The organism is Nakamurella deserti (genome assembly GCF_003260015.1).
GTDB classification, from domain to species: domain Bacteria; phylum Actinomycetota; class Actinomycetes; order Mycobacteriales; family Nakamurellaceae; genus Nakamurella; species Nakamurella deserti.
Genome location: NZ_QCXS01000002.1, coordinates 2,585,076 through 2,641,938 on the forward strand (window position 1 = coordinate 2,585,076; position 56,863 = coordinate 2,641,938).

The window sequence follows — 56,863 nt, forward strand, 5'->3', positions numbered from 1 at the left end:
CGCACCTCCGTCGCCGTGGTCCCGTGGTCCCGGTCGGAGCATAGGACGGGGGACGGGGCCCGGGCCGCCGCCGTGCAACCCCACGGGCGGTCCGCACCGTCCCGGCCGTGCCGCGACCGCGGCGACGACCGAAGGGTGTCCCGATGATGCTCCGCTCCCCGTCCGGCTCCGCGCGTTCCCGGACGCGATGGCGGGCGGTGGCTGCGCTCGCCGCGGTGGGGGTTCTCGGCGGTGGTGTCGCCCTGGTGGGGTGCGGCGGCACCACGGCGACGTCCAGGGGTGGGGCGACCCGGGCGGCCGTTCGGCGTCGGCCTTCCCCGGCACCGACACCGGGGTACGGCAGCGCTTCGTGGACGGCGGCGTGACCGGAGCGGCCGCCACCGCACCGGCGTGGGCCTACGACGCGAGCGGGGTCGTCGATGCGGCGACGGCCGAGAGGCCGGCCACCGCGTTGGGGGTGAGCGGTGCGGCGACCCCGGGTGACCATGAATGGGTCGTGGGTTCCACCGACGGCACCGGGCCGCGTTTCGCCCTGCGGGCGGACGGCTGGGCGAGCTTCGGCTTCGACGATCCGACCTCGCAACCCGGTGCCTGCACCTACTACGTCCCCGAGGACCCGGTCGTGAGCACCTGGTCGTTCCCCGATCAACAGGTCACCGACGTGGTCACGGCCGCGGACGGGGCGGTGTCCTCGGCGACGCGCCGGGACGACCAGGTCAGCATCGTGACGTCGCAGGCGCAGCGGTGCACCCCGCAGGGCGGGGTGGGACTGTCGCCGGACGAGGCCGCCCGGCGGGCCACCGCCGTCATCGTCGCGCTGGGCGCCGACCCGGCCGACTTCCGGTTCGGCACCCCGGGCACGGGCGGCGGGACGGCGGCGGCGGCGGGTTCCCTGACGGTGGACGTGTCGGCGACGCACCTGCACGACGGCGTCGACACCGCCCAGGTGTGGACCTTCCGGTTCCTCGCCGACCGGCTGGCGGGGATGAGCGGGGCCGCGGCGACCTTCGTCGACCTCGGCACCGTGCCGACGATCAGCGCGGCGGCGGCGGTGCAGCGGCTGAACGACCCGGCGTCCGGGCCGGTCGTGCGCGCCGGTATCCCGATGCCCGCCGACAGCTCCGGTTCCCGGTTCGCCTCCGGGACGGAGCCGGTGGCACCGGCTCCACCGACGCTGGACGACCGGATCCGCTGGCCGGTCGACACCGTCGCGATCACCGCAGCGACGATCACGACGGTTCAGCAGGTCTCGTCCGACGGTGGTGTGCTCCTGGTCCCCAGTTGGACCTTGATCGACGACGACGACCGTTCGTGGTCGGTGATCGCCGTCGCCGAGGAAGCCCTGGACCTCGAGCCCTGACGGCCCGACCCCGGGTCCGTGACCGTGACCTGCTCAGCCGGTGGCGGTCCGCCGCGCCGCGGCCCACCGGTCGAGCGTCCGCACCGCCACCGCGTCGACGCCGAGGTCGCCCGGGTGCTCCCGGGTCCGGCGGGGTGAGCGAGGCGGCAGGCAGTGCGGGTCGGGTCGACCCCGGCGGACAGCGTCCGGTCGGCGCCACCGGTTGACGGCTACCGCGGCGGAAACCGGGTTCCCCCGCACGGAAGGATGGGCTCATGGGCACCGTGCGGATCGTCGGCATCACCGAGCAGGACTGGCGGCAGATGCGGGACCTGCGCCTGCAGGCGCTGGCCGACACACCGTTCGCCTACCTGGAGACCTTCGTGCACGCCGTCCAGCAGACCGAACAGGACTGGCGGCAGCGGGCCCGGCGCTGCGCGGAGCCGGGACAGGTCGGCTTCGCCGCGATCGACGGGACCCGCTGGGTCGCGACGATGCGCGCGGTGATCGAGGACGGCACGGCCACGCTGCTCAGCGTCTTCGTGGCGCCGTCACACCGCGGCCGACCCGCCGGTGTCGCCGACGCCCTGCTCGACGCGATCGAGACGTGGGTGTCCGCCGAGGGTCTCACCGAGCTCTTCCTCGACGTGCACGCCGACAACGCCCGCGCGCAGGCGCTGTACCGGCGCCGCGGGTACGCCTTCACCGGGCGACGCAAGCCCTATCCGCTGAACCCGGCGCAGCAGGAGCTCGAGATGCGGCGCGATCTCACGGTGCCCGTCCCGCCCCGGCCGGGCGTCGACGGCCCGGGCGGCTGAGCGGCACGGGCCGGCACCGGGACCGACCCCGGTCCGACGTCGGTCCTCTCAGCCGGCGGCGAGGACGTCGTGCAGCACGATGGTCTGATCGCGGCCCGGACCGACCCCGATGGACGAGATCCGTGATCCGGACAGCTCTTCCAGCCGCCGGACGTAGGCCTGCGCGTTCGCCGGCAGCTCCTCGAAGGTGCGGCAGTGCGAGATGTCCTCGAACCAGCCGGGCAGTTCCTCGTAGATCGGCTTCGCGTGGTGCAGATCGCTCTGCGTCATGGGCATCTCGTCGTGCCGGACCCCGTCGACGTCGTAGGCCACACACACCGGCACCTTCTCCAGCGACGACAGCACGTCGAGCTTGGTGAGGAAGTAGTCGGTGATGCCGTTGACCCGGCTCGCGTAGCGCGCGATGACCGCGTCGAACCAGCCGCAGCGGCGCAGACGCCCGGTGGTGACACCGATCTCGCCGCCGGTCTTGCGCAGGTACTCGCCCCACTCGTCGAACAGCTCGGTCGGGAACGGTCCCGACCCGACGCGCGTCGTGTAGGCCTTGAGGATGCCGATGACGGAATCGATCCGGGTGGGCCCGAGACCCGAACCGGCCGACGCGCCACCGGCGGTCGGGTTGGACGACGTCACGTACGGATACGTGCCGTGGTCGACGTCGAGCAGGGTGCCCTGCGAGCCCTCGAGCAGGATGTGCTCGCCGCGCCGGGCGGCGTCGTCCAGCGCCAGCTTGGTGTCGGCGATGCGGTGCACGAAACCCTGGGCCAGCTCGAGCACCTCGTCCACGATGCGCGCCGGGTCGAGCGCCTTGCGGTTGTAGATCTTGACCAGCATCTGGTTCTTCACGTCGAGCGCCGCCTCCACCTTCTGCGCCAGGATCGACTCGTCGAGGAGGTCCTGCACGCGCACGCCCATCCGGGCGACCTTGTCCTGGTACGCGGGGCCGATGCCGCGGCCGGTGGTGCCGATCTTGGCCTTGCCGAGATAGCGCTCGGTGACCTTGTCGATGGCCACGTGGTACGGCATGATCAGGTGCGCATCCGCGCTGATCAGCAGGTTCGAGGTGTCGACGCCGCGGTCCTCCAGGCCTCCCAGCTCGCGCAGCAGCACGGCCGGGTCGATGACCACGCCGTTGCCGATGACGTTCTTCACGCCCGGGGTCAGGATGCCCGACGGGATCAGGTGCAGGGCGAAGCTCTGGCCGTCCGGGAGCACGACGGTGTGCCCGGCGTTGTTGCCGCCCTGGTAGCGCACGACCCACTGGACGCGACCGCCGTAGAGGTCGGTTGCCTTGCCCTTGCCCTCGTCGCCCCACTGGGCACCGATCAGTACGACGACCGCCATGAGTGAATCTCTCCCTGTGTGCCCGCGCGAGCGTGCGCGGTCGATCCACGCTCCGCAATCCTCGCAGCGCGCCGCTACATTCGCGGGTGCAACCTGCCGAGGAGAAAGGGTAACCGCTTGTCCGAGCTGACCGTAATCTGCGCACGACCCGACGGTCAGGACGAAGCGACCGGCCCGCTGGTGTCCCCGGTGCTGACGGCGCTGGCCGGTCACACCGACCGCGTGCACTTCGTGGGGCGGTTCCCGAACAGGGACATCGATCCGCTGCTGACCGGCCGCATCGTGGTGGTCGGCGAGGAGAACCAGTTCGCCGCGGTGGTGCTGCGGATGATCCGTCGCGGGCTGCTCGGCGCCCCCGACACCGGACCTCCGGCGCAGATCACGCCGGTGGGCTACATCCCGTTGCAGCGCAACGATCTGAGCCGCCGTTGGCGGCTGGGCGTCGGCGTCGACGCGGTCGAGGAGGCGTGTCGTGGTGCGGTGCACCCGATCCCGGTGGCCCGGGACGACAACGGCGGGGTGCTGATCAGTCACGGGGAGATCGACGATCCCGCCGGCACCGCCTATCTCGACGAGCACACCCTGCTGCGCGGCAGCGCGAGCCGGTTGGTGGTGCGGCCGGAGTCCCCGGCCGGCCTGTCGGTGACGGTGGAACGCCGACGGGCGTTCAAGCTGCCGCCGAAACGCCAGACCCACAGCGGACGGGCGCTGTCCATCGGCTTCGACACCCCGACCATGGTGGTCAGCGACGGCGCCCGGCGCCCCCGCGAGCTGCCCCGGTGGACCTGGTACGCCCACACCGAGCCGCTGTACCTGGCCCGGCCGGCCGACTGACGCGTCGGCACGGCCGGACCGGACAGCGGCGGTTCAGGGCAGGAGTTCCGTCGGGATGGCCGGGTCCGCGTCGAGCAGGAAGGCGCGGATCCGCTCGACCTCGGGAGCCTCCTCGATGGCGGCGGCCGCCTGGCCGAGCGCGGACAGGGCACGCAGGAATGCCCGGTTGGGCTCGTGCGACCACGGCACCGGACCGGCACCCTTCCATCCGCTGCGGCGCAGCCGGTCGAGACCGCGGTGGTACCCGACGCGGGCGTAGGCGTAGGCGCGGATGTCCTCGCCCTGGTCGAGGGACTCCTCGGCCAGCAGCGCCCAGGCGAGGCTCGAGTCGGGGTGGTCGCGGGCCGCGTCGGCGGGGGACGTACCGGCGGCGATGTCGGCGGCGGCCGGATCCTCCGGCAGCAGGGTGGGCGGGGGTCCGAGGAGATTGGCACGCGTCATGGCCCCATCCTCCCGCGTGGCGGCCCACCGCCGGTAATCCCCGTCCGGTCGCACCGCCGTCGGTAGGTTCGACGGGATGGATCGACGCGCCGGTGGGACGCTGACTCTCGCGGTGGCCGTCACCGTGCTCGTCGCGGTACCCCGGCTGCTCAATCCCCCACTGCTCGACGGGGTCGCGAGCACCACCCCGCCCCCACCGGCGCCGGCGGTGGGCACGTGTCTGCAGAACAGCGTGACCTCCTCGTGGGGAGCGCGCGGCGTGCTGCAACCCAGCGACACGGTCTATGTGACCTGCGACCGGCCCCACCGCGCCGAGATCTTCCGGGTGGTGGACCCGCTGCCGCCGCCCGCCTCGGCGGGCACCGTGTTCGACCTGTGCGGCTCGGTCGAGGAGTTCTCGACCTATCTCGGGACGGCGGGTGGCGGCTGGCGACCCGAGCTGCAGGTCCGGATCACCGCGTCGGGGCCCGACGCCCGGCAGGTCGCGGCCGGTCAGAACTGGGCGGCCTGTGTGCTCGTCGACGACGTCGGCCCCACCCTGACCGCACCGTTGGCCGGCGCGGCGGCGGCGCACACCGTACCGCCGCAGGTCGGCGTGTGCTTCGACGGGGGCGCGACCGACCTGGCCTTCCGCGGGACGTCACCGTGCGACCGGCCGCACAGCGGTGAGCTGTTCGGCAGCCGCGTCGTCGGCACCGACGCCGACCGCGACGCCCTGACCGCCTCCTGCCGCGATCTGGCGGCGGCCGACACCGGGCGGCCCGCCGTGCTGACCGACCCGGCGTTCACCGTGGAGGCCGTGGTGACGGACGACCGGGTGCGCGAGGGTGACGACGTCGGGGACGCGACCGCCACCGCGCGCTGCGTCGTGCGGGCCCTCGACGGCCGGCAGCTCACCGCCTCCCTCCGCGGCATCGGCGACGGGGTGGTGCCGTGGGCGGGATGACCGGCAGCACCGTCGGCACGGTGCGGAGCTGGCACGACGACGAGGGCTGGGGGGTGGGCGACAGCGATGCCACGCCCGGCGGCTGCCGGGTGCTCTTCGCCGCGGTGCACGTCCCGTCGCCACGGGCTCTGGTGGTGGGGGCGGCGGTGCACCTGGAGTGGGAGCGCGCCGACCAGGACGGGCACGCCTTCCGGGCCACCCGGGTCTGGCCGGTCGGGCAGGCACCGGTGGACGAGGTCATCCGGGTCGAGGGCCCGTCCGCGGCGTACTCCAGCCGCCTGGAGATCCGCTTCGACCAGGACGGGCCCTGAGGCCGTTCCACCGTCGCCGGTCGCGACGTTCTCCGGTCGGCTCCGCGGTGCGACTGCCGGAGCCCCGGCGCCCGTCGCCGGCCGCGAAGTTCTCCGGTCGGCTCCGCGGTGCGACTGCGGGAGCCCCGGCGCCCGTCGTCGGCCTGCGGGGCACGGTGTGGACGGCGCGGTCGACGCCAGGCTCGGCACGGCACCCCCGCAGGCGCGACCATCCCCGGCGGAGCGGGCGCACCGACGTCGGTGATCCCGTCGAGTCGGGCCGAGACCGGCTCGGGGCCGGGGTCGGCGGCCACCGGCGCCGTCGCCGATGCCCCCGACGACCCCGACCACCCCGACGACCCCGACGACCCCGACGACCTCGCTCAGGGCGCCGCGACGACGCGGTCGCCGTGACGCGCTCGGCGTGACGCGCGCCGGCGGTCAGCCGGGCCGGTCCGCAGGGTTCGTCACACCGCGGCCCGCTGTCCCGCCGGCGGTCCGCCCGGTAGGCTCACCCGTGGTGCGCCGGGAAGTCTGGTCGGCAACGTCTGTGCCGTACCCCCGAACCCCCGGAAGAGCCGCCCGTGTCGCACCCCGCCCGCACCTCCCTGTTCAGCCGAGGCAGCTGGGCGGAGGACAGCCGGATCGCCGCCATCCTCCGCAAGGAGACGGTGGGCGGCGCCCTGCTGCTGATCGGCACCGTGATCGCCCTGGTCTGGGCCAACTCCGGCTGGTCGAACAGCTACTTCGCACTCCGCGACGTCCGGTTCGGGCCCGCCGCACTGCACCTGGACCTCACGCTCGGCCAGTGGGCGGCCGACGGGCTCCTCGCGCTGTTCTTCTTCGTCGCCGGCCTGGAGCTCAAGCGCGAATTCGTGGCCGGTGATCTGCGGGACCCGCGGCGGGCCGCGGTCCCGGTGGCCGCCGCGTTCGGCGGCGTCGTCACACCCGCGCTGATCTACGTCGCCTTCAACGCCCGCACCGACGATGTCGCGGGATGGGCGATCCCCACCGCGACCGACATCGCGTTCGCGTTGGCCGTGCTCGCCATGATCGCCACCCATCTGCCGGCCGCACTGCGGACGTTCCTGCTCACGCTCGCGGTCGTCGACGACCTGATGGCGATCACCATCATCGCGGTGTTCTACACCGACGACCTGGCGATCGTCCCGCTGCTGCTCGCGCTCGTGCCGCTGGGGTTGTTCACCGTGCTCGTGCAGCGCCGGGTGCGCTCGTTCTGGCTGCTGGTGCCGCTGGCAACCGTGACCTGGGCGTTGGTGCACGCCTCCGGCGTGCACGCGACGGTGGCCGGCGTGCTGCTGGGCTTCGCGGTGCCGGTGATCCGCAGCGCGAAGAACGGCGGTCCGGACGCCGGTCCGGGCCTGGCCGAGCACTTCGAGCACGTCTGGCGGCCGCTGTCGTCGGGCTTCGCCGTTCCGGTGTTCGCGTTCTTCTCGGCCGGGGTGGCCATCGGCGGGCTCAGCGGACTCGGTTCCGCGCTGTCCGACCGGGTGGCCCTCGGCGTGGTCGTCGGTCTCGTCGCCGGCAAGGCGATCGGCGTCCTCGGGGCCACGTGGCTGGTCGCCCGCTTCACGAGGGCGGAGCTGGACGCCGACCTCGCCTGGGTCGACGTCTTCGGCCTGGCCCTGCTGGCCGGGGTCGGCTTCACGGTGTCGCTGCTGATCGGCGAGCTCGCCTTCGGTGCGGGTTCCCCGGCCGACGACCACGTCAAGGTCGCGGTGCTGACCGGATCGATCCTGGCGTCGCTGCTGGCCGCCGTCGTGCTGCGGCTGCGCAACCGCGTCTACCGGCGGCTCTGCGAGGAGGAGTCGGTGGACACCGACCGGGACTCCATTCCCGACGTCTACCAGCGCTGACACCGACGGGCGAGCCGCACCGCACGCAACCGCGTCCTCGTCCGCCGGACGGCTCACCACCGTCGTCCGACCCGGCCCGGGGCCCGGCGACGCGACCCCCGATCGGCGTAGCACCGACACGCTGAGTAGCGCTTCGGATTGACTTCGTAGAGCACAGGGAATATGCCTGTTCAGGGTTGAACAGCAGCCTTTTCCCATCCGGAACCCACGGAGGAAGAAGATGGCTTCTCCCCTGCTGCGCTGGTGCGGGTCGGCCCTCGGGGTCGCCATGGTGGTCGGCTGCGCCACCGGTACCGCCACCACCACCTCGTCGAGCAGTGCGACCGCGTCCTACGGCCCGTCGCAGGCCGTGAGCGGCACCCTGACCGTGATGGGCTTCGGCGGCGACGACGAGATCGGTTCCACCCGCCTGGATCTGGCCAAGGCCGCGCTGCCCGGTGTCACTGTCTCTCAGATCGAGGGCGACCTCGACATCCAGGCGTTCCTGTCGGCCGTCGCGTCGGGCAAGCCGCCGGAGATCATCTACGCCAACCGCGACCAGATCGGCACCTTCGCCTCGCGCGGCGCCATCATGCCGCTGACGGACTGCATCAGCGGTGAGGGTATCGACACCGGGCAGTTCCTCGAGCCGGCGGTGCGGCAGGTGACGTTCAACGACCAGGTCTGGGCCATTCCGGAGTTCAACTCCGTGCAGATCACGATGGCCAACCAGAAGCTGCTGGACGCGGCGGGTCTCACTCTCGCCGACGTCGACGGATCGGACTGGCAGGCGGTCAGCGCCGCCGACGACGCGCTCAAGGTGACCGACGGCGGCGCGCTCAGCGTCATCGGTTACGACAGCAAGCTCCCCGAGTTCCTGCCGCTGTGGGCGAAGTCCAACGGCGTCGAGCTGCTCTCCGCCGACGGCCGCAAGGCGCAGCTGGACGATCCGAAGGTCGTCGAGGCGCTGACCTGGGCGGTGTCGATCTACGACGCGCAGGGCGGGTTCGCCGCGGTGAAGGCGTTCCGCGACTCCGCGGACTTCTTCGGTTCCGGTAACCAGTTCGCCACCGACACCCTCGGTGCGATGCCGATGGAGCAGTGGTACCTCAACGTCCTCAACGACGTCTCCCCCGACGCCCCGGTCGCCTTCGACACCGTCAAGGGCAAGGACGGCCAGCCCCTGGCCTACGCGTCCGGCTCGGCGTGGGCGATCCCGAAGGGCAGCGCGAACCCGGTGGCCGCGTGCCGGTTCGCCAAGACCATGACCGCGACCGACAGCTGGATGAAGGCCGCCGCGGCACGTGTCGAGGCGCGCAAGGCGGAGGGCGGCATCTTCACGGGGCTGCTGACCGGCAACAAGACCGCCGACGAGCAGATCCGCGAGACCTACGTGACCACGTCCGGTGACCCGAAGTGGGACGCCGGCATCGAGGCTTTCTACACCGCCAACGACCACACCTTCTCGCTGCCGGCCAATCCCGCCGACACCGAGTTCAAGACCGCCTGGCAGGACGCGGTCAACCGGGTCCTCAACGGCCAGCAGGAGCCGCAGGCCGCACTCACCCAGGCCCAGCAGGAGGCCCAGTCCGCGCTGGACAAGGCGTGGGCGTCCTGGGACAGCCAGCCCAAGTGAGCACCACCGCGAACGACGGTTCCACTCCGGTCGTCGCGGCGGGACGACCGGGTACACCGGCGGAGGTGCCGCTGAACCGTCCGCGCCGAAGTGAGGTGTGGCCGGCGCTGGCGTTCATCAGCCCGTGGATCATCGGTTTCGCCGTCTTCACGCTGTGGCCGGTGATCTACAGCGGGTACCTGTCGCTGACCGACTACGACGTCATCAACCCGCCGACGTTCGTCGGGTTCGCCAACTACGAGCAGCTCTGGAACGACCCCAAGATCGCGCTGTCCCTGAAGAACACGCTGTACTACACGGCGTTGTCGGTGCCGCTGCACCTGCTCGGCGCCCTGTTCCTGGCGATGCTGCTGAACCAGGCGGGCAAGGCGACCGGCTTCTTCCGGACCGCCTTCTTCCTGCCCAAGATGACGCCGCCGGTCGCCGTCGGTGTGCTGCTGCTGCTGCTGCTCAACGGGCAGAGTGGTCTGGTCAACCAGGTTCTCGGCTGGTTCGGGGTCGACGGCCCGTCGTGGACCACCGATCCGTCGTGGGTGAAGCCCGGTCTGATCCTGATGAGCATGTGGACCATCGGTTCGACGGTGATCATCATCCTGGCCGCGCTGCGGGACGTACCGCAGGAGATGTACGACGCGGCCATGGTTGACGGCGCCGGCCCGTGGCAGCGCACCTGGCGGATCACGGTGCCGCTGATCAGCCCGACGCTGTTCTTCGTGCTGATCGTCAACACGATTGCGGCGTTCCAAATGTTCACCGAGGCCTACACGGCCTACTTCGGGTCCGGTAACAGCACCTACTCCAACGACGCCGCGCTGTTCTACGTGGTCTACCTGTTCCGGCAGGGCTTCGAGTTCCTCTACATGGGCTACGCCTCGGCGATGGCGTGGGTCCTGTTCGTCATCATCATGGCGGTCACGGCGATCCAGTTCTGGGGCTCGAAGAAGTTCGTCTTCTACCAGGGGGACCAGCGATGACCGCGCTCGAGCCGAAGGCGATTCCCGCGGCGGCACCCGAGATCGTCGACGGGGCCGCGGGTCCGGACGACCTGCGCACCGGGGACGCGGACCACCGGGACCCCCAGCCGGGACGCGCCCGCCCCGCCGGCCAGAACCGGAACCGGCGACTGGCCTGGCAGATCGCCGTGTCGGTGCTGCTGCTGCTGTTCTCGGTGCTGTTCATCTATCCGTTCATCTGGCTGCTGAGTGCGTCGTTCAAACCCCGCGGCGAGGTCTTCGACAACCGGCTGATCCCCAGGACGTTCACCTTCGAGAACTACCTGACGGTGTGGGACCAGGCGCCGATGGCGGCGTGGCTGGTCAACACGGTGATCGTCACGGTGCTCGCGACGGTCACGGTCACCGTGTCCAGCGCGATGGTGGCGTGGGGCTTCGCCTATTTCCGCTTCAAGGGCCGCAACGCCCTCTTCGGGCTGGTGCTGGCGACGATGATGCTGCCCGGTGCGGTCACCATGATCCCGACGTTCCTGATCTGGAACGCCCTCGGCCAGGTGGGGACGCTGACCCCACTCTGGGCCGGCAACCTGTTCGGCAGCGCGTTCTACATCTTCCTGCTGCGGCAGTTCTTCCTGGGGTTGCCCCGGGACCTGTTCGACGCGGCCAAGGTCGACGGCGCCAACAACTGGACGATCTTCCGGCGGGTGGCGATGCCGCTCTGCAAGCCGGCGCTGGTGGTGACGTTCCTGTTCGAGTTCCAGGCGTCCTGGACGGACCTGATGCGGCCGCTGATCTATCTGCGCGACTCCGAGGACTTCACCGTCCCGCGCGGGTTGAAGGCGCTGCTGGACCAGTACGGCTTCGGCGGTGAGTGGCACTGGGAGATCGTCGTGACGGCCAGCGTCATCACCACGATCCCGGTGATCATCTTGTTCTTCATCGGCCAGAAGCAGTTCGTGGCCGGGATCGCCACCACCGGGTCGAAGGGCTGACCCGCCGCTGATCCGCCGCGGCGAGGCCCCGACCACGGACGGGGCCCGCCGCGTGCCGGGCACGGTCCATCGGTTGCCCCGTGTTCAGGGGGCGCCGGACCGGCGGGCCCGGTGTTAGAACTGCCTGGCCGTGCCGGGCTCCACGCGCCGGCGACAGCGGCGCACACGGACGGAGCACTTCCATGGGTCCTGCCATCGGAGGGCGACGGTCGGCGGCGGCCGTCGCCCTGGCCGCCTTCGCCGGACTCGTCCTCGGGGTGGCCCCGGCGTCGGCCCACGAGGGGGACGCCCCCGCCCTGCAGGTCAGCGGCAGCGCGGGTCGCTCCCCGTCGTCGACCCTGAGCGGGGCGACGGTGCGAGGCCCGGTCCACGTCTTCCTGCCCGCGACCGCGGGGGTCACCGCCGTCCGGTTCTGGCTGGACGACCCCGCGATGGCCGGCGCTCCGCGGCAGATCGAGCGCACCGCGCCCTACGACCTGGCCGGTGGCACCGACACGGCGGCGACCCCGCTGAGCACCACGTCGTTGACCGAGGGCAGCCACACCGTCTCGTACACGGTCACCTACAGCGACGCCGACGTCGTCTCCGGCGCGGCCACCTTCACCGTCGACAACGTGCCCGACCAGCCTGCACCGGCCCCGAGCGGTCCGACGACCCGGATCAATGCGGGCGGGCCTGCGGTGACCGTCTCCGGGCGGGCGTTCGCCGCCGACAGCTACGCGACCGGCGGCAAGTCCTACCGCAACCCGTCGGTGACCGCGATCGCCGGGACCACCGACGACGCCCTGTACCTCGACGAACGCAGCGCCACCACCAGTCCCGGATCGTTCGCGTACGCGATCCCGGCCGGCGTCCCGGGCGATCACACGGTGACGCTGCACTTCGCCGAGCTCTACCACGGGGCGCCCGGCGGTGGCCCCGGTGGCGCCGGACGCCGCGTGTTCAGCGTCAACGCCGAGGGTGGCGCGGCCGAGGTGGTCGATCTGGACCTGTTCGCCACGGTCGGCGCGATGACCGCCACCACCCGCAGCTTCACGGTCCCGGTCACCGACGGTCGGCTCGACCTCGCCTTCACCGCGACGGTCGATCAGCCGACCGTCGCCGCCATCGAGGTCACCGCTCCGGCCGGCAGTCCGGCCCTCGGCGACCCGACTCCCTTCACCTGGGAGACCAGGATGCCGTCACCCATCGGCCGCTCCGAGGGACAGGGCGCCGCGGTCGGGAGCAAGGTGTACGTCTTCGGCGGCTTCGCCACCGGCACCATCACCACCGCGCGCAGCGACGTCTACGACACCGTCACCGACACCTGGACCCGGCTGCCCGACATGCCCGAGGAGATCACCCACTCGGCGACGGTCGTCGACGGCACCACCGTGTGGATCGTCGGTGGGTACGTCGACGACCACCCCGGGCCGGCCACCCGCCACGTCTGGAAGTTCGACACCGTGCGGCGCACCTTCAGTGCGGGCCCGCAACTGCCCGCCCCGCGCGGCGCCGGAGCGGCCGCGATCGTCGGCCGCGAACTGCACTTCTACGGCGGTACCAACCGGGTCGCCGGCTCGACCGCCGACCCCGACCAGCCCGACCACTGGGTGCTCAACCTCGACGGCGGCACCACCTGGACGGCCCGGGCCCCGCTGCCGAACCCCCGCAACCACCTCACCGGGGCGACGCTGGACGGCAAGGTCTACGCCATCGGCGGCCAGTACAACGAGAACGAGAACACCGGCCTGCAGACCGACGTGCACCGCTACGACCCGGCCACCGACGCCTGGACGAAGGTCGCTTCGCTGCCCCGGGCCCGCAGTCACCTCGTCGCCGTCGTCCGTGACGGGCAGATCCTCGCGCTCGGCGGTACCAACCCCGGCAACGTCGCCAGCAGCGACGTGACCGCCTACGACCCCGCGAGCAACACGTGGTCGCAGCTGCCGTCGCTGCCGGGCGGCCGCAAGACGCCCGTGGTGGCGACGGTCGGCGACACGGTCGTGGTCAGCGGAGGCAGCCACGCCACCGCCACCTACCGCGGCCGTCTCGCCGCCAGGTGGGCCACCGGTCCCGCCATGCCGGTGGCGCTGGGCGAGGTCGCCGGCGGGGTCGTCGGCGGCTCGCTGTACCTGGTCGGCGAGGGCAACAGCGCGACGCTGGCGCTGAACCTCGGGACCGGCGTGTGGCGCCGCGACCTGCCCGTGCGGCCCTTCGTCGGGCACCACCACACCGCCGAGGTGGTCAACGGCCGGCTCTACCTGTTCGGCGGTCTCGGCGCCGGGGCGGGCAAGGTGCAGATCTTCGATCCGGTCACCAACCGCTGGACGCTCGGTCCCGACATGCCCTTCGCCGCCGGGTCGTCGTCGTCGGCGGTGATCAACGGCCGGGTCTACGTGGCGGGCGGCATCATCGGATCCACCACGACCGACCGGGTGGCCCGCTTCGACCCGGCGACCAACACCTGGGCCGCCATGGCGTCGATGCCGCAGGGCCGCAACCATGCCGCCGCGACCACCGACGGATCCCTGCTGTACGTCGCCGGCGGCCGGGGCGCGGGCAGCGGGGACGGCAATGTGGTGGCCAACGGCTTCGACACCCTGCAGGTGTACGACCCCGCCGCGAACAGCTGGCGCTCGAGCGCCTACCCGGCTTCCGGGCTGCCCGCGTTGCCGCAGGCTCGCGGAGGGACCGGCCGGGCCGTGTTCTCCGGCGGAGAGATCTACGTGATGGGCGGCGAGACCGACACCGGCGCCGGCGCGACGAGCCGGAAGGTCTACCAGCGGGTCGACGTCTACAACCCGCAGACGCGGACGTGGCGCTTGGGCACCCCGATGCCCACCGGCCGGCACGGCATCTACCCCGTGCTCGTCGGCAACCGGATCACGGTGGCCGGCGGCGGTGTGCAGGCGGCGAACTCGTCGTCGAGCGTGGTCGAGGTCTACACCGTCCGGTGACCGTCGCCCGGCCGGAACCTGCGGCCGTCCGTAGTGCGTCCGGCCGCAGCGCGTCCGGCCACAGGGGCGTCCGGCCTGGGTGTGTCCTCTTCGAGGGGGTCCGGCCACGGGCTTGCTCGCCGGCGGACGTGCGGCCGTTCGGCCCGCCGGAGCCGTCGACCCGGGGAAGTTCGGAGCCCGGAACAGCGAAAGGCCCGGAGCGGCGTGCTCCGGGCCTTTCGTGCTGCCACTGCTACGTGCTTCGTAACGTCGTGGTGCGGGCGGGGTGATTCCCTGTAGGGGGTATCGACTCCCGTCCCGCCGGCGTTAGCGAATCGCGGGAATTTTCTCGTATGTGGCCCGCGTCACGGTCAGTTGCCTTCCCAGGCGGCCGCCCAGGTCTTCGGGCCCAGGATGCCGGACGGGTTCAGACCGTTGCGCTGCTGCACCCCGATCACCACCGCCTTGGTCGACGGGCCGTAGTACCCGGTGCCCACGAGGCCGTAGCCGCGCGAGCCCATCTGCTTCTGCCAGCACTGCAGCTGCGCCGCCGTGTCGCCCGGGTTGTACTGCACGCCCGGCCAGGCCGGGGCCGCCGTTGCGCCGACGGAGCAGTTCTCCGCGTTCGCGGGGGCGGCCGGAGCGGTCGGCGTCGCCGGTGCGGCGGGGGCCGCGGTCGGGCCGAAACTGGTCGTCCACGCCGCGTTCCAGGTGTTGCGGCCGATCTTGCCGTCGACCTCGAGCCCGGCCTGCTGCTGCAGCGAGATCACCGCCGACTTGGTCAGCGCACCGTAGAAGCCGGTTCCGGTGAGGCCGAACCCGCGGGCGCCCATCTGCTTCTGCCAGGCCACGAGCGCGTCGGAGGTGACGCCCTCGGTGAAGATGCGACCCGGGTAGGCCGGCACGCCGGCCGGCGTCGCGGGCTGGGCCGGTGTGCTGGGCGGAGCCGGCGGCGGCGTCGGCACGTTGCTGCCGCCGCCGTAGGTCGGCACGTTCTTGGACCGGGCGTCGCCGTCCTCGGACAGCCCCGCGATGCGGGCACAGGTCCACGGCTGCCAGCCGCGCATCCGGTAGAGGTACAGCGCCCGGTAGTCCTGCTCGGCCGGGCTGGCCTCGTGCGGGTAGCCGGAGCCCCCGACGCTGCGCCAGGTCGACAGGTCGAACTGGTAGGCCCCGTAGTAACCGTTGCCGGTGTTGATGTCGTAGCGACCGGTGGATTCGCACTGACGCAGTGCTTCCCAGTCCGCGGCCGACGGGTCCGCCGACGCGACCCCGCTGGTGAGCAGCAGGCCGGTCGCGGCGGTGACGAGAGTGGTGAGGAACGCGAGGGTGCGCCGCACGGTGTAGTCCTTTCCTGGCCCCGTCACCGTGCAAGGCGCGCGTTCGACTACAGACGCGCACCCAACTGTCGATGCCCCTTCCCCTTGTCAGGCATCTCCATCGGGTGACGATCCCGCCGTACCGTTGATCGACTCTCGGTGAGACCGGAACTGCGGCGATCCGGACGTTTCCAGGGCGGGTGCTGGGCTGTCCGGAGGTCGATCAACGACCACGCGGCAGACGGTAACCCAGTGTTCACTCGAGTCACAAGAGTCCCAACTGACACACAGTGACCGAACCGGGTCGCGAAACCCCCTGCCCGGCGGCACTTTCGGGTGCGCGAATCACACGGATGTGGTTTTCGTTCCCGCTGGTCGGAGGGGCCGATGACGCTCGGTCACCACCCGGAATCGTGCTGCGACCGGCCCGACGAGGGCCACATCGGTGTCCGTTTCGTCCTTCCTGTGAATCTGCGGAATTTCCTCCGGACACGGTGGCCGATGTGCCGGGCACCGGCGGCCGACGCTCGGCGCACCGCTGCCGCACTGCCGTGGTGTCGTCGCCCGGACCCTGTCGGCCTGGACAACCGGCGGCCGGCAATTGTCTGGGCCGGATGATCGCGGACCGATAGGTTACGCAGGCGGCCGATCGCCGGTCTCGACGATTCCGACGCCGCCGTCCCCGTAGTGAGAGAGGTCCTCCGTCGATGACGCGCCGCGCCTGGTTGCTGTTCAGCACGCTGTGCCTGGTCTGGGGAGTGCCCTACCTGCTCATCCGGGTGGCGGTCACCGACCTGGACCCGGTGGTCGTGGCCTTCGGGCGGACGCTGCTCGGCGGACTCATCCTGCTGCCGGTGGCCCTGCGGCAGAAGGCGTTGCGGCCGGTCCTGAAGCGCTGGCCGGTGCTGCTGCTCTACACGGTGGTCGAGATCAGTGGTCCGTGGTTCTTCCTGGGCCACGCCGAGCAGACCCTGACCAGTTCGACGGCGGGACTGCTGGTGGCCATGGTCCCGCTGATCTCGTTCGTCCTGGTCTGGGCGAGCGGCGGCGAGCGGGTGTCCACGCTGCGGGTCGTCGGACTGGGCATCGGCATCGCGGGCGTCGCGACCCTGGTCGGCCTGGACGTCGATTTCAGTGACCTGACCAGCGTCGGGGCGATCCTGTTGACCGCCATCGGATACGCGGTGGGTCCGATCATCATCAACCGCCGGCTGTCCGACATCCCCGCCACCGGGGTGATCACCGCGTCGCTGCTGCTCGCCGCCCTGCTGTACGTCCCCGTACTGCCGTTCGTCTGGCCGGCGACCGTCCCGGCCGACGCGGGGTGGGCGGTCGTGGCCCTGGCGGTGGTCTGCACCGCGACGGCCTTCCAGCTGTTCTTCGCCCTGATCAAGGAGGCCGGCCCCGCCCGGGCCACCGTCATCACCTTCATCAACCCGGCGGTGGCCATCCTGCTCGGGGTGCTGGTGCTCGACGAGCCGTTCACCGTCGGTATCGCCATCGGCTTCCCGCTGGTCATCCTGGGCGCGGCGCTGGCCACCTCCCGCAACCGCGCGGTGGCCGAGCCGGTCGCCACCCCGGCGGCCGCCGGGCCTGCCCCGGGGTCGCCCCGCCCCCGCTGAACCGGGTCGTCCGGCGGCCCGGTGCCGTACGGTGACCCCGTGCCCACCGGAGCCGAGACCCGCACCGACGGCCCCGTCGTGTCCGCCCTCGGGGTGCGGCTGCACCTGCCCGCCTCCGTGGCCGCCCTCGACGGCGTCGAACTCGACGTCGACTTCCCGCTGCACGCCGGCACCCGTTTCGTTGCCGACGGCCGCGGTGGCTGGGAGCTGAACCTGCACCGCCCGGCCGTGCAGCGGTTCGAGTACCGGCTGCGGATGCGCTCGAACGGGCGCACCGTCATCGACGTCGACCCGACGAACCCGCTGCAGGTGGCCGGACCGTTCGGGCCGCTCTCGGAGATCCGGTTCCCGGCCTATGAGATGCCGAGCTGGCTGGACACGCCCGAGCGCGGCAGCACGGTCACCGTCGCCGATCCGCCGGGCGCCCTGCCCCGCCCGGTCCCCGTGCGGCTGTTCTCCCCCGCGGCCCTGGAGCCGATGGCCCCCGCCCCGCTGCTGGTGGCCCACGACGGCTCCGACCTCGCTCGGCGCGGGTGCCTGCTGCAGTGGGCGTGCGCCCAGGAGCGACCCGTCCGCGTCGCGTTGCTCGACCCGCCGGAGGGTTTCCGGCACACCTGGTACGCCGCCGATCCCGGGTACGCCGACCACATCGGGGCCGCCCTGGTCCCGCACCTCCGGTCGCTGGTGCCGACCACCTCGGTCATCGGACTCGGCGCCAGCCTGGGCGGCCTCATCACGTTGCTGATCCACCGACGGCACCCCCGGGCGTTCGACGCGATGGCGCTGCAGTCCGGATCGTTCTTCCGGCGCGAGCTCGACGGCCAGGAATCGCAGTGGACGGACTTCACCAGGGTCTGCACCGCCGTCGAACGCATGGCGGAGGCGCCGGCGGCGGACGTCCGTCCCGTCCCGACCCTGCTCACCGTCGGGGCGGTCGAGGAGAACCGGGCCAACAACGAACGGATGGCCGGTGCGCTGGCCTTCCAGCGCTATCCGCTCGACGCACGCATCGTCCCCGACGCCCACAACGTCATCGGCTGGCGGGACGCCTGGTCGCCCGGGCTGGACGACCTGCTGACACGGCTGCCGTGACCCGCACCGAATACCACCGGCTGGAGGCTCCGAGCCTCGGCGGCGGCACCGGGGAGGTCGTCGTGCACGGTCACTGGGGTCGACCGGTCCTGTGGTTCCCCTCGGAACTGAAATCGGCTCACGAGTTCGCCGAGCAGGGCGTGCTCGACGCCGTCCGCGACGCCGTCGACGGTGGCCGGATCAAGATCTACTGCGTGTCCGGGTACGACGTCGAGTCGTGGTCGGCCGACCGGAAGCCGATGCCCCACCGCGCCGCGGCCCACCGGGCCTACGAGGACTGGATCATCTGGTCCGTGGTGCCGTTCGTGCGCGGGACGTCCGGCGGCCGTGACGACATCGCCGTGGCCGGCCCGTCGATGGGCGCCTTCCACGCCGTGCTGTTCGCGCTGCGGCACCCACACGTGTTCCGCCGTGCGGTGGCGTTCTCCGGTGCTTACGACCCGCGGGCCTGGCGCGGCTGGGGCGAGCAGGACGAACTGAGCTACCTGATGAGCCCGTTCCAGTTCCTGCCGCAGCTCGACGGCGACCACCTGGCGTACCTGCGGTCACAGCTGTTCCTGACGCTGGTCGTCGGCAGCGGACAGTGGGAGGACACCACCGGAGCCAACGCCTCCACCCATGCGCTGGACGGGCTGCTGTCGGAGAAGCGGATCCCACACGAGTGTTTCGACTGGGGCGCGGAGTGGCCGCACGACTGGTCAAGCTGGCGGGCCCAGGCCGCGGTGTACCTGCCGGCGCTGGGCTGAGTCCGGCCCCGTCGCTGATCCTGCCGAGCGGGCACCCGGGGGTGGCTGTCAGGATCGAGCCATGACGAACCGCGGCGACCAGACCACCCACCTGATCGGGCTCCTGCTGGGCACCGAGAACGACTGGCCCCGGGCGTTCGAGGCGCTCGCGCGGCGGCTCGGACCGGTGCCGTACCGGGGGCGTGAGCACACGCTGAACACCGAGAGGATCACCATCGAGCCGTTCGACCTGCGCGACCCGGTCCGTCACGATCTCGTCATCGACCGGTTGGCGTGGTGGTACTTCCACCCGCGGGAGTGGCTGAAGAAGGCCGCCCTGATGAACGACACCTACCTGCTCAACAACCCTTTCACCTTCCAGGCGATGGAGAAGCACTCCGCGTACTGCGCCATCATGCGGCTCGGTTTCGACATCCCGCCGACGGTGCTGGTGCCGTACAAGAACCCGGTCGACAGCGAGAAGTGGAAGTACACCGCGTCGCAGTACAACCTGCCCTTCGACCTCGACGAGGTGGCCGGTCGCGTCGGCTTCCCGATGTTCATGAAGCCGTTCGACGGCGGCGCGTGGCGCGGAGTGAGCCGCATCGACGACACCGCCGCGCTGCACGCCGCCTACGACGCGTCCGGCCAGATGCTGATGCACCTGCAGGGCGCGGTCAACCACTACGACGCCTTCGCCCGGTCGCTGACGATCGGCCCGAACACCCAGGTGATGAAGTTCCGGCCGGAGCTGCCGATGCACGATCGCTACGAGGTCGCCCACAACTTCCTGCCGGCGTCGGCGGGCGCGGAGATCCTCACCCTGTCCAAGGTCATCAACGCGTTCTTCCGCTGGGAGTTCAACTCGTGCGAGGCGCTGGTGACCGGGGAGCGCGTGCAGCCCATCGACTACGCCAACGCCTGCCCGGACATCGCGATCACCTCGCTGCACTACTACTTCCCGTGGGCCATCCAGAACCTGCTGTCGTGGAGCGCGTTCTGCACCGTGACGGGTCGACAGCCCAAGGTGGACACCAGCACCCGAGCCTGGTTCGACGTCGCCGACGACCCCGGCCTGGATTTCCCGGCCAAGCTGCAGCGTTACTCGGCGATGGCCGACGAGTACTTCCAGGTGCAGGAGTACCGCGAATTCTGCGACACCTCACTGGCGTCGCTGCCCGCGCTGGTCCACGAGTGGGTCGGCTCGCCGGAGTTCGACGCACTGCTCGTCGAGACGGTGCGGAGCACCTACCCGGCCGCCGAGCACGACCGGTTCATCCCGCACTTCCGCGGGCTGCTGGGGGCCTGGGTTTCCGACAACGCCTGAGCCTCCGCGGGTTTCGGGGTGGTCGGGGCCCCGAGGGATCAGCCGCACCGCGGACAGCGGGAGGCTAGGCTTCGCGGCATGGCGACGACAGGCAGGCCCGGAATCGACATCCCCGACCACCGCGGGCGTACCGGCCTCGACCGGGCCGGCCGCGACCTCGACCGCAACCCGCGGGTCCGGGTCGCCGACGTCGAGCTGGTCGGCTCCGGCTGGCACGTGTTGCGGCGCACCACGTTCGACTACCAGCACGGTGACGGCCATTGGACCCGGGAGGCCCGCGAGACCTACGACCGCGGCAACGGAGCGACCGTGCTGCTGTACGACCCCGAGCGCCGCACCGTGCTGCTCACCCGCCAGTTCCGGTATCCGGTCTACGTCAACGACCACCCCGACGGGATGTTGATCGAGGCCGCCGCCGGGCTGCTCGACGACGACTCTCCCGAGGACGCGATCCGCCGGGAGGCCGAGGAGGAGACCGGCGTAGCGGTCGGCGATCTCCAGCACGTCTTCGACGTCTACATGAGCCCGGGGTCGGTCACCGAACGGCTGCACTTCTACGCGGCCCGCTACTCACCGGACAGCCGGCTCACCGCGGGCGGTGGCCTGGCCGACGAGGGCGAGGACATCGACGTCCTGGAGCTGCCCTTCGACCGCGCGCTGGCCATGATCCGCAGCGGCGACATCGCCGACGCCAAGACCGTGATGCTGCTGCAGTGGGCGGCCCTGGACGGCCCCTTCCGCCACTGAGGATCCGGGAGCGTGCCGCCCGGGGCCGGAACTCCCTCCCCCGATCCGGGAGGCACCCTCGTGCCTGGGTGGGACGTTTCCTACCCGAGTCCGGGACGAATCCTCCCGCTGGGTGGGAACTTCCCTACCGGAGTCCGGGAGGAATCTCCCCGCGCCTAGCGGGAACTTCCCTCCCCGAGTCAGGGAGGAATCCTCCCGCCCAGCGGGAACTTCCCTCCCCGAGTCCGGGACGAATCCTCCCGCCCAGCGGGAACTTCCCTACCCGAGTCCGGGACGAATCCTCCCGCCCGGCGGGAACTTCCCTCCCCGAGTCAGGGAGGAATCCTCCCGCCTAGCGGGAACTTCCCTCCCCGAGTCCGGGACGAATCCTCCCGCCCAGCGGGAACTTCCCTACCCGAGTCCGGCTCACTTCTTCCCGTGCGCCGCCACGGAGACCGGCTCCCAGGCGCGCCATTCGGCCAGCCGGGACTCGTAGTCGGCGGTGGCGATGGCGAGCGGGCCGTCACCGAAGAAGACGCGCAGCGGCGGCTTCTCGGCGTCGACGACCTGCAGGATGGCCTCCCGGGTGGCCACGGGGTCACCCGGCGTGGACTGCCGGGTCTTGCGGAGCTCGGCGGCCCGATCACGGACCGGGTCGTAGGCGTCGAGCGTGGTGGCGTGCCTGGCCGACGATCCGCTCCAGTCCGTCGAGTAGCCGGCCGGCTCCACCAACGTGACGTGCACGCCGAACGGTGCCACCTCCGCGGCCAGCGCCTGGCTGATCCCCTCCAGTGCCCACTTGGACCCGTTGTAGATGCCGATGTTCGGGAACGCGGAGATCCCGCCGATCGACGAGACCTGGATGACGTGCCCGCTGCGCTGCTCCCGCAGGTACGGCAGCGCCGCCTGCGTCACCCACAGCGCTCCGAAGACGTTGGTCTCGAACTGCGCCCGGATCTCGGCCTCGTCGGCCTCCTCGACCATGCCGAACTGCCCGTAACCGGCGTTGTTGACGACGACGTCGAGGCGCCCGAAGTGGCGGTGGGCCTGCTCCACGGCCGCCACGACCGCCGACCGGTCGGTGACGTCCAGTGCCAGCGGCAACACGGCGTCACCGTAGGTGGCGGCGAGATCGCCCAGGCTGTCGGTGTTGCGGGCGGTGGCCGCCACCCGGTCACCCCGGTCGAGCGCCGCGATCGCCCACTCGCGGCCGAAGCCCCGGGACGTGCCGGTGATGAACCACGTTCTCTGCGTCATTGTGAACCTCCATGCGGGGTGCTGCCCCGCTCGCTCGACCCGGTGCCGTCGCAGGCACCCTGCGGTGCAACGGCGCACCCGGGTCGATCCATACCCGGCCGGGACGCCGACCGGTCAGGCGCTGGTCGCGTCCAGGTGCTGCAGGAGGTCGTGGGCGGCGAGCTCGATCGCCTTGTGCCGCCACTCGCCGGCCCGGTAGACCGCGGCGATCAGCGCGGACCGGTGCACGCGCCGCAGGTCGCCGTACACGAACGCGTACCGCGCCTTGGTGTGGTCGGCGGCACCGGCGGTGAGGCCCAGGTGCCAGGCGGCGTAGTCGTCCCAGGAGTGCCGCTCGAGATAGGCGTTCTCGGCGGCGGCGTCGGGTTGGACGTCGCCCCAGTCGCTGTCGAGCACGTACTGCCGGCTGTCGATCAGCCGTCGGGCGTGCGCCACGGCGGCGGTGTTCACCTCGTACTCGGCCATCGGTCCTCCCGGTCCCGGAACGGCGAATCGGGTAGGAGAGTGCCCGCTGAGCGAGCACTTCCCTACCCGACTCGGGGAGCTTTCTACTTGGCGCCCAGCGACTTCCCGGCCGAGCCGAGCTGCTCGCAGGCCTCGACGACGCGGGCGGCCATGCCGGCCTCGGCCAGCTTCATCCACGTGCGCGGGTCGTAGGCCTTCTTGTTGCCGACGTCGCCGTCGACCTTGAGCACGCCGTCGTAGTTGGCGAACATGTGACCGGCCACCGGACGGGCCAGCGCGTACTGGGTGTCGGTGTCGATGTTCATCTTGATGACGCCGTACGACACCGCCTCGGCGATCTCCTCGGCGGTGGAGCCGGAACCGCCGTGGAAGACCAGCCCGAACGGCTTGGAGCCGGCCGCCTGGCCGAGCTCCGAAGCCACCGCGTCCTGGATGTCCTTGAGCACCGACGGCCGCAGCTGCACGCCACCGGGCTTGTAGACGCCGTGCACGTTGCCGAAGGTCGCGGCGACGATGTAGTTGTTGTCGACCGGAGCGCCGAGCGCCTCGACGGTGGCCAGCAGGTCCTCGGGCGTGGTGTACAGCTTGTCGTTGATCTCGTGGCTGACGCCGTCCTCCTCACCACCGACGACACCCACCTCGATCTCCAGGACGATCCGGGCGGCCTTGGTCAGCGGGAGCAGTTCCTTGGCCAGCGCCAGGTTCTCCTCCAGCGGGACGGCCGAGCCGTCGAACATGTGCGACTGGAACAGCGGGTTGCCGCCGGCGTCGACGCGCTGCTGGGAGATGGCGATCAGCGGCTTGACGTAGGTGTCGAGCTTGTCGGCCTGGCAGTGGTCGGTGTGCAGCGCGACGGTGATGTCGTACCGGGCGGCGACCACGTGCGCGAACTCGGCGAGTGCGGTCGCGCCGACGACCATGTTCTTCACGTTGAGGCCGGAGGCGAACTCCGCGCCGCCGGTGCTGACCTGGATGATCCCGTCGCTCCCGGCGTCGGCGAACCCCTTGATGGCCGCGTTGATCGACTCGGAGGACGTGATGTTGATCGCCGGGTAGGCGAACCCGCCTTCCTTGGCTCGGTTGAGCATGTCGGCATAGGCCTCGGGGGTGGCAATGGGCATCTCTGACGGTCCTCTCGCGATCGGTGAACTCGGTGGTTCTGGGCGCGCGACCACGCCGCGGCGCGTTCTCGAACTGCGGACCAGTATTGCCCATCGTCCCGCCCACGGCTCGACGCCCCCGGTGTCCCCGAAAGCCGTCACACCGGGGTCCGGCGGAGGAGAATGGGACACCGTGCCCGCGGTCCACCGACCCCGGGTCCTGGCGATCCGGAAGAAACGGCGGACATGTCCTCACCTGCGGGAGACGACCCGGGCGGCTTCGGTGACGCCGCCGGCGGGCGCGACGGGACGGCGGTCGAACGCACCCTGACCTCGTTGTCCGCCCTGAATCCGGTGGTGGGCGATCCGGCCGGGTCGCCGACGGCGAGCGACCGGCCGCAGACCATCGACGACATCTACCGGACGCACCGGATGGGGATGGTCCGGCTGGCGATCCTGCTGGTCGACGACATCAACAGCGCCGAGGACGTGGTGCAGGACGCGTTCGCCGGGCTGTACCGCCAGTGGGACCAGCTGCGTGACGCCCAGGCGGCGATCGGATACCTGCGGACCGCGGTGGTGAACGGCTCCCGGTCGATGCTGCGCCGCCGGCGCACCGCCCGTGCCTACGTCCCGCCGCACAGCGCCGACGCCCGCTCCGCCGAATCGATGGCCATGCTGACCGCCGAGCACCAGTCGGTGATCAGCGCCCTCGGCGAGCTGGCCCCCCGCCAGCGGGAGATCCTCGTGCTGCGCTACTACGGCGGGCTCAGTGAGGCCGAGATCGCCGCAGCCACCGGACTGACCACGGGGACGGTCAAGTCGACCGCCAGCCGCGCGGTGGCCAAGCTGGGCGACATCATCCGCGACAAGCACCAGTAGGCGTCAGACCCGCTCCGGCGTCGCCGGCGCCCAGCAGAAGTGCCGCCGCAGCGTGGTGTTCCACTTGTTCGCCGCGAGCCCCGGGGTCAGCGCGGCCAGCCCGGTCGCGTACTTGCTGACCGTCACCGGGCGCAGACCGCACGCCCACAGGAACCGATCCATCCCGGTGACCGCCCCGGGGGACTTCGTCTCCACCAACACCTTCCGGCCCAGGTCGACCGACGCACCGGACGGGGTCACGCACCGCAGTCCGGTGTCGACGGTGAAGCGGGCGCCGTCGTCACCGAGCAGCGTCGAGCGTCGGTACCGGGTGACCAACGTCGGCGTCAACCGGTGGCTCACGTCGGGGTCGATCCGGTGGCGGTGCAGGAACTCCCGGCCGGCGTCGTCGAGGGCGTCCCGACGGTCCAGGAGCCACGGCAGCCGCTCCTTCACGGTGTGGCCGCGGCCGCCGGCCGTCTTCACCTCCAGGACGCACTCCCCCGAGTCCAGGTACGACCGGGTGCGCACCTTGAACCGGCGGCGGCGCCCGGTCGCGGCTCCGTGGTAGGAGTCCAGTGCCGGGGTGTCGAAATACACCGAGTCGTAGGCGAATTCGCGCAGTCCGTCGATGGTCAGCACCCGCAGGGTCGGGGCCAACGCACGGACGGCGGCCACCAGCACCTCCGGCGCCAGGATGTACTTGCGGTCCAGCCGGGTCTGCAGGTCCGCGGTCGACCGCAGCTCGGCCAGGCCGATGGGTGGCAACGTGTCCAGGACGGAACCGACGGCGGCGCAGGCGGCCCGGGTCACCGGGACCCCGGCCGCAGCGGCGCCGTCACGAACGACATCGCGTCGTCAGCGGGCACGTCGGCGGGAACGTCCGCCGCCGGGTGCCGGCGGTACCGGACGTCGACCACGGTGAGGTCACGCACGAGATCGGTGCTGATCACGACGATCCGCTGCACCTCGCCGGTCAGCAGGTCCTCCAGTCGGCGCACCAGCGCCGCTTCGGAGTGGTAGACCGCGTCCAGGGTGACCAGCTGGTGCCGGTACCGGTGGTGCACGCGCGGCTGGTCGACGAGGGCGAAGACGCCCACGATCACCGCGCTGAGCGCCGGTGCGAGCCACTGCGGCGTGGGCTGCAGCCCACAGACGAGGCCCAACGCGAGTGCGGCGAAGTAGTAGGCGACCTCGTCGTGGGAGATCTCCGACGACCGCAGCCGGATGATGGCGAGCACACCGAACAGGCCGAGACCGACGCCGACGCTCACGTCGATCCCGGACAGCACCGCACAGACCGCGAGCACGCCCACGTTGAGACCGACGAGCGGCAACAGCATGTCGCGGCCGCGGTGGCGGCGGTGGTAGACGCCGAAGACGAGGACGGCGACGGCGATCAGGTCGACGGCCAGGATGAGCAGGTCGGGCACGGAGGGCTCCTCGGGTGGCGGGGGCGGCTGTGGCCGGCCGTTGTTCGGCCGGCGTTCAGCGGGGGTTCACCCGGAGATGTCTACGGAGCCCCGCTGTACCGGAGCTGTGCGTGCGCTGGCAGCCGGCGCAGCAGTCGCGTCGGGGCGCCACGGTCTCAGCCCGGGCACAGGTCGGGCCCAGCCGGCGGCCAGCCGGCTCGGGTGGCATGGGACGCAGTCCCGAGGAAGAAGGAACCGCCACCCATGACCGTCCGTCAGCTGCGCCGCGCCACCCACCGGGTCGCCGCCGGCGCCACCGTCCTCGTCCTGCTCGTCGCCTGCGGCACCGCCGGTGACCCGACGGCCGTGTCGTCGGCCGTCTCCTCGACGTCCGCCACCGGGACCGCGACCGCGACCCCGGCCGCCGGGAGCGGCGTGTTCGACAGCTCGACCGTGCACAGCATCTCCGTCGAGTACGACCAGGCCGCCTACGACGCGATGATGACCACGTTCACCACCACCGGCGAGAAGGAGTGGATCACCGCGACGGTCACCATCGACGGCACCGTGTTCACCGACGTCGGGATCAAGCTCAAGGGGAACTCCTCGCTGCGTGGCCTGCAGGACGGCGGCGGCGGGAGAGGCGGCACCGGCGGGGACCTCTCCGCCGACGCGCCGGAAGGGCTGCCCTGGCGCATCCGGCTCGACAAGTACGTCGACGGCCAGAACTACCAGGGCCAGACCGATCTCGTGATCCGCGGCACCAACACCGAGACCAGCCTGAACGAGGCCGTCGCCCTGGAGCTGCTCGGCGTGGCGGGTCTGGCCACCGAAGGGGCGGCCAGCACCCGGTTCTGGGTGAACGGCGGCACCCAGGCGTTACGCCTGGTCATCCAGAACCCCGGCGAGACCTGGGACGAGGAGAACTTCGACACCGACGGCGTGCTGTACAAGTCCGAGGCCGAGGGCGACTGGTCCTACCGGGGCGACGATCCCACCGCCTACGCCGAGGCGTTCTCGGTGGAGGCATCGACCAGCGGCGAGGACGACTACACCCCGTTGGTCTCGTTCCTCGAGTTCGTCAACGAGTCCGACGACGCCACCTTCGCCACCGAGCTGTCGCAGCACCTGGACGTCGACGCCTTCGCCACCTACCTCGCCGTCCAGACGCTGGTCGCGAACGCCGACGACATCGACGGGCCCGGCAACAACTCCTACCTCCGCTGGGACGCGGCCACCGGCGTCTTCACCGTCGTCGCCTGGGACCAGAATCTGTCGTTCGGCGGGATGGGCGGCGGCGCGGGTGGGGGCATGGGCGGCGGCGGGATGCGGCCACGCCCGGATCGGGCCACCGCCACGGACGGCAGCGCGGCCGGCACCGGCGACGCGGCAGCGACTCCCCCCGCCGATGGGGAGTCCGCGGACGGTGGCGTGGCCGGCGGGATGGGCGGCCCGCGCGGCGGCAACGTCCTGTCCGAACGTTTCTTCGCGGACACCGCGTTCGCGGCTCTGTACGACGCCGCCGTCACGCAACTGACGGCGGACTACGCCGACGGGACGGCGCAGAGCATCCTCGACTCCTGGACCGCCGTACTGACCGGTCAGGCGGGCGACCTGGTCGCCACCGAAACCGTCGACAGCGAGGCCGCGACGATCGCGGAGTTCTTCACCGCGAGCTGACCCCTGGCGTGCACGACGGGCGGACCCGCCCCTCACCGGCCACCACGATGCCACCTGGTGAGCAACTGCGGTTGCTCGATCTGCCTTCAGCAACTAAAGTTGCTCGCATGCCCCCGGACATCGCCCCACTCGACGAGATCGCCGACACGCTGGCCGCTGTCGTCGCCCTCCGCCGCCGCGCCGACGAACTCGAGGAGTCCGCCGTCGAGCGGGCGATGCGGGCCGGCTGGTCGTGGTCACAGGTCGGGGAGGCGCTCGGGGTGACCCGGCAGGCGGTCCACAAGAGCCATGCGTCCCGCCTCGCGGACGCCGGCGTGACCCTGAGGAGACGCGGTGTTTGAGCAACTGACCCCGTCGGCGCGGACGATCCTCGCCGACGCACAACGGGAGGCCGAGGCGCTGGGCTCTCCCGCGATCGAATCCGAGCACGTCGTGCTGGCCGTCAGCGCCCGGGCGGGCAGCAGCGCCTCGGCGGCCATGGCCTCGGCCGGCCTGGACCATCGCCGCCTCCGGGAACTGCTGGTCGAGGAGCGGCGGCGCAGCCTGGCGACCGCCGGTGTCGACGCCATCCCGGACGATCCGCTGCACCGGGTCTCGCGTCGAGGCCGGTCGCTGAAGCTGGCCACCTCCACCAAGTCCCTGCTCGAGCGGGCGGTCCGCGAGGCGGGCCGGCACCGCACCCGGACGATCGACGAGGCGCAGTTGCTCGTCGCCGGACTGCAGGCCGAGGTGGGCACCGTGCCGCGGCTGATCGCACTGGCGGGCGTCGACCGGGACGACCTGATCGCCCGGCTGCGGGAGCGCCCCGCCGCCTGACGTGGGACGCGGCGCCCGCACACCGCCGAACCCGCCGAGCGCGCCCGGCGGTGTGCGGCGTCGGGACGGGGACGTCCCGTCCGCTGGTCTGACCCGCCGAGCGCGCACGGCGGTGTGCGGCGTCGGCACGGGGACGTCCCCTCCGCTGGGCTGACCCGCCGAGCGCGCCCGGCGGTGTGCGGCGTCGGGACGGGGACGTCCCGTCCGCTGGTCTGACCCGCCGAGCGCGCCAGGCGGTGTGCGGCATCGGCACGGGGACGTCCCGTCCGCGGGGCGAACCCTCCCCGGCCGGCGGGCGCGCAGGACACGCCGGTGGCCCGCGGGACCGCGCCACCGACAGCGTCGGGCACCATCGTCGGCATGACCGACGTGCTGGTGATCGGAGCCGGTGTCACCGGCCTGACCACGGCCGTGCTGCTGGCCGAGCAGGGCGCCCAGGTGGTGGTCCGGACGGCGGAGCCGCCCGCGCAGACCACGTCGGTGGTGGCCGGCGCGCTGCTCGGCCCCGTCCACGGTGAACCGGACGATCCGCGGGTCCGTGGGTGGCTGGAGCACGGCGACGCGGTGTTCCGGGAACTGGCCGCGGATCCGACGTCGGGGGTCCGGGTCCGCCGCGGCCGGCTCTTCGAGCCCGGCGAGCCGGAGCCCTCGATCCGGGCCACGCCCGGGTACGCGGTGTGCACCGGAGAGGACGCGATCCCCCGGCCCGGGACCACCTACCGCGCGGAACTCCCGCTGGCCGACATGCGCGTCTATCTTCCCTACCTCGTCGAGCGGCTCGGCCGGGCGGGCGGTGTCGTGGAGCTCGGCACGGTGGCGACCCTGGCCGAGGCCGCTGCGATGGCGCCGGTGGTGGTCAACTGCGCCGGCGTCGCCGCCGGAAGGCTCACCGGCGATGCCGATCTGCACCCGGTGCGCGGCCAGCACGTCATCGTCGCCGATCCCGGTCTGGACGAGTTCTGTTACGAGGGCCACGCCGCCGCGTGGACGAGCTGGTTCCCGTACGGCGACCGGGTCGTCCTCGGCGGCGTGTCCGTGCCCGGCGTCTGGGACCGCACCCCCGACCCCGGGGTCACCGCAGCGATCCTGGAACGGGCCGCGGCGCGCGAGCCGCGACTGCGGGGTGCCGAGGTTCTCGGGGTCGAGGTGGGGCTGCGTCCGCGCCGTTCCACGATGCGCGTCGAGGCCGGCACCGTGGGCCGCACCCGGGTGGTGCATCACTACGGCCACGGCGGCAACGGGGTTCAATGGTCGTGGGGCACGGCACGCGACGCGGTCGCCCTCGCCCTGACCGGAGAGGAGCACCAGCGATGACCGACCCCCGCAGGTCCGGCGACGCGGGCAAGAGCTCGGAGCAGATCCTGGCCGAGGCTCTGCGCGCCCGGGCCGGCGGCACGCCCCGTGTGCCGACACGCAGCACCGCGACCGCCCGACCGGTGGCGGCCCGCCCGCCGATGACCATCGTGCAGCTGGTCCTCGCGGCAGCCATCGCCGGACTGGTCATCGGCATCCTGGCAGCCGTCCTGACGCTCGTCTGAGCCGGATCCGCGCAGTTCCGGCCCTTCCGCACCCCGAACGACCGGACGCCGGGCCGCTCACGGTGAGCGGCCCGGCGTCGGCGGGTCGGCGGGTCCATGGACCCGGATGGATCAGCTGCGGTCGGGCCGCCCGGTCGGGCCGGGCCGGTCCTCGGTGGCCACCGCCGCGGCGGCCGCGGCGGCACCCTCGGCCCGGTCGGCCGACGTGTGCGGGTGCTCGATGCCGTCCACGATGTCGTGGCGGTCGTGGGCCTGCAGTTCCGCGTCCTCCAGCGTCTCCTCCTCCTCCGGCGGCAGCGGCTTGCGCAGCGACAGCACGATCGAGAGCGTCAACGCGACGACGATGACCGCCAGCGAGACCAGCGACGGGATCTCCGGGATGGAGGTCGAGATGGTCTTGTGGCCGGCCTGCAGGAACAGCTTCACGCCGATGAAGGCGAGGATGAAGGCGAGACCCTTGCTCAGCAGGTGGAACTTCTTCAGCATCCCGGCGAGCAGGAAGTACAGGGCACGCAGGCCCAGGATGGCGAAGGCGTTGCTGGAGTAGACGATGAACGGGTCGCTGCTGACGGCCAGCACGGCCGGCACGCTGTCGACGGCGAAGATCAGGTCCGCGGCCTCGATGGCCACCACGACCGCCAGCAGCGGGGTGGCGATGCGCTTGCCCGCCTCCTTGTAGAAGAACTTGGTGCCGCGGTACTCGTCGGACACGGGCACGATCTTGCGGAGCATCCGGACCGCGAAGCTCTTGCCCGGGTCCATCGACTCGTCATCGTCCTTGAGCATCTTGATCGCGCTGTAGATCAGGATGGCGCCGAAGACGAACAGCACGGCGGTGAACTTGGTGACGATGGCGACACCGGCGGCGAGGAAGATGCCGCGGAACACCAGGGCGCCGATGACGCCGTAGAACAGCACCCGGTGCTGGTACTCACGGGGCACCTTGAAGTAGCCGAAGATCAGCGCGAAGACGAACAGGTTGTCGACGCTGAGGGACTTCTCCAGCAACCACGCGGTGGTGAAGTCGACCGCGGCGCCGCCGCCCAGGGTCAACCAGACGACGACGGCGAAGATCAGCGAGAGGCCGACCCAGACCGCGCTCCAGATGGCGGCTTCCTTGAACTTGATGACGTGCGCACCGCGATGGGCGAGCAGGTCGACGGCCAGCATGATGACGACCACGGCGCCGAAAGCGGCCCAGGCCCAGAGGGGAACGTTCACGGCAGTCCTTCGCAGGGGGAGTCGGGTGTGGTGCGGGTTGGCGCTGCGGCAGACCTCGCCGCGATGTCTCCAGAGTGCCGCCCTTCCGACTGCCCAACCATGAACACTTCGACACAAGGTGCGCCCTTTTCGTTGCCGAACCTCGGCAGATTCACTCCGAAGATGGTAAACGTCTGTCAAAGCCCTCGGAGTGGTGTGCGACCGCGGACCGACGGGACGCGGATGGAGGTCAGCCGACTCCGGCCCGACGCCGACCGGCCCCCCGGACGCACCCCCGGGCGCGGCTGTCGCGGTGGCGCCGGACCCGCGCGCAACCGAGGCGCGGCTGTCGCGGCGTCACCGACCCACGCCCGACCGGACGCACGTCGGGCGCGGGCTGCCGTGCTGTCACCGACCCACGCCCGACCGGATGCGCGCCCGGGCGCGGGCTGTCGCGGTGTCGCCGACGCAGTCCAGACCCGGATGCGCGCCCGGTATCGTGGCGTTCAGGTGATGAGCGTCAGCGACAAGCTCTGGCTGGCTGACCGGCAACCCTCCGCGACGACGGGGTGCTCCAGGAGAACCACCTGGCCGGCGTCGACCGACGCCGGCAACGTCGTGACCGGATGCCGTCCGGTCCCGTTCCCGGGAGCTGCCGTGGCTGCGGTGTTCGCCTTCCCCCACCCCGTCAACGAGAAGGCCGCGCGGGCCGTCGCCGGCCTGGTCGTGCTGCTGAGTACCGCCGTGCTGGTCACCGGCAGCCCCTGGTTGCTGGGCCTGCTGGCCCTGGGCTTTCTCGCCCGGGTGGCGGCGGGGCCGCGGTTCTCGTTGTTCGGGCGGCTCGCCACCCAGGTCATCGCGCCGCGACTCGGCCCGGCGGTACCCGTGCCCGGACCGCCCAAGCGGTTCGCGCAGGCCGTCGGCGCGACGTTGTCGATCGCGGCCTTCGGGTGCCTCGTCACCGGTTCTCCCACCGCCGCCCTGGTGCTGGTCGGGATGATCACCGTGGCGGCCACGCTGGAGTCGGTGTTCGCCGTGTGTCTCGGCTGCGTCGCCTTCGGTCGGTTGCAGGCGCTCGGCGTCATCCCGGCGTCGGTGTGCGAGGCGTGCAACGACATCCGGCTGCGGCGACCCTCGGCCACCTCCTGACGGTCAGGCCCGGTCCGGCCAGCCCAGCAGCCGGGCGCCGGTGACCGCGGTCTGCAGCTCGAAGCGCTGCGCCGGGTCGGCGGGGTCGCGTCCGGTAAGTTCGGCGATCTTGGCCAGCCGGTAGGTCAGCGCCCGCACCGACAGGTGCAGCGAGCGACCGGCCAGGGAGGCGTTACCACCCGCGGCGAAGTACGCCTCGAGGGTCTGCAGCATCGGCTCGACACCGCCCCGGGCGTGCACCAACGGCGCCAGCACCGTCTCGACAAGCTCCAGCATCGCGGCCCGGTCGCGCACCAGAACCCGGTGCATCAGCAGATCGGCCGCGTCCAGCACCTGGGCGGTCCCGCCCAGCTGGGCACCCAGCTCGAGTGCCTCCAGCGCCTGCTCGTAGGACGCCCGCACGCCGCCGGGGCCCTGGTGCGCCCGGCCCACCCCCATCCGCCAGGAGCCCACCGCGGCGGTCCGGCGGAGGTTGACCCCCTCCCCGGGATCCGACGGCAGGCTTCCGGTCAGGCCCGCGATCACCTCGTCGATCGCCGCCCGGTCCGGCGCGGCGAACACGACGACCAGGAGTCCGTCCTTGGTGGTGACCAGCGCGTCGGCGTCGGCGCTGCCGCCCTGGATGGCCCGTTCGAGCAGGGTCGTCAGCGGAGAGCTGTCGGTGAAGTCGCGTTCGGCGCGCACCACGATGACCGCCTGCGGGCCCACCAGGCTCAGGCCGAACAGGCCGGCGCGCTGCACGAGGTTGGGCAGCGCCTGCGCGCCCCCGATCAGCAGGTCGTCCACGAACTCCCGGCGGGCGGCGACCTGCGACCGGACGAGATCCCGCCGGGCGAGCTGGTACCCCTCGATGAGGACGGCGACGGCGTCGTCGACCGACCGCAGCATCACCTCACCGGCCTGCACGACCGCCGCCGGATCGTCCCGGGCCGCGACCACCTCGGGGAGATGCCGCCAGAGCCGCCAGGCGGCGGACAGGTAGAGATCGACGAGCGCCCGCGGCGGCACCCCTCGATCGGCCGCCGCGCGGCCGGCGTCCCGGTAGCGGGCGAGGTCGCGGCGCTGCAGCCGCCGGCCGGACGCGACCGCGTCGACCAGCACCGGCAGGAAGTCGTCCAGCAGGGCGACATCCACCCCACCGGCGTCGGCGGCCGCGCGGGCGCCGATCTCGGCCACCGGTGGACCCTGCGTCACGCTGCCTCCCGGATCGGACACCGGCGGACGGGCCCGCACCGATGAGCAAGGTACCGGCTCGACCGCGCGCCCACCCCACCGCGGGCGCCACCACGCAGCGTGAACCCGGTCCGGCGACCGGGGGAACCGCAGGTTGCGTGGGTGTGGCCTTCCTCGCGAAGCCCCCGAACGGCGGGGTCACTGATCCATACTGGTCGACGATGATGACGACTGAACTCGCCCTGCTGCCCGGCTGGCTGGACCCCTCGAACCTGATCTCCTCGCTGGGATCGTGGGCGGTGGTCGGCGTGCTGCTGATCATCTTCGCCGAGTGCGGCATCCTGATCGGCTTCTTCCTCCCCGGTGACACGCTGCTATTCCTGGCCGGCCTGCTGGTCGCCCAGGGCGCCGCCGGCGGTATCGACATCAACATCTGGTTGTTCGTCGCACTGCTGGCGCTGGCCGCCTTCGTCGGCAACGTCGTGGGCTACTGGATCGGTTACAAGGTCGGTCCGGCCGTCTTCAGCCGCCCGGACGCGAAGTTCCTGAAGAAGGAGCACATCGACCGGTCCGCGGCGTTCTTCGAGAAGTACGGGAAGATCACCGTCGTACTGGCCCGGTTCGTGCCGATCGTGCGCACGGTGGCCACCGTGATGGCCGGTGCGTCGAAGATGGACCGCAGGATCTACCTGACCTACTCCGCCATCGGCGGGATCATCTGGGTCGCCACCGTCACCCTGGCCGGCTACTTCCTCGGCCAGATCACCTTCATCCGCGAGAACGTCGACCTCATCTTCGTCGCCGCGGTCGCGGTCATCGTGCTCGGCCTGGTCGTCCCCGCGGTCATGCACCTGCTGCAGAAGCGCCGGAAGGGCATCAGCCCCGCCGAGTCCGACGCGGCGGTCGACGACGCGGCCGAGGGCATCGAGAACGACGCCAAGACCGTCTGAGTCCCCTCACTCCGACAGAACCCCCGGGCCGACGGCCCGGGGGTTCTGTCGTCCGGGGCGTCGGAGTCCGGTCAGCGGGCGGTGCACCAGCCGTCGGGCAGGCTGATCCCGATCCCCAGGAAGGACGTCGCCTCCCGTGTGGTCGGGTTGTCGACCGCCCCGGAGACCGAGTCGCAGGCCTGTCCCTGGACCTCCTCGGCGTAGCTCACGACCTTGTCGCGCTGCTGCCACGCCACGAGGACCAGGACCGCAGCGACGACCAGGCTGATGATCTTGCCGACGATCTTGCGGATCACGATCGCGAGCAGCAGCCCGATCACGGCGATGGCGATGATGGCCACGATCGCCACGGTCTTCACGGTTTCCAGGTCCACGCTGGTGAGGGTAACCGGCGCGGCGGGGCGTTCCGGGTACGCCGGCTCGGCCGGTCCCGGCGGGCGCGTTCGTGGTCGTGGCGGCGTCGCGGTCCGCGACGGGACGCCGTGCTCAGGCCGGCGGTGGTCCGGCGTGCTCGCGGATCCAGGCGTGCATCACGATCCCGGCGGCCACCCCGACGTTGATGGACCGGGTCGAGCCGAACTGGGCGATGGACACGTGGAGGTCGGCCGCGGCGGTGGCCTCCGGGCTGAGCCCCGGCCCTTCGGCACCGAAGAGCAGGACGGCCCGCTCGGGCAGTGCGGTGCGCTCCAGGGGTGCCGCTCCCGGCAGGTTGTCCACCGCGACCAGCACGAGACCGCGTCGCCGGATGTCGTCGGCGAGTCCCCCGACCGTCGGGTGGTGCTCCAGGTGCTGGTACCGGTCGGTCACCATGGCCCCCCGCCGGTTCCACCGGCGCCGGCCGACGATGTGCACCCGGGCCGCGGCGAAGGCGTTCGCGGTGCGGACGACGGTACCGATGTTGTGGTCGTGGCCCAGGTTCTCGATGGCCACCTCGAACGGGAACCGCACCCGGTCGAGGTCGGCGACGATGGCCTCGCGCCGCCAGTAGCGGTAGCGGTCGACGACGTTGCGGCGGTCGCCCGCGGCCAGCAGCTCGGGGTCGTAGTGATCGCCGGCCGGCCACGGCAACGGGTGCGGGCCGACGCCGACCTCCTGGCCCGGCCGCTCCCACTCCGTCGGTCCGGTCGGCTCGGGCGCGGCGCTGTCGCGCTGCGGCTCGACCGGCGACGCCGGGTCGGTCACCGGGTCACTGAGGCCGGTCGCCGAGGCCGATGTCGGCCCGGCTCAGGACGCTGCGGTAGGCGATACCGGCCGCTTCGAACACGCCGGCCGCCTCACCGCCACGGTCGAGGATGGTCGCCACGCCGATCACCTCGGCCCCGGCCTCGCGGACGGCGGTGACCGCGGTCATCGGCGAACCGCCGGTCGTGGTGGTGTCCTCGACGACGAGCACCCGGCGGCCCCGTACGTCGGGGCCCTCCACCTGGCGTTGCATGCCGTGGCCCTTGGCCGACTTGCGCACCACGAAGGCGTCCAGGGGCCGGCCGTCGGCGTGCAGCATGGCCGTGGCGACCGGGTCGGCGCCGAGCGTCAGGCCGCCGGCCGCGGCGAAGTCCCAGTCGGCGGTGAGCTGCCGCAGCAGTCGTCCGACCAGCGGCGACGCCTCGTGGTGCAGGCTGATCCGACGCAGGTCGACGTAGTAGTCGGCCTCCCGTCCGGACGACAGGACGACCCTTCCGTGCACGACGGCCAGCTCGGCGACGAGCGCCGCGAGGCGCTGCTTGGCGGTGGGATCGACCGCGGGGGCTTCGGTGGGAACACTCATCAGGACAGCCTGTCACAGGCCGGCGGTCACTCCCGCGCCCCGTAGACGGTCCGGCTGAGGACCCGCACGAGCGGTCGCGGCAGTACCCGGGTGACGCCGACGAGGGTCTTGTACAGCGGCCCCGGCACGCAGATCAGCCGGCCCCGCCGCAGATCGGCCAGCGATCCGGCGACGACCGTGTCGACCTCCGAGTAGGCCACCGCGGGGACCCGGCCGAGGGCGATCCCGGCGCGGTCGTGGAACTCGGTGTGCACCAGGCCCGGGCACAGCGCCTGCACCCGCACGCCGGTGCCGCGCAGCGTCATCGCCAGCCCCTCGGTGAACGCCACCACCCAGGCCTTGGACGCGGCGTAGCTCGCTCCGGGGTTCGGGAAGAGCCCGGCCACCGACGCCACGTTGACGACCGTCCCCTCCCGGCGGGCGGTCATCCCCGGCAGTGCGGCGTGCGTGAGGGCGAGGACCGCGGTGACGTTCAACGCGAGCTGGCGCTCCAGCTCCGCGGGTGACACCGCGGAGAACGGCCGCCCCAGCCCCATTCCGGCGTTGTTGACCAGCGTCGCCACCGGACGGCGGGGGTCACCGAGTCGCTGCCGGACCCGGTCCCTGCCCTCGGGGGTCGTGAGATCGGCCACCAGGACCTCGACGTCGGGCGCCCCGGCAGCTCGCAGGTCCGCTGCGGCGGCCGCGAGCCGCGCGCCGTCCCGGGCGACGAGGACCAGCCGGTCGCCGCGGGCGGCGAGAGCGCGGGCGTAACCGGCACCGATACCGGCCGTCGCGCCGGTGATCAACGCGGTGGGCGGGCCTGCACCATCCGGCGCCGGGAGCGGGGTCATCGCCCGACCGTACCGAGGGAGCGCGCGGGACGGTGTCCGGGCGGCGGCGACCCGATGGCCGGCAGGCGTCGCGGGCACGTACGGCTGGCGTCCGATCGTGGGTGGCGATTCACCGACAGGTGAGTGGGGATGCTCGCCACGACTACGCTGGTCGGACCGGGCCGGTCGTCGGGTCCGCGGCGCGCTGCCGACGGGCGCCGACGGATCACGACAGCCGGCGGGCCGTCCGGGTCGCTGTCGAATGATCCGAGGTGGGGAGGTGGCGGGTGACGACCTCCGGCGCTGCGACCACCGACATGGGATTCGACGAGGACGCCGACGACGACCTCGCCGGCTGGCAGGCCGATCCGTCGCCGCAGCACCCGCACATCGCGCTGCTGCTGGGCGGCAGCATCCTGATCGTGGTGCTGGCCTGCGTGCTGCCGCTGTTCGTGGTGGAGAACGTGCGTCCCGGCATGCACCAGGCCGGTCTGATGCTCACGGTGGTGGTCGCTCTCAGCTGCGGACTCGGGCCGTTCCTGACCCACCGACTGCAGAACACCCGCTACGTCGTCTGTGCGCTCGTCGTCCTCGACCTGATGCCGCTGACCTTGGCCACGTCGCTGAAGGACGACTCCCCCGTCCGTCAGTGGACCTCGCTGCTGCTGATCCCGGTGCTCATCTCCGCGGCGACCCTGAACCGCCGGCTGTACGTGGCCCAGCTGGTCGCCGGGTGCCTCGTCGGCATCGCCGTGATGGTGATCCGGGCCCCCGGCGTCGAGGAGGGACTGCTGACCTGCGTCGGCTGCACCTTCCTGATCGTCGTGTGCGCGAGCCTGGCGCGCCAGGACCGGACCGCCCTGGACGTGCGGTTCCGGCAGTGGCTGCGCCGCTCCCGGCGGGACGAGCTCACCGGGCTGCTCAACCGCCGGGGCTTCGTCGCCGGGTTCCCGCAGGTCCGGCGGGAATGCGTGGACAGCGACGTGCCGATCGGCATCGTGATGATCGACATCGACCACTTCAGCCGGCTCAACGCCGTCCACGGCCACGCGTACGGGGACGCGGTGCTGCGCGACCTGTGCGCCCTGGTGTCCGAGCTGCCCGAGGTGGCGGAGGGCATCGTCGCCCGGATCGGCGGTGAGGAGCTGGTCGTGGTCGTGCCCCGGCCGGCCGGGACCACCGCGGTGGCGTTGCGGGAGGCGCTCGCCCGGTCGTCGCTGCATCCCGGACTGACGGTGAGCATGGGCATCGCCGACGCCGACCCCCGCAGCTGCACCGACATCGACGCCATGTGGCGACTGGTGCACCTGACCGACGCCGCGATGTACCGCGCCAAGCAGGAGGGCCGCGATCGGATCGCCCGCGCCGAGCCCGGCGCCGGCGGTGGGCCCGACACGCCGCCCGGCGCGCGCGGGGACGGTGAGGCGGACCGGACCGGCACCCGGCCGGTGCCGCCGCACTGGGGTCCCCGGCCTGTCGGTCCGGCGCTGCCCACCGGCGGCCCGGACGAGACCGGCTGCCCGGACGCGGTCGGCGACGACGCCGGCGACGGCCGGCTGTTCGGCGCCTACTGCCTGGTCTTCGCCGCCATCGGCCTCTGCGCCCTGCTCATCCCGGTGGCCGTGGACCGCGGGTCCGACTGGTCGACGGTGTTCGCCGCCGGGCTGGTCGCGATGGCCGTGCTCGGTGCCGTCGCCGTCGGACGGCGTCAGCTGGCGCCGCCGCTGCTGGTCGGGGTCATCTGCGTGGTGATCGAGGTGAGCACGCTCAGCGCGGTGCTCGCCACCGGTGACCTGGAGCACCGGCTGATGATCATCAGCGTGCTGACGGTGCCCGTCCTGGTCTCCGCGCACGCCATGCCCCTGCCCTGGCTGGGTGGTCAGATCCTGCTGGTCTTCGTCGGGGTCGGCATCGCCGCGACCAGCACCGCCGACACCGTCGACGCGGAATGGATGCACCGGACGTTGAGTCAGGCGGCGGTGCTGTGCGCCGCCCCCGGGGTGTTGTTCTGGCTGCGGCAGCGGCGGGAGCGGGCGAACACCCGGCTCCGTCGACTCGCCTCGATCGATCCGCTGACCGGGGTGCTCAACCGCACCGGGCTGGAGCACCACGTCATCCGCGGCACCACGGGCGGCGACGTGCGGATCCTGACGTTCGACGTGGTGGGGTTCAAGTCGCTCAACGACACCTACGGCCACGTCTTCGGCGACGAGGTGCTGGTGCACGTCGCCCGGGCGCTGACCACCGCGGTGGCCACCACGCTGCCCGCCGACCGGACCGGCGGGACGGCACCGCCGGATCCGGTCGTCGGCCGGACCGGCGGCGACCGGTTCGTGGTGGCCGGACCCGAACCGCTGGACCCGGCGCTGCCCGGCCGGATCGCCCGGACCCTGCAGACCTTCCCCGCCGAGGTGGCGGTGGCCACCGGTGAGGCCGTCGGCCCGGTGCGCGACGCCGCCGGGTTCTGGGCGCTGATCGCCACCGCGGAGACGACCATGGTCCGGCCGGCGGTCTCCCGGCGGCCCGGCACCGGCGGGATCACCACCGGGCGCGGGCGGACCCGGACCGCCGGACCGGGGCCGGTCAGACCGTGAGGCTCTTCCCGGCGCGGACGACGAGCCCGTCGCCGCTGTCGGCCACGTCCACCACCACGGTGTCGCCGTCCCGGATCCCGCCGCCGAGCAGTTCCCGGGCCAGCTGGTCGCCGATGGACGACTGCACCAGCCGGCGCAACGGCCGGGCCCCGTAGAGCAGGTCGAAGCCGTTCATGCCGAGCCATTCCAGCGCGGGACGACGCACGTCCAGCGTGAGCCGGCGGCCGGCGAGCCGCCGGGCGAGCGAGGCGACCTGGATGTCGACGATCGCGACCAGGTCGTCGATGGTCAACGCGTCGAAGAAGACCACGTCGTCGAGCCGGTTGAGGAACTCCGGCTTGAACGAACGGCGCACCACGTCCATGACGGCGTCGTGCTTCTGGGAGTCCGACAGCGCCGGGTCGATCAACGCCGCCGATCCCAGGTTCGAGGTCAGGATCAGGATGGTGTTGCGGAAGTCGACGGTGCGGCCCTGCCCGTCGGTGAGGCGGCCGTCGTCGAGCACCTGCAGCAGGACGTCGAACACGTCCGGGTGCGCCTTCTCGACCTCGTCGAGCAGCACCACCGTGTAGGGCCGGCGCCGGACCGCCTCGGTGAGCTGGCCGCCCTGGTCGTATCCGACGTAGCCGGGCGGGGCGCCGACGAGCCGTGCCACCGAGTGCTTCTCGGCGTACTCGCTCATGTCGATGCGGACCATCGCCCGCGGATCGTCGAAGAGGAAGTCCGCCAGCGCCTTGGCCAGCTCGGTCTTGCCGACGCCGGTCGGGCCGAGGAACAGGAACGAGCCGGTCGGCCGGTCGGGGTCGGAGATCCCGGCCCGGGCGCGACGGACCGCATCGGAAACGGCACGGACGGCGGCCTTCTGCCCGACCACGCGCCGGCCCAGCTCGTCCTCCATCCGGAGCAGCTTGGCGGTCTCGCCCTCGAGCAACCGGCCGGCCGGGATACCCGTCCAGGCCGAGATGACGGTGGCGATGTCGTCGGCACCCACCTCCTCGCTGATCATCGGGGCACCCTCGGCGGGGGCCGGCTCGCTCTGCGACGCCTCGGCCAGCTCGCGCTCCAGCACCGGGATCCGTCCGTATAGCAGCTCGGACGCCTGGGCGAGATCACCCTCGCGCTGGGCCTTCTCGGCGGCGATCCGGGCCTCGTCGACCTTCTTCTTCAGCTCCCCCACCCGGTTCAGGCCGGTCTTCTCCCGCTCCCAGCGCGCGTTGAGCTCACCCAGGGCCTCGTTACGGTCGGCGAGGTCACGGCGGAGCCGCTCGAGCCGTTCCACCGACGACGGATCCGACTCCTTCTCCAGCGCCAGCTCCTCCATCGTCAGCCGGTCGACGGCGCGCTGCAGCTCGTCGATCTCCACGGGCCGGGAGTCGATCTCCATCCGCAGCCGCGACGCCGCCTCGTCGATGAGGTCGATGGCCTTGTCGGGCAGGAACCGGGCGGTGATGTAGCGATCGGAGAGGGTGGCCGCGGCGACGACCGCCGCGTCGGAGATCCGGACGCCGTGGTGCGCCTCGTAGCGCTCCTTGAGCCCGCGCAGGATGCCGATGGTGTCCTCCACCGACGGCTCCCCCACGAACACCTGCTGGAAGCGGCGCTCCAGCGCCGGGTCCTTCTCGATGTGGCTGCGGTACTCGTCCAGCGTGGTGGCGCCGACCATCCGCAGCTCACCACGGGCGAGCATCGGCTTGAGCATGTTGCCGGCGTCCATCGCGCCCTCGCCGGTCGCGCCGGCACCGACGACGGTGTGCAGCTCGTCGATGAACGTGACCACCTGACCGTTGGATCCGGTGATCTCCTCGAGCACGGCCTTGAGCCGCTCCTCGAACTCACCGCGGTACTTCGCGCCGGCGATCATCGCGCCGAGGTCCAGCGAGATCAACCGCTTGCCCCGCAACGACTCCGGCACGTCGCCGGCGACGATGCGCTGGGCAAGTCCCTCGACGACGGCGGTCTTTCCGACGCCGGGCTCGCCGATCAGCACCGGGTTGTTCTTGGTGCGCCGCGACAGCACCTGGACGACACGGCGGATCTCGGCGTCGCGGCCGATGACCGGGTCGATCTTGCCGTCGCGGGCCCGCTCGGTGAGGTCGATGCCGTACTTGGCCAGCGCCTGGTAGCTGCCCTCCGGGTCGGGCGAGGTGACCTTCCGGTCGCCACCACGGACGGACGGGAAGGCGGCGATGACGCCGTCCTCGGTGACCCCGGCGGCATTGAGCACGGCGGCGGTGTCGGTGGTGCGGCGGGCCAGCGCCGCCAGCAGGTGCTCGGTCGACAGGTACTCGTCGCCGGTGGTGCGCATGATCTGCTCGGCGGCGGTGAGCACGTTGGCGGTGGCCTGGGCGAGCTGCGGTTTCGCGACGGTGCTGCCCGACGCCCGGGGGAAGCGGTCGAGTGCGGTCTTGACCTGGGCGGCGATCGCGGCCGGATCGGCCCCGAGGCTCCGGAGGAGCTCGGGGGCGGTGGAGCCCTGCACCGTGAGCAGCGACGCGAGCAGGTGCGCGGGCTCGACGGTGGCGTTGCCGGCCGTCGTGGCGGTCGTGATGGCGTCCGCGAGGACCTCGCGGCTGCGGGTGGTGAGCAGGTCGGTGTTCATGAGCCTCTCGGTCAGGTGTGCGGTGGTTCGTGGAGCCCGACCTGAGTGTCGATCGGGCGTTAAGTTGAGTGTACTCGACTCATGTTCCGAAGGCCAGAGTTCTATGCCCCGACGGGGACCGGAGTACCCGCGCGGACGGCGTGTCCGGCGGTGTCGTCCTGCCGACACCGCCGCGCCCGGGGAGCGCTTGCTGTTTGCCGTGCGGACGCTGTAGCAAGAACCGATGACCGCTTCCGGCATGTCCCGTCACCAGGAGATCGAGGTCAAGCTCGAGGCGGGCAGCGACTTCTCGATGCCCGACCTCCGCTCCGTCCGGGGGGTCGCCGCGGTCTCCGCACCGGTCGTGCACGAACTCGACGCCACCTACCACGACACCGCCGAGCTCGACCTCCTGCAGTCGCGGATCACCCTGCGCCGCCGGGTCGGCGGCAAGGACCAGGGCTGGCACCTGAAGCTGCCGGGGACCGGGCCCGGGTCGTCCTGGGTCGGCAGCAGCAACCGCACGGAACTGGCGTTCCCACTGGGCGACGAGCTCCCCGACGAGCTGGCCGACCTCATCCGCGGCGTCACCCGCGGGCGTCCCGTGGTGCCGGTCGCCTCCATCCGTACGCGGCGGACGGTCGTCGAGCTGCTGGACGCCGACGGCACCGGCCTGGTGGAGCTCGCCGACGACGCCGTCGAGACCGAGGTCCTCGGTGAGGTCGGCGTGGCGCGCGGCGCCGGTGGCCCCACGGCCTGGCGGGAGCTGGAGGTCGAGCTGCTCAGCGGGGACGAGGACACCGTCCGGTTGGCCGCCGCCCGGCTGACCAAAGCGGGCGCGCGGACGGCGAAGTCGCCGTCCAAGCTGTCGTCCGCGCTGGCCGCGGGCGGCCGGGCGCCCGCGCGCTCGGTCCCGGGTGGCCCGACCCCCACCCGTCGCAGCCGCGCCCAGGACGTGGTGCTGCGGGGACTGGCCCGGCACCGCGACGCGCTGGTCGTCGCCGACGTGGGGCTGCGCCTCGGCGCACCGGAGTCGCTGCACGCCAGCCGCGCTGCGGCACGGCGGCTGCGCAGTTCCCTGACGGTGTTCCGCGCGCTGTTCGACCCGGACCAGGTCGACCGCCTCCTCAAGGGGCTGCGCGCGATGGACAAGGTGCTGCAGCCGGTGCGCGACAACGACGTGCTCCTGACCCGGCTCACCACCGAGATCAGCGAGGAGCCGGCCGAGTTCGCACAGCCGGCCGAGGTGCTGCTGCGCCGGGCTCTGGCCGACCGCAACGCCGCGGCCTGGGAGCAGGTCGAGCACTGGCTGTCCCGCCCGCAGGCCGTGCGGCTGCTCCAGCGGCTGGACGCGTTCCTGGCCGATCCGCCGCTGGACGCCTCCCAGCAGGGTCAGGCGGGCCGGCTGCTGCCGGCGATGATCGCCGCCGCCTGGAGCCGGGTCCGCAAGCTGGCCGATGTGGCGCTCGCCGACCCGGAGGACGTGCGGGCGCTGGAGCGGGTGCGGCGGGCGGCCAAGTCGGTGCGCTACGCCGCCGAACTCGCCGGCACCGCGCTCGGCGACGCGCCCATCGTGTTCGCCGCCGCCGTGGAGGAGATCCAGGAGGTGCTCGGTGAGCACCGCAACGCGCTGCTGGTCGGCGAGTTCCTGGTCGCGCTGGCCGCCGACGTGCGCACCTCCGGGCGGGCCGGCTTCCTCTACGGACGGCTGCACGCGGTCGCCGACTCCAACGTGCTGTCCGCGGTCGACGACTTCGCCGACGCCTGGGACCGGGCCGACGACGGGGAGCTCATCAGCTGGCTGCGGTGACCGGTGCCCGGCGCGGCGGCGCCCCAGGGACGGCGGTCGCCGCGCCCGGGGAGGCGCCGCCGGGTCAGTCCCGGGTGGCGAAGGCCGCGTCGAAGGCGCTGTCGGGAGCCTCGAACGCCAGCGAGCGGACGAACTCCAGCGCCTCCGGGGCGCCGAGCAGCCGGTCCATCCCGGCGTCCTCCCACTCGACCGAGATGGGGCCGGCGTAGCCGATGGCGTTGAGCATCCGGAACGCGTCCTCCCACGGCACGTCACCGTGGCCGGTGGAGATGAAGTCCCACCCGCGCCGCGGGTCGGCCCAGGCCAGGTGCGACCCCAACCGGCCGTTGCGGCCGTTGCCCATCCGCTTGCGGGTGTCCTTGCAGTCCACGTGGTAGATCCGGTCCTTGAAGTCCCACAGGAACGCCACCGGATCGATGTCCTGCCAGACCATGTGGCTCGGGTCCCAGTTCAGGCCGAACTCGGGCCGGTGTCCGATCGCCTCCAGGGTGCGCACGGTGGTCCAGTAGTCGTAGGCGATCTCGCTGGGGTGCACCTCGTGGGCGAAGCGCACGCCGACCTCGGCGAAGACGTCCAGGATGGGGTTCCACCGGTCGGCGAAGTCCCGGTAGCCCGCGTCGATCGCGTCCTGGGACACCGGCGGGAACATCGCCACGTACTTCCAGATGGCCGAGCCGGTGAAGCCGATGACGGTGTCGACGCCGAGCGCCGCCGCGAGCCGCGCGGTCGCCTTCATCTCCTCGGCGGCCCGCTGCCGGACGCCCTCGGGATCGCCGTCGCCCCACACCCGGTCGGACACGATGTTGCGGTGCCGCTCGTCGATCGGGTCGTCGCACACGGCCTGACCCTTGAGGTGGTTGGAGATGGCGTGCAACGTCAACCCGTGCCGCTCCAGCAGCTCGAGCCGGCCTCGGACGTACTCGGCGTCGTCCCACCGGTAGGGATCGAGATGGTCTCCCCAGCAGGCGATCTCGAGACCGTCGTAACCCCAGCCGGCGGCCAGCCGGGCCACCTCCTCCAGCGGCAGGTCGGCCCACTGGCCGGTGAACAGGGTGATGGGTCGGGTCATGGTGCTCCTCGTGTGCGCGTGGCCCCGTCGTCGTGGACGCGTGGGCCGGAGGTCGGATCGGCGGTGCCCTGACGGGTCAGACGGTGACCCACGAGTCACCCGCGGAGCTGCGCTCGACGGCGTCGAGCACCCGCTGCACCTGCAGTCCGTCGGCGAAGCCGGGAGCGGGCGGCACGCCGTCGGCGATCCCGGTCAACAGGTCCACCACCTGGTGGGTGAACGGGTGTTCGTAGCCGAGACCGTGTCCGGGCGGCCACCAGTGGCCCACGTAGGCGTGGACCGGCTCCGTGACGACGATGCGGCGGAACCCGGCGGTCGCGGGATCGTCGGCGCCGTCGTGGAAGTGCAGGACGTTCATGTCCTCGAAGTCGAAGGCCAGTGATCCGAGGGAGCCGTTGATCTCCAGCCGAATGGCGTTCTTGCGGCCGAGAGCGAAGCGGCTGGCCTCGAAGACGCCGAGCGGGCCACCGTCGAAGGTGGCCAGGAACGCGGCGGCGTCGTCGACGGTGACCTGGCCGCGGGTGGTGGTCCCGGGCACGGGCCGCTCGTCGACGAAGGTGGTGAGGCGCCCGGTCACCGAGGTGATCCGCTGTCCGGTGATGAACTGCGTGAGATCGACGATGTGGGCGCCGATGTCGCCGAGTGCACCGGAGCCGGCACGGGACTTGTCCAGCCGCCAGGTGAACGGCGACTCGGGGTCGGACAGCCAGTCCTGGAGGTACTGGGCCCGGATGTGACGGATCGTGCCGAGTCGCCCCTGCTCGACCAGCGTCCGCGCCAGCTGGATGGCCGGTACCCGCCGGTAGGTGAAGCCCACCATGGCGACCGTGCCGAACCGAGCGGCGGCCGCGGCGGCGGCCGCGGTCATCCGCTCGGCCTCCTCGACCGTGTTGGCCAGCGGCTTCTCGCACAGCACGTGCTTGCCGGCCTCCAGCGCGGCGATGGCGATCTCGGCGTGCGTGTCGCCGGGCGAGCAGATGTCGACGAGGTCGACGTCGTCCCGGCTGAGCAGTGCGCGCCAGTCCGTCTCCACCCCGTCCCAGCCCAGCTGCGTCGCCGCCGCGGTCACCGCGGAGCGGTCGCGCCCCACCAGGACCCGCATCCGGGGGTCCACGGGGAGGTCGAAGAAGCGGGGGGCGGTCCGCCAGGCCTGGGAGTGTGCCGCCCCCATGAAGGCGTAGCCGATCATGCCGACACCGAGGGGTGCGGGCGGGGTGCTAGTCATGCTGGGTCCTTTCCGGTGGCGTGCGGGCACGGGCCCGGCGGGAGGAGGTCCCGCCGGGCCTGGCCGGATCAGGACTCGAAGGCGGTCGGCAGGTACTGGTCGACGTTGTCGGCGGTGACGACCGGCGCGAACAGCTGAATCGTGCGGGGCACACCGGAGGACTGCAGGTCACCGAGGTTGGCGTTCTGGACGATCAGGCGGGCCAGCGAGACGCCGTCCGCAGCCTGGGTGGAGGGGTACACGACGGTGGCCTTGACCACGGAGTCACCGGCCTTGATGAGGTCCATCATGTTCTTCGAGCCGGCCCCGCCGACCATGAGCATCTCGCTGCGGCCCGCGTTCTCGATGGCGGCGAGCACGCCGACACCCTGGTCGTCGTCGTGGTTCCACAGGGCGTCGATCTTCGGCGCGGCCTGCAGCAGGTTCGACGTCGCGGTCTCGCCGCCCTGGACGGTGAAGTCGGCGGCGACCCGGTTGGAGACCGACAGACCGCAGTCGCCGAGCGCGTCGGCGAAGCCCTTGCTGCGGTCCTGGGTCAGCGGCAGCGAGTCGATGCCGGCGACCTCGGCGATGACGGCATCGGGGTTGTCACCGAGCTGGCTGCAGATGTAGGTGCCGGCGCTGACGCCCATGCCGTAGTTGTCGCCGAGCACGGTGGTGCGGGCGGCGAACGGGCTGGTGAACTCCCGGTCGACGTTGATGATCGGGATGCCGGCGTCCATGGCGCGGGTCGCCACCTCGGTGAGGGCCGCCCCGTCGAACGGCAGCAGCACGATGGCGTCCACGCCGTCGTTGATGAACGTCTCGATCTGGCTGATCTGCAGGTTGACGTCGTTGGTGGCCTCGGCCTGCCGCAGCTCCACGTCGGGGTAGGTGGCGGCCTCGGCAACCGCCGCCTTGGTGATGGCACCCATCCAGCCGTGGTCGGCGGCCGGCGCGGAGAAGCCGATGACCACCTTCTCGCCGGTGGCGGGGGCACCGGCGGACCCCCCAGCGGTGCCGGCCGGTGCGGAACCGGTGCCGGTGCCGGTGCCGGCGGGGGCACTGGACGAGGTCGCCGCCGGCGCGGAGGTGGTGGACTCCTCGGCCGCGGTGTTGGACGTGCAACCGGCCAGAACCAGGCCGGTCAGGGCGGCGGCGACCACGATGGGGGTGGTGACGCGGCGACGGGCACGACGTACGGACATCGACTTCTCCTCAGGACGGAACGTGCGGTGACGGAACGGATCTGGACGCGACGAACAGGACCTGCGAGGTGACGCAGGCCGACAGGGCGGGGACGGCGGCGGCGCTATTTGCGGGGGTGCGCCCGGACGACGAAGCGCTGCTGGAGCAGCACGGCGATGACGATGATGGCGCCCTTGGCCACGGACTGCGCCGAGATCGACATGTTGTTGATGGTGAACAGGTTCGTCAGCAGGGTGAAGATCAGCACCCCGAAGACGGTCCCGACGATGGTGCCGCGACCCCCGACGAGCAGGGTGCCGCCGACGACCACCGCGGCGATGGCGTCCAGCTCGTACAGCTGACCGTGGGTGGAGCTGCCGGACGTGGTGCGGACGAGCATCATCACGGCGGCGATACCGGCGGTGAGCCCGGCCAGGCCGTACAGGTACATGGTGTGCCGCTTGACTTTGATACCGGCCAACCGGGCGGCCTCGGGGTTGCCACCGACGGCGACCGTGCGACGGCCGAACGTGGTGCGGTTCAGCAGGAACCAGCCCGCGACGGCGACGAGGGCGAAGATCCAGACCAGCTTCGGGACGCCGATGATGTTGCCGCGGAACGCCTCCAGGAACGGCCGTACGGTGACCACCTGGGTCTGCCGGTTGGAGATGATCTCGGCGACGCCGCGGGCGGCGACCATCATGGCCAGCGTCGCGATGAAGGCGACCACGTTGCCGTAGGCGATGATCACCCCGTTGATGAGGCCGGCGACGATGCCGACGGCCAGCGCGCTGCCCACCATCACGATCCAGTGGACGTCACCGGCCATCGTCTGGGTGGCCAGGGTCGAGGCCCAGATGGTGGCCAGCCCCAGTACCGACCCGACGGACAGGTCGATCCCACCGGCGGTGATCACGAACGTCATCCCGACGGCCAGCACCCCGATCACCGACGCCAACCGCAGCACGGTGAGGATGTTGTCGATACTGGCGAACCGCTCGCCGCCGGTGATGACCCCGACGATGCACAGCAGCACCAGTGCGACGACCAGACCCAGGTTGCGGCCGACCGACCCACTGAGCAGCCCGCCGCCGGACCGGTCCGGCTTGGCGGGCGACGAATCCCCGCCTGCGGCGGTGGCTTTCGCCACCGAGACCTTCTGCTCGCTCACGCGACGCTTCCTTCCATGACGAGGTCGAGCACGCGGTGCTCGTCGATCGAGGCGGCGGCGCCCTGGTGGACGACCCGCCCGTCGGAGATGACCAGCACCCGGTCGGACAGACCGAGCACCTCGGGGATCTCACTGGAGACCACGACGACGGCGGCGCCGTCGTCGGCCAGTGTGCGGATCAGGGCGTAGATCTCGGCGCGGGCACCGACGTCGACACCGCGGGTGGGTTCGTCGAGCATCAGCACGCGGCAGCCGTGCACCAGCCAGCGGGCGAGCACGGCCTTCTGCTGGTTGCCGCCGGACAGTGTCCGGACGGCCCGGGTCACCCCCGCGGGACGCAGGTGCAGGGCCTCGGACTGCTGCAGGGCGGTGGACCGCTCCTGCTTCTCCCCCAGCATGCCGAAGCGGGCGAACCGGCCGAAGCTGGACAGGGTGATGTTGCGGAACACCGGCTCGTCGAGCAGCAGCGCCTGACTCTTGCGCTCCTCGGGGGCGAGCCCGATCCCCGCGTCGACGGCGGCGCTCACCGAGCCGCGGCGCAGCCGGCGGCCGCCGACCGTGACGGTGCCCGCCGAGGCCTTGCGCGCGCCGTAGATGGTCTCCAGGATCTCGGACCGCCCGGAGCCGACGAGACCGGCCAGACCGACGATCTCGCCCGCCCGGACCTGGAGGGAGACGTCGGAGAAAATACCGGCGAGCGCCAGGCCGTCGACGTCCAGGACGACCTCGGCGTCGTCGGGGACACCGGGACCCACCGGGAAGACGTTGTCCACGGTGCGGCCGGTCATCAACCGGATGAGGTCGGCAGTGGGCGTCTCGGACACCGCGAGGTTGCGGGCCACCGTCCGGCCGTCCTTGAGAACGGTGATGCGGTCGCCGATCTCGCGGATCTCCTCGAGCCGGTGGGAGATGTAGATGACGGCGATACCGGCGCCGGTGACCTCTCGGACGAGATGGAAGAGGTTGGTGACCTCCTCGGAGTCGAGCACGGCCGACGGCTCGTCCATCACGATCACCCGGGCGTCGTGCGAGAGGGCCCGGGCCATCGAGACGATCTGCTTGCCGGCGGCCGACAGCCGGCCCACCTCGCGGTGCGGGGAGATCTCCGGATGCCCGAGCCGGGCGAGGATGTCCCGGGTGCGTCGGGTGGCCTCCCGCCGCTGCGAGAAGCCGGCGACGGCGAGTTCGTGACCCAGGAAGACGTTCTCGGCGACGCTGAGGCCGTCGACGACGTCGAGCTCCTGGTACATGGTGGCGATGCCCAGCTTCAGCGCCGCGACCGGGTTCGGGATGACGACGGCGGTGCCGCCGATCTCGACGGTGCCGGCATCGGGTTGGTGGGCGCCGGCGAGAACCTTGATGAGAGTGGACTTCCCGGCTCCGTTCTGGCCGAGGAGGCAGTGGACTTCGCCGGGAACGACATCGAGATCCACGCCGTCCAGGGCCTTCGCCCCGGGGAAGTGCTTCACGATGCCCCGGAGGCTGAGCAACGGCGTCGGGGGGTCTGCGGTGACCATGCGAGCAATGTTTCACCCCTTTTGATGAGTGTCAAGCAAAAGTCCGCAACTTTTCGGCTAATGTTGCCTGCCTGGCGACACGAAGCCTCGCGACGGTGCGGGACGTCGGGCCGTCGATCACGCCGGGGACGCCGCGACGGTGGGTGTCGGCCGGTCGACCGGGACAGGGACGGGCGGTATTTTGTGGCGATGCAACTGACCGGCGAGCCGGAGGTACGGCCGGTCTTCCGCAGCAGCGGCACCGGCGAGCTGTTCCAGCTCCTGCGGGACGGCGCGCCCCGGACCCGCGCGGACCTGATCGCGATGACCGGTATGGCCCGGTCGACCATCGGTGGTCGCATCGACCTGCTGCTCGACTCCGGGCTGGTCGCCCCGGCCGGCGGTGCCGGTTCCACCGGCGGCCGGCCGCCCGCGACGTTCGCGTTCAACCCGTCGAGCCGGGTGGTGCTGGCGGTCGACCTGGGGGCCACGCACGCGCGGCTGGCGCTGACCGACCTGGCGTCCCGGGTGCTCGCCGCCCACCAGGCCCCGCTGCTGATCGCGGAAGGCCCCGACCACGTGCTGGCCTGGGTCGTCGCGCAGGGCCAGCGGCTGCTCGCCGAGGCCGGTCGTGAGGTCGGTGACCTGCTGAGCATCGGCGTCGGCCTCCCCGGGCCCGTCGAGCACGCGACCGGACGGCCGACCAACCCGCCGATCATGCCGGGGTGGGACGACGCCGACGTCCGGGGCATCCTCGCCGACCGGTTCGGGTCCGCGGTGCTGGTCGACAACGACGTCAACATCATGGCTCTCGGTGAACACCGCACCGCATGGAAGGACGTGTCGGACCTGCTGTTCGTCAAGCTGGCGACCGGGATCGGGGCCGGCATCATCGCCGACGGCCGGCTCCGCCGCGGCGCGCAGGGTGCGGCCGGCGACCTCGGCCACGTGGCGGTGCCCGACGGCGGCGACGTGCTGTGCCGGTGCGGCAACACCGGCTGTCTGGAGGCCATCGCCAGCGGTCAGGCCGTCGCCGACGCCCTCGCGGCCGAGGGGGTCGGCGTGCACAGCGGAGCGGACGTCGTCGCGCTGGTTCGGGCCGGCGACCTGCGGGCGAGCCTGGCCGTCCGGCAGGCCGGGCGGCGCATCGGGGCGGTGCTCACCACGTGCGTGAGTCTGCTCAACCCGTCGGTCATCGCCATCGGCGGCATCATGGCCGGGGCCGGGGAGCACCTGCTGGCCGGCATCCGCGAGATCGTCTACCAGCGCTCGTTGCCGCTGGCGACGCAGCACCTGCGCATCGTCGGTTCGGTCACCGGCCCGGACGCCGGCGTCATCGGCGCCAGCGTGATGGCCATCGACCACGTCCTGGCGCCCGACGCGGTGGACCTGCTGGTGGGCTGACACCCATCCGCACCCCTACGGTGCGCCGCGGAGGTCGACACCCGTCGTCCGGCAGGCACCCTCGCACCGGGGTCAGCCGGGTCGTACCGATGATCCGCGGACGTGCAGGGTGGCCGGAATCGGCGCCGCGGTCGCGGGCCACCCACACCCCTACGGTGCGCCGCGGAGGTCGACACCCGTCGTCCGGCAGGCACCCTCGCACCGGGGTCAGCCGGGTCGTACCGATGATCCGCGGACGTGCAGGGTGGCCGGCATCAGCGCCGCGGTCGCGGGCGTGTCCGGCCGGTCGATCCGCCGCAGCAGCGCCTCCCCGGCGCGGCGGCCCAGGGCGTGCCCGGCGATGTCGACGCTGGTCAGCCACAGGTGCCGCAGCTGCGCGAGATGGGTGTTGTCGAACCCGACCACCGACAGGTCGCGGGGCAGATCCAGACCGAGCTCGTCCGCCGCGGAGATGGCCCCGATGCAGGCGACGTCGTTGACGGCGAAGACCGCTGTCGGCCGGTCGCCGGACGGGGAGAGCAGCCGCACCGCTGCGCGGTAGCCGCCCTCCTCGGTCGCGTCCGAGGTCTCGATCCGGGGGTCCAGACCGTGGCGTGCCATCGCCGCCACGTAGCTGTCGCGCCGGAGCTCGGCGAAACGTCCCGCATTACCGGCGATGTGGGCGATACGGCGGTGGCCGAGCGCCACCAGGTGGTCGACGGCGAGGGTGGCGCCGGCGCTGTCGTCACCGGCGATGACGTCCACTCCCGGCAGGTCGACGTCGCGACTGGCGGCGACCACCGTCGGCACCAGCCGGGTCGCCTCCTGCAACCGGGCGGTCAGCGGCATGGTGCCGACCAGCACCAGACCGTCGACCGGGAAGTCCAGGAAACCCTGCGTCAGCAGGTCGTCGGTGCGGCTGTCCAACCGGGAATCGCCGAGGTACATCCGGTAGCCGCGCTCCCCCAACGTCGCCGCGAGGCCTTCGAGACAGTCGACGTACCAGGGGTTGCGGAGATCGTTGAGGAGGACACCGACCGTGGAGGTCCGGCGCTGGCTGAGGTGGCGGGCGGTGGCGTTGGGTCGGTACCCGAGCTCGGCGATGGCGCGCTCGACGGCGGCCCGCTTGGCCGGGCCCACTTTGTCGGAGTTCTGCAGGACCAGGGACACCAGCGATTTGGAGACCCCGGCGGCGGCGGCCACGTCGCGGATGGTCGGCGGACGGGACGGTTCTCCGACCATCGACGCCACCTCCGCTCAACGGTTGACACCGGTGACGCCGGTGCGTCATCCTGGGCTTGTTGGACCGGTCCAACTCTGTCCAACCATAGACCAGCCACCGCCGAGGAGCAATCATGTCGCAGCCGTCGTCCCGCCCGTCCCTCGGAGTGGCCGTGGCCGGGTTCGGATGGATGGGCCGCGTGCACACGCAGGCCTACGCCCGGGTCCGGCACCACTTCCCCGACGTCACCCCCGTCCCGGAGCTGGTCGCGGTGGCTGACGAAGTGCCCGGGCGGGCCGAGCAGGCAGCGGCGCAGTACGGCTTCGCCGGCGCCACCACCGACTGGCGGGACCTCGCGACGAACCCGGACGTGCAGGCGGTCAGCGTCACCGCCCCCAATTTCCTGCACCGGGAGATCGGCGTGACGCTGGCCGAGGCCGGCAAGCACATCTGGATCGAGAAGCCGGTCGGACTCTCCGCCGACGACGCGCGCGCCGTCCAGGCGGCAGTGACCAAGGGCGGCGTCCAGAGCGCCGTCGGCTTCAACTACCGCAACGCGCCCGCCGTCCAGTACGCCAAGCAGCTCATCGACGCCGGTGAGCTCGGCGACGTCACCCACGCCCGCTTCCGCTTCCTGTCCGATTACGCCGCCCACCCGGACGGAGCGCTGAGCTGGCGCTTCGAGCGGGCCCGCGGCGGCAACGGCGTGCTCGGCGACCTCGTCTCGCACGGCGTCGATCTCACCTGGTTCCTGCTCGGCGATCTCGAGTCCGTCGTCGCCGACACCACCGTCTTCCTGCCGCAGCGGTCCCGCCCGACCGGCGCCACCAGTGGTCACCAGCGGGCCACCGGCGGCGAGCTCGGACCGGTCGAGAACGAGGACTGGATGAGCGGTCTCATCCGGATGGGCTCGGGGGCCCGGGTGTCACTGGAGGCGAGCCGGGTCGCCGTCGGCGAGCAGAACAACTACGGCTTCGAGATCCACGGCACCAAGGGGGTGCTCACCTGGGACTACCGGCGGATGGGCGAGCTCGGCGTCGGTCTCGGCGGCAGCTACGCCGACCAGAACATCAGCACCGTCTTCGTCGGCCCGGGCCACGGGGACTTCGGCGCCTTCCAGCCCGGTGCGTCCAATCCGATGGGCTACGACGACCTCAAGGTCGTCGAACTGCGCAACTTCCTGGCCTCCATCGACTCCGGCGCCCCGGTCGGCGCCACCGTCGCCGACGCCGTCCGCAGCGCGATCACCCTCGACGCGATCGTCGAGTCCGTGGCGACCGGCGGCTGGGTCACTCTGGCCTGAGCCGTCGGCTCAGACGCGCGTGAGTGCGCGCCTGCCCGAGGTCGCCTGCACCCGGGCCGCCACGAACGCCACGGCGACGACGACGGCCGCGACCACGGCTCCGACGGCGACCACGGTCGACTCGGGAGCGGCCGTCGCCCGGGCGATGGCGATCCAGCTGATGCCCCAGACCATGGCGGCACCGATACCGAGGTTGCCGCGGCTGACCCGGGACAGCAGCACGCCGATGCCGGCGGCGACGGCCAGCACGGCCACGGTCAGCGCTTCGGCGACACCCTCGGACGGGTCGAGACCGGCGTCCTGCAGGGTGGCCGTGACGTTGGCCGCGGTCGCGACGCTGACCCAGCCGACGTACAGGCCGAAGGTCCCGTCGGTGATGACCGTGTCCACCACCGACCGCGACGGCGCGGCGGCCAGCCGGGAGATGATCACGCCGAGGACGAGGACCAGCGCGAGGATCACCAGCACGCTCACCCACAGCCAACCCGCCTGGACGACGAGCAGCCAGCCGGCGTTGAGCAACATGGAGGCCGCCGCGAGGTAGCCGATCCGGCGGTGCCGCTCGGCGGTCGCCTGCCCGGGCAACCACTGCCACACCGTGTAGGCGGCGAGCCCGGCGTAGATCACCGACCAGATCGAGAAGGCCTGGGTGCCCGGTGCGATCAGGGTGGCGTCGGCGGACAGGGCGCCGCCGGCGGCCCGGTCGACCTGGGTGCCGCCGAACACCCCCACGCCGAGCAGGGTGCCGAAGACGCAGACGATCTCGCTGGCGGTGACGGTGATCTGACGGGTGCGGTCGCTGTTCATGACCGACTGATACCCAGCATGCTGAGGAATTACCCAGCGTGCTGAGTATTCGCCGGAAGCTCCTCGTCGGGGTCGCGGATCGTGTCGGTGAGCCAGCCGATGTAACGCTCGGCGGACGAGCGGACGACCGCCGGGGCGTCGCTGACGATCGCCCGACCGGGGAAGGCCCCGTGGATGCGGTCGTACGCCAGCGGTTCCAGCGTCGCCACGATCTGCCTGACCAGTCGCTCGGACAGCGGCAGCTGGTTCGGGTAGCTGCGCATGAACGACACGGTGTGCCCGCTCGGACCCACCATGAGCGTGTCCCCGACCAGCAGCACACCGCGCCCGCCGGCTCCGGCCGGCCAGTGCAGCACGCAGGACCCCGGGAAGTGCCCGCCGGCCCGCAGCAGGGTCACGCCTGGCACCGGCTCGTGCCGGTCGGTCCAGAAGACGTAGGCCGGGTCCGGCCGCTGCACCCACCGCCGGTCGTGGGCGTTCCACAGGATCGGCACCTCGTGCTGCTGCCGGGCGCTGAGCATGTGGCTCCAGGACACGGCCGCCCCGGCCAGGTGCGGATGGCTCGCGGCCACCGCGACGACGCGGCCCAGCGCCTCGACGGCGACCACGAGATCGGCGCTGATGTAGGCCGAGGGCTCCCACAGGATGTTGCCGTGCGGGGTCCGGAGGACGAGCGAGCGCTGGCCGATCGCCACCTCGGGCGTGACCGTCACGGCGAACAGGTCCGGCTCGATCTCCTCGACGGTGAAGGTCCGGCCCACCTCGAGGTCCGACGCGGTACTCCAGCGCTGACCCTCGGGAGGTATCCACTGCCGGTCGTCGGCGCAGATCGCGCACACGTCCGGCGGCCGCCGGGTGTCGGGGTGCTCGGCTCCGCAGGTCAGGCAGATCCACAACGACATACGACCCCCTCGTCGCGCGGCGGGCGATCCCGGGCGGGTCCGCCGGTCCGCCGTGACGGCCAGTCTGACACCACGCTGTACCCGGTGATCAACTCGTCGCTGTCCGACGACATGAAGGAGATCACCTACCACGGCAGCGTCAACCTCGGCGTCGCCGTCGACACCCCGCGTGGCCTGCCGTCGACTCCGTCACCGGTGGCGCCCGACGGACTGTCGTCACCGACCGTCGGGCTGGGCGGGTCAGCGGCGCGGTGGTCGCCGTCACGCTGACGCTGCCTGCGTACCACCGCGCGAGATGGACGACGTCGGGGCCATCGCGAGAACGCGATCGGTGACGCCCTGGCCGTCCCGACGCCGCCGGCGCCAGCCCTGACCGTGACCGGGCACATGACGAGGTCCGCCGGTGGTCGGCCGACGGGAGCGGCTGACCGACGGGATCAAGAACTCGTGGGATCAGTGACGTGCCGGAGGTCCGCCGGTGGTCGGCTGACGGGAGCGGCTGACCGACGGGATCACGTACCCGTGGGATCAGTGGCGTGCCGGAGGTCCGTTGACCGATGAGCCCGGTGACCGAGAGGGTCAGGTGGCTTACCGGACCGGGCGGCCGACGGGACCGGGCAGCCGACGGGTCGGGTGTCACGCCGGCTCCGCGGAACGTCACCGGTCCGGGCGCCGGACCGGGATGTCGACTGCCGATCGTCCGACGACGTCGGCGGACCCTGGCTGCATCACTCCCCCGGACACGCCGTCCAGGTGCGCCTCAGGAGTGGTGGCGCTCCT

General features: G+C 72.0%; 53 protein-coding genes and 1 riboswitch (1 of these 54 running past the window's edge). Of the genes, 29 read left to right on the forward strand and 24 right to left on the reverse strand.

The window, feature by feature from the left end:
- The first annotated feature begins 250 nt into the window (after positions 1-250).
- Together DB033_RS11820 and DB033_RS11825 are read left to right on the forward strand one after the other, a co-directional pair.
- Complete coding sequence (locus DB033_RS11820) at positions 251-1,360, forward strand: hypothetical protein (RefSeq protein ID WP_170315524.1); 1,110 nt, start codon at positions 251-253, stop codon at positions 1,358-1,360.
- A 254-nt stretch (positions 1,361-1,614) separates the two neighbouring features.
- Positions 1,615-2,157 (forward strand): GNAT family N-acetyltransferase, encoded by a 543-nt coding sequence (locus DB033_RS11825; protein WP_111766849.1) that lies wholly within the window; start codon positions 1,615-1,617, stop codon positions 2,155-2,157.
- Between the two features lie 48 nt (positions 2,158-2,205).
- Here the strand turns inward: DB033_RS11825 and DB033_RS11830 are convergent, their stop codons facing one another.
- Positions 2,206-3,501, reverse strand: coding sequence for an adenylosuccinate synthase (locus tag DB033_RS11830; protein WP_111766850.1), 1,296 nt, complete (start codon positions 3,499-3,501; stop codon positions 2,206-2,208).
- 117 nt (positions 3,502-3,618) lie between these two features.
- Between DB033_RS11830 and DB033_RS11835 the strand changes: the two genes are divergently transcribed.
- Positions 3,619-4,335: a hypothetical protein gene (locus DB033_RS11835; RefSeq protein ID WP_111766851.1), complete on the forward strand. Its 717-nt coding sequence runs from the start codon at positions 3,619-3,621 to the stop codon at positions 4,333-4,335.
- A 33-nt stretch (positions 4,336-4,368) separates the two neighbouring features.
- Here the strand turns inward: DB033_RS11835 and DB033_RS11840 are convergent, their stop codons facing one another.
- Positions 4,369-4,776 carry a DUF3151 domain-containing protein gene (locus DB033_RS11840; RefSeq protein ID WP_111766852.1) on the reverse strand — a complete coding sequence of 136 codons (408 nt, stop codon included), beginning with the start codon at positions 4,774-4,776 and terminating at the stop codon, positions 4,369-4,371.
- Positions 4,777-4,852: 76 nt separating this feature from the next.
- Between DB033_RS11840 and DB033_RS11845 the strand changes: the two genes are divergently transcribed.
- The 8 genes from DB033_RS11845 to DB033_RS11875 all read left to right on the forward strand — a co-directional run bounded on the left by DB033_RS11845 (position 4,853) and on the right by DB033_RS11875 (position 14,388).
- Positions 4,853-5,722 (forward strand): septum formation family protein, encoded by an 870-nt coding sequence (locus DB033_RS11845; RefSeq protein ID WP_157970645.1) that lies wholly within the window; start codon positions 4,853-4,855, stop codon positions 5,720-5,722.
- Entirely contained in the window at positions 5,719-6,033 is a 315-nt protein-coding gene (locus DB033_RS11850) for a cold shock domain-containing protein (protein WP_111766854.1), read from the forward strand. The genes DB033_RS11845 and DB033_RS11850 overlap by 4 nt, the downstream gene beginning before the upstream one ends.
- A 240-nt stretch (positions 6,034-6,273) precedes the next feature.
- Complete coding sequence (locus DB033_RS20700; RefSeq protein WP_157970646.1) at positions 6,274-6,426, forward strand: hypothetical protein; 153 nt, start codon at positions 6,274-6,276, stop codon at positions 6,424-6,426.
- Between the two features lie 170 nt (positions 6,427-6,596).
- Positions 6,597-7,889, forward strand: coding sequence for a Na+/H+ antiporter NhaA (nhaA, locus tag DB033_RS11855; RefSeq protein WP_111766855.1), 1,293 nt, complete (start codon positions 6,597-6,599; stop codon positions 7,887-7,889).
- A 220-nt stretch (positions 7,890-8,109) separates the two neighbouring features.
- The gene (locus tag DB033_RS11860) at positions 8,110-9,504 is read left to right on the forward strand and encodes an extracellular solute-binding protein (RefSeq protein WP_205843771.1); all 1,395 of its coding nucleotides are present in this window, start codon (positions 8,110-8,112) and stop codon (positions 9,502-9,504) included.
- Positions 9,501-10,478, forward strand: coding sequence for a carbohydrate ABC transporter permease (locus DB033_RS11865; protein WP_205843772.1), 978 nt, complete (start codon positions 9,501-9,503; stop codon positions 10,476-10,478). The genes DB033_RS11860 and DB033_RS11865 overlap by 4 nt, the downstream gene beginning before the upstream one ends.
- Positions 10,475-11,449 carry a carbohydrate ABC transporter permease gene (locus DB033_RS11870; RefSeq protein WP_205843773.1) on the forward strand — a complete coding sequence of 325 codons (975 nt, stop codon included), beginning with the start codon at positions 10,475-10,477 and terminating at the stop codon, positions 11,447-11,449. Before DB033_RS11865 ends, DB033_RS11870 begins: the two co-directional genes overlap by 4 nt.
- 182 nt (positions 11,450-11,631) lie before the next feature.
- A complete protein-coding gene (locus DB033_RS11875) occupies positions 11,632-14,388 on the forward strand; it encodes a Kelch repeat-containing protein (protein WP_111766856.1) in 2,757 nt (918 codons plus the stop codon).
- 350 nt (positions 14,389-14,738) lie between these two features.
- Here the strand turns inward: DB033_RS11875 and DB033_RS21670 are convergent, their stop codons facing one another.
- Entirely contained in the window at positions 14,739-15,707 is a 969-nt protein-coding gene (locus DB033_RS21670; protein WP_111766857.1) for a peptidoglycan-binding protein, read from the reverse strand.
- 686 nt (positions 15,708-16,393) lie between these two features.
- On the opposite strand from DB033_RS21670, the gene DB033_RS11885 reads away from it, so the two are divergent.
- The 5 genes from DB033_RS11885 to DB033_RS11905 all read left to right on the forward strand — a co-directional run bounded on the left by DB033_RS11885 (position 16,394) and on the right by DB033_RS11905 (position 21,199).
- Positions 16,394-17,308 (forward strand): DMT family transporter, encoded by a 915-nt coding sequence (locus tag DB033_RS11885; RefSeq protein WP_111766858.1) that lies wholly within the window; start codon positions 16,394-16,396, stop codon positions 17,306-17,308.
- A gap of 39 nt (positions 17,309-17,347) precedes the next feature.
- The gene (locus tag DB033_RS11890; RefSeq protein WP_157970647.1) at positions 17,348-18,400 is read left to right on the forward strand and encodes an alpha/beta hydrolase-fold protein; all 1,053 of its coding nucleotides are present in this window, start codon (positions 17,348-17,350) and stop codon (positions 18,398-18,400) included.
- The gene (locus tag DB033_RS11895; protein WP_111766860.1) at positions 18,397-19,146 is read left to right on the forward strand and encodes an esterase family protein; all 750 of its coding nucleotides are present in this window, start codon (positions 18,397-18,399) and stop codon (positions 19,144-19,146) included. Before DB033_RS11890 ends, DB033_RS11895 begins: the two co-directional genes overlap by 4 nt.
- Before the next feature lie 61 nt (positions 19,147-19,207).
- Positions 19,208-20,452 carry an ATP-grasp domain-containing protein gene (locus tag DB033_RS11900; RefSeq protein WP_111766861.1) on the forward strand — a complete coding sequence of 415 codons (1,245 nt, stop codon included), beginning with the start codon at positions 19,208-19,210 and terminating at the stop codon, positions 20,450-20,452.
- A gap of 78 nt (positions 20,453-20,530) precedes the next feature.
- Positions 20,531-21,199, forward strand: coding sequence for an NUDIX domain-containing protein (locus DB033_RS11905; RefSeq protein ID WP_111766862.1), 669 nt, complete (start codon positions 20,531-20,533; stop codon positions 21,197-21,199).
- A gap of 405 nt (positions 21,200-21,604) precedes the next feature.
- On the opposite strand, the gene DB033_RS11910 is transcribed toward DB033_RS11905, so the two are convergent.
- The 3 genes from DB033_RS11910 to fbaA form a co-directional block, all read right to left on the reverse strand.
- Positions 21,605-22,435 carry an SDR family oxidoreductase gene (locus DB033_RS11910; protein ID WP_111766863.1) on the reverse strand — a complete coding sequence of 277 codons (831 nt, stop codon included), beginning with the start codon at positions 22,433-22,435 and terminating at the stop codon, positions 21,605-21,607.
- 114 nt (positions 22,436-22,549) lie between these two features.
- Positions 22,550-22,900 (reverse strand): hypothetical protein, encoded by a 351-nt coding sequence (locus DB033_RS11915; RefSeq protein ID WP_111766864.1) that lies wholly within the window; start codon positions 22,898-22,900, stop codon positions 22,550-22,552.
- Between the two features lie 83 nt (positions 22,901-22,983).
- Positions 22,984-24,021, reverse strand: coding sequence for a class II fructose-bisphosphate aldolase (gene fbaA / locus DB033_RS11920; protein ID WP_111766865.1), 1,038 nt, complete (start codon positions 24,019-24,021; stop codon positions 22,984-22,986).
- 225 nt (positions 24,022-24,246) lie between these two features.
- On the opposite strand from fbaA, the gene DB033_RS11925 reads away from it, so the two are divergent.
- Complete coding sequence (locus DB033_RS11925) at positions 24,247-24,882, forward strand: SigE family RNA polymerase sigma factor (protein WP_111766866.1); 636 nt, start codon at positions 24,247-24,249, stop codon at positions 24,880-24,882.
- Positions 24,883-24,885: 3 nt separating this feature from the next.
- On the opposite strand, the gene DB033_RS11930 is transcribed toward DB033_RS11925, so the two are convergent.
- Both DB033_RS11930 and DB033_RS11935 read right to left on the reverse strand, forming a co-directional pair.
- Entirely contained in the window at positions 24,886-25,674 is a 789-nt protein-coding gene (locus tag DB033_RS11930) for a polyphosphate polymerase domain-containing protein (protein ID WP_111766867.1), read from the reverse strand.
- Positions 25,671-26,294, reverse strand: coding sequence for a DUF4956 domain-containing protein (locus DB033_RS11935; protein ID WP_111766868.1), 624 nt, complete (start codon positions 26,292-26,294; stop codon positions 25,671-25,673). Before DB033_RS11935 ends, DB033_RS11930 begins: the two co-directional genes overlap by 4 nt.
- 243 nt (positions 26,295-26,537) lie before the next feature.
- On the opposite strand from DB033_RS11935, the gene DB033_RS11940 reads away from it, so the two are divergent.
- From DB033_RS11940 to DB033_RS11960, 5 genes are all read left to right on the forward strand, one after another.
- Positions 26,538-27,953, forward strand: a complete 1,416-nt coding sequence (locus DB033_RS11940) for a CotH kinase family protein (RefSeq protein ID WP_111766869.1) — start codon at positions 26,538-26,540, stop codon at positions 27,951-27,953.
- Positions 27,954-28,060: 107 nt separating this feature from the next.
- Entirely contained in the window at positions 28,061-28,294 is a 234-nt protein-coding gene (locus tag DB033_RS11945; RefSeq protein ID WP_111766870.1) for a hypothetical protein, read from the forward strand.
- On the forward strand, positions 28,287-28,769 hold the full coding sequence (locus DB033_RS11950) for a Clp protease N-terminal domain-containing protein (RefSeq protein ID WP_111766871.1): 483 nt from the start codon (positions 28,287-28,289) through the stop codon (positions 28,767-28,769). Before DB033_RS11945 ends, DB033_RS11950 begins: the two co-directional genes overlap by 8 nt.
- A gap of 360 nt (positions 28,770-29,129) precedes the next feature.
- On the forward strand, positions 29,130-30,083 hold the full coding sequence (locus DB033_RS11955) for an FAD-dependent oxidoreductase (protein WP_111767444.1): 954 nt from the start codon (positions 29,130-29,132) through the stop codon (positions 30,081-30,083).
- Positions 30,080-30,307 (forward strand): hypothetical protein, encoded by a 228-nt coding sequence (locus DB033_RS11960; RefSeq protein WP_111766872.1) that lies wholly within the window; start codon positions 30,080-30,082, stop codon positions 30,305-30,307. Before DB033_RS11955 ends, DB033_RS11960 begins: the two co-directional genes overlap by 4 nt.
- A gap of 111 nt (positions 30,308-30,418) precedes the next feature.
- On the opposite strand, the gene DB033_RS11965 is transcribed toward DB033_RS11960, so the two are convergent.
- Positions 30,419-31,528 carry a TerC family protein gene (locus DB033_RS11965; RefSeq protein WP_111766873.1) on the reverse strand — a complete coding sequence of 370 codons (1,110 nt, stop codon included), beginning with the start codon at positions 31,526-31,528 and terminating at the stop codon, positions 30,419-30,421.
- Positions 31,529-32,016: 488 nt separating this feature from the next.
- A riboswitch (SAM riboswitch) is annotated at positions 32,017-32,130 on the forward strand.
- A 34-nt stretch (positions 32,131-32,164) separates the two neighbouring features.
- On the opposite strand from DB033_RS11965, the gene DB033_RS11970 reads away from it, so the two are divergent.
- Positions 32,165-32,656, forward strand: a complete 492-nt coding sequence (locus DB033_RS11970) for a DUF4395 domain-containing protein (protein ID WP_111766874.1) — start codon at positions 32,165-32,167, stop codon at positions 32,654-32,656.
- A gap of 3 nt (positions 32,657-32,659) precedes the next feature.
- Here DB033_RS11970 and DB033_RS11975 read toward each other — a convergent pair whose 3' ends face one another.
- A complete protein-coding gene (locus tag DB033_RS11975; RefSeq protein WP_111767445.1) occupies positions 32,660-33,850 on the reverse strand; it encodes a PucR family transcriptional regulator in 1,191 nt (396 codons plus the stop codon).
- 200 nt (positions 33,851-34,050) lie between these two features.
- Here DB033_RS11975 and DB033_RS11980 point away from each other — a divergent pair, with 200 nt between their 5' ends.
- Entirely contained in the window at positions 34,051-34,779 is a 729-nt protein-coding gene (locus DB033_RS11980) for a DedA family protein (protein WP_111766875.1), read from the forward strand.
- 71 nt (positions 34,780-34,850) lie between these two features.
- Here DB033_RS11980 and DB033_RS11985 read toward each other — a convergent pair whose 3' ends face one another.
- The 4 genes from DB033_RS11985 to DB033_RS12000 form a co-directional block, all read right to left on the reverse strand.
- On the reverse strand, positions 34,851-35,153 hold the full coding sequence (locus tag DB033_RS11985) for a hypothetical protein (protein WP_111766876.1): 303 nt from the start codon (positions 35,151-35,153) through the stop codon (positions 34,851-34,853).
- Between the two features lie 112 nt (positions 35,154-35,265).
- On the reverse strand, positions 35,266-35,961 hold the full coding sequence (locus DB033_RS11990) for a TrmH family RNA methyltransferase (RefSeq protein ID WP_111766877.1): 696 nt from the start codon (positions 35,959-35,961) through the stop codon (positions 35,266-35,268).
- Between the two features lie 4 nt (positions 35,962-35,965).
- Complete coding sequence (gene pyrE, locus DB033_RS11995) at positions 35,966-36,544, reverse strand: orotate phosphoribosyltransferase (protein WP_111766878.1); 579 nt, start codon at positions 36,542-36,544, stop codon at positions 35,966-35,968.
- A gap of 26 nt (positions 36,545-36,570) precedes the next feature.
- Positions 36,571-37,377, reverse strand: a complete 807-nt coding sequence (locus DB033_RS12000; protein ID WP_111766879.1) for an SDR family NAD(P)-dependent oxidoreductase — start codon at positions 37,375-37,377, stop codon at positions 36,571-36,573.
- Between the two features lie 266 nt (positions 37,378-37,643).
- Between DB033_RS12000 and DB033_RS12005 the strand changes: the two genes are divergently transcribed.
- A complete protein-coding gene (locus DB033_RS12005) occupies positions 37,644-39,950 on the forward strand; it encodes a GGDEF domain-containing protein (RefSeq protein WP_111766880.1) in 2,307 nt (768 codons plus the stop codon).
- Here DB033_RS12005 and clpB read toward each other — a convergent pair.
- The gene (gene clpB, locus DB033_RS12010) at positions 39,940-42,549 is read right to left on the reverse strand and encodes an ATP-dependent chaperone ClpB (RefSeq protein WP_111766881.1); all 2,610 of its coding nucleotides are present in this window, start codon (positions 42,547-42,549) and stop codon (positions 39,940-39,942) included. The two genes, DB033_RS12005 and clpB, sit on opposite strands and share 11 nt — an antisense overlap.
- A 223-nt stretch (positions 42,550-42,772) precedes the next feature.
- Between clpB and DB033_RS12015 the strand changes: the two genes are divergently transcribed.
- Complete coding sequence (locus DB033_RS12015) at positions 42,773-44,338, forward strand: CYTH and CHAD domain-containing protein (protein ID WP_111766882.1); 1,566 nt, start codon at positions 42,773-42,775, stop codon at positions 44,336-44,338.
- Positions 44,339-44,402: 64 nt separating this feature from the next.
- On the opposite strand, the gene DB033_RS12020 is transcribed toward DB033_RS12015, so the two are convergent.
- The 5 genes from DB033_RS12020 to DB033_RS12040 form a co-directional block, all read right to left on the reverse strand.
- Positions 44,403-45,407 carry a sugar phosphate isomerase/epimerase family protein gene (locus DB033_RS12020; protein WP_111766883.1) on the reverse strand — a complete coding sequence of 335 codons (1,005 nt, stop codon included), beginning with the start codon at positions 45,405-45,407 and terminating at the stop codon, positions 44,403-44,405.
- A gap of 76 nt (positions 45,408-45,483) precedes the next feature.
- Positions 45,484-46,632 carry a Gfo/Idh/MocA family protein gene (locus DB033_RS12025; protein ID WP_111766884.1) on the reverse strand — a complete coding sequence of 383 codons (1,149 nt, stop codon included), beginning with the start codon at positions 46,630-46,632 and terminating at the stop codon, positions 45,484-45,486.
- 68 nt (positions 46,633-46,700) lie between these two features.
- Positions 46,701-47,819, reverse strand: coding sequence for a substrate-binding domain-containing protein (locus DB033_RS12030; protein WP_111766885.1), 1,119 nt, complete (start codon positions 47,817-47,819; stop codon positions 46,701-46,703).
- 104 nt (positions 47,820-47,923) lie between these two features.
- Positions 47,924-48,970, reverse strand: coding sequence for an ABC transporter permease (locus DB033_RS12035; RefSeq protein ID WP_111766886.1), 1,047 nt, complete (start codon positions 48,968-48,970; stop codon positions 47,924-47,926).
- Positions 48,967-50,487 carry a sugar ABC transporter ATP-binding protein gene (locus DB033_RS12040; RefSeq protein ID WP_111766887.1) on the reverse strand — a complete coding sequence of 507 codons (1,521 nt, stop codon included), beginning with the start codon at positions 50,485-50,487 and terminating at the stop codon, positions 48,967-48,969. Before DB033_RS12040 ends, DB033_RS12035 begins: the two co-directional genes overlap by 4 nt.
- Positions 50,488-50,676: 189 nt before the next feature.
- Here DB033_RS12040 and DB033_RS12045 point away from each other — a divergent pair, with 189 nt between their 5' ends.
- Complete coding sequence (locus tag DB033_RS12045) at positions 50,677-51,870, forward strand: ROK family transcriptional regulator (protein ID WP_111766888.1); 1,194 nt, start codon at positions 50,677-50,679, stop codon at positions 51,868-51,870.
- A 207-nt stretch (positions 51,871-52,077) separates the two neighbouring features.
- Here DB033_RS12045 and DB033_RS12050 read toward each other — a convergent pair whose 3' ends face one another.
- Complete coding sequence (locus tag DB033_RS12050; RefSeq protein ID WP_111766889.1) at positions 52,078-53,091, reverse strand: LacI family DNA-binding transcriptional regulator; 1,014 nt, start codon at positions 53,089-53,091, stop codon at positions 52,078-52,080.
- A gap of 113 nt (positions 53,092-53,204) precedes the next feature.
- Here DB033_RS12050 and DB033_RS12055 point away from each other — a divergent pair, with 113 nt between their 5' ends.
- Positions 53,205-54,374: a Gfo/Idh/MocA family protein gene (locus tag DB033_RS12055; protein WP_111766890.1), complete on the forward strand. Its 1,170-nt coding sequence runs from the start codon at positions 53,205-53,207 to the stop codon at positions 54,372-54,374.
- A 9-nt stretch (positions 54,375-54,383) separates the two neighbouring features.
- Here DB033_RS12055 and DB033_RS12060 read toward each other — a convergent pair whose 3' ends face one another.
- Positions 54,384-55,181: a tryptophan-rich sensory protein gene (locus DB033_RS12060; RefSeq protein WP_111766891.1), complete on the reverse strand. Its 798-nt coding sequence runs from the start codon at positions 55,179-55,181 to the stop codon at positions 54,384-54,386.
- Between the two features lie 29 nt (positions 55,182-55,210).
- On the reverse strand, positions 55,211-56,083 hold the full coding sequence (locus DB033_RS21440) for an MBL fold metallo-hydrolase (protein WP_111766892.1): 873 nt from the start codon (positions 56,081-56,083) through the stop codon (positions 55,211-55,213).
- A gap of 84 nt (positions 56,084-56,167) precedes the next feature.
- Here DB033_RS21440 and DB033_RS21445 point away from each other — a divergent pair, with 84 nt between their 5' ends.
- The gene (locus DB033_RS21445) at positions 56,168-56,353 is read left to right on the forward strand and encodes a 2-oxo acid dehydrogenase subunit E2 (RefSeq protein WP_240615849.1); all 186 of its coding nucleotides are present in this window, start codon (positions 56,168-56,170) and stop codon (positions 56,351-56,353) included.
- Between the two features lie 490 nt (positions 56,354-56,843).
- On the opposite strand, the gene DB033_RS20705 is transcribed toward DB033_RS21445, so the two are convergent.
- On the reverse strand, positions 56,844-56,863 hold the end of the coding sequence (locus tag DB033_RS20705; RefSeq protein WP_157970648.1) for a hypothetical protein. Its footprint extends 157 nt past the window's final position; only the last 20 of its 177 coding nucleotides appear in the window; the start codon falls outside the window, past its right edge — the gene reads right to left on this strand; it ends in the stop codon at positions 56,844-56,846.

Excerpts from the sequence above, each read along its gene's own strand:
- DB033_RS11825 (WP_111766849.1), top strand. The coding sequence starts at position 1,615 with ATGGGCACCGTGCGGATCGTCGGCATCACCGAGCAGGACTGGCGGCAG.
- DB033_RS11830 (WP_111766850.1), bottom strand. The coding sequence starts at position 3,501 with ATGGCGGTCGTCGTACTGATCGGTGCCCAGTGGGGCGACGAGGGCAAG.
- DB033_RS11840 (WP_111766852.1), bottom strand. The coding sequence starts at position 4,776 with ATGACGCGTGCCAATCTCCTCGGACCCCCGCCCACCCTGCTGCCGGAG.
- DB033_RS11845 (WP_157970645.1), top strand. The coding sequence starts at position 4,853 with ATGGATCGACGCGCCGGTGGGACGCTGACTCTCGCGGTGGCCGTCACC.
- DB033_RS11850 (WP_111766854.1), top strand. The coding sequence starts at position 5,719 with ATGACCGGCAGCACCGTCGGCACGGTGCGGAGCTGGCACGACGACGAG.
- DB033_RS11860 (WP_205843771.1), top strand. The coding sequence starts at position 8,110 with ATGGCTTCTCCCCTGCTGCGCTGGTGCGGGTCGGCCCTCGGGGTCGCC.
- DB033_RS11870 (WP_205843773.1), top strand. The coding sequence starts at position 10,475 with ATGACCGCGCTCGAGCCGAAGGCGATTCCCGCGGCGGCACCCGAGATC.
- DB033_RS11875 (WP_111766856.1), top strand. The coding sequence starts at position 11,632 with ATGGGTCCTGCCATCGGAGGGCGACGGTCGGCGGCGGCCGTCGCCCTG.
- DB033_RS11885 (WP_111766858.1), top strand. The coding sequence starts at position 16,394 with ATGACGCGCCGCGCCTGGTTGCTGTTCAGCACGCTGTGCCTGGTCTGG.
- DB033_RS11900 (WP_111766861.1), top strand. The coding sequence starts at position 19,208 with ATGACGAACCGCGGCGACCAGACCACCCACCTGATCGGGCTCCTGCTG.
- DB033_RS11905 (WP_111766862.1), top strand. The coding sequence starts at position 20,531 with ATGGCGACGACAGGCAGGCCCGGAATCGACATCCCCGACCACCGCGGG.
- DB033_RS11910 (WP_111766863.1), bottom strand. The coding sequence starts at position 22,435 with ATGACGCAGAGAACGTGGTTCATCACCGGCACGTCCCGGGGCTTCGGC.
- DB033_RS11915 (WP_111766864.1), bottom strand. The coding sequence starts at position 22,900 with ATGGCCGAGTACGAGGTGAACACCGCCGCCGTGGCGCACGCCCGACGG.
- fbaA (WP_111766865.1), bottom strand. The coding sequence starts at position 24,021 with ATGCCCATTGCCACCCCCGAGGCCTATGCCGACATGCTCAACCGAGCC.
- DB033_RS11925 (WP_111766866.1), top strand. The coding sequence starts at position 24,247 with ATGTCCTCACCTGCGGGAGACGACCCGGGCGGCTTCGGTGACGCCGCC.
- DB033_RS11940 (WP_111766869.1), top strand. The coding sequence starts at position 26,538 with ATGACCGTCCGTCAGCTGCGCCGCGCCACCCACCGGGTCGCCGCCGGC.
- DB033_RS11945 (WP_111766870.1), top strand. The coding sequence starts at position 28,061 with ATGCCCCCGGACATCGCCCCACTCGACGAGATCGCCGACACGCTGGCC.
- DB033_RS11955 (WP_111767444.1), top strand. The coding sequence starts at position 29,130 with ATGACCGACGTGCTGGTGATCGGAGCCGGTGTCACCGGCCTGACCACG.
- DB033_RS11960 (WP_111766872.1), top strand. The coding sequence starts at position 30,080 with ATGACCGACCCCCGCAGGTCCGGCGACGCGGGCAAGAGCTCGGAGCAG.
- DB033_RS11980 (WP_111766875.1), top strand. The coding sequence starts at position 34,051 with ATGATGACGACTGAACTCGCCCTGCTGCCCGGCTGGCTGGACCCCTCG.
- pyrE (WP_111766878.1), bottom strand. The coding sequence starts at position 36,544 with ATGAGTGTTCCCACCGAAGCCCCCGCGGTCGATCCCACCGCCAAGCAG.
- DB033_RS12000 (WP_111766879.1), bottom strand. The coding sequence starts at position 37,377 with ATGACCCCGCTCCCGGCGCCGGATGGTGCAGGCCCGCCCACCGCGTTG.
- clpB (WP_111766881.1), bottom strand. The coding sequence starts at position 42,549 with ATGAACACCGACCTGCTCACCACCCGCAGCCGCGAGGTCCTCGCGGAC.
- DB033_RS12015 (WP_111766882.1), top strand. The coding sequence starts at position 42,773 with ATGACCGCTTCCGGCATGTCCCGTCACCAGGAGATCGAGGTCAAGCTC.
- DB033_RS12020 (WP_111766883.1), bottom strand. The coding sequence starts at position 45,407 with ATGACCCGACCCATCACCCTGTTCACCGGCCAGTGGGCCGACCTGCCG.
- DB033_RS12025 (WP_111766884.1), bottom strand. The coding sequence starts at position 46,632 with ATGACTAGCACCCCGCCCGCACCCCTCGGTGTCGGCATGATCGGCTAC.
- DB033_RS12030 (WP_111766885.1), bottom strand. The coding sequence starts at position 47,819 with ATGTCCGTACGTCGTGCCCGTCGCCGCGTCACCACCCCCATCGTGGTC.
- DB033_RS12040 (WP_111766887.1), bottom strand. The coding sequence starts at position 50,487 with ATGGTCACCGCAGACCCCCCGACGCCGTTGCTCAGCCTCCGGGGCATC.
- DB033_RS12045 (WP_111766888.1), top strand. The coding sequence starts at position 50,677 with ATGCAACTGACCGGCGAGCCGGAGGTACGGCCGGTCTTCCGCAGCAGC.
- DB033_RS12050 (WP_111766889.1), bottom strand. The coding sequence starts at position 53,091 with ATGGTCGGAGAACCGTCCCGTCCGCCGACCATCCGCGACGTGGCCGCC.
- DB033_RS12055 (WP_111766890.1), top strand. The coding sequence starts at position 53,205 with ATGTCGCAGCCGTCGTCCCGCCCGTCCCTCGGAGTGGCCGTGGCCGGG.
- DB033_RS12060 (WP_111766891.1), bottom strand. The coding sequence starts at position 55,181 with ATGAACAGCGACCGCACCCGTCAGATCACCGTCACCGCCAGCGAGATC.
- DB033_RS21440 (WP_111766892.1), bottom strand. The coding sequence starts at position 56,083 with ATGTCGTTGTGGATCTGCCTGACCTGCGGAGCCGAGCACCCCGACACC.